Source organism: Niallia sp. RD1 (assembly GCF_024219955.1).
Classification (GTDB): domain Bacteria; phylum Bacillota; class Bacilli; order Bacillales; family Cytobacillaceae; genus Niallia; species Niallia alba.
This window is the reverse complement of record NZ_CP100420.1, coordinates 3,558,501-3,616,171: the sequence shown is the minus strand read 5'-3', so window position 1 is coordinate 3,616,171 and position 57,671 is coordinate 3,558,501. Positions and strand designations below refer to the sequence as shown.

Annotated in this window: 48 protein-coding genes and 3 pseudogenes (2 of these 51 cut by a window edge); 1 reads left to right on the top strand and 50 read right to left on the bottom strand. The window is 36.6% G+C overall.

Features of this window, described 5'->3' with window-relative positions:
- Together NKG37_RS17095 and NKG37_RS17090 are read right to left on the bottom strand one after the other, a co-directional pair.
- On the bottom strand, window positions 1–515 hold the 5' end (the start) of the coding sequence (locus NKG37_RS17095; RefSeq protein WP_254414992.1) for an EF-P 5-aminopentanol modification-associated protein YfmH. Its footprint begins 769 nt before the window's first position; 515 of the gene's 1,284 nt are visible here — the first part of the coding sequence; the start codon lies at window positions 513–515; its stop codon lies off the left edge, out of view.
- Window positions 515–1,795, bottom strand: a complete 1,281-nt coding sequence (locus tag NKG37_RS17090; protein WP_016201192.1) for an EF-P 5-aminopentanol modification-associated protein YfmF — start codon at window positions 1,793–1,795, stop codon at window positions 515–517. Before NKG37_RS17090 ends, NKG37_RS17095 begins: the two co-directional genes overlap by 1 nt.
- A 446-nt stretch (window positions 1,796–2,241) precedes the next feature.
- Between NKG37_RS17090 and gpmA the strand changes: the two genes are divergently transcribed.
- Window positions 2,242–3,033, top strand: a complete 792-nt coding sequence (gpmA, locus tag NKG37_RS17085; RefSeq protein WP_101730006.1) for a 2,3-diphosphoglycerate-dependent phosphoglycerate mutase — start codon at window positions 2,242–2,244, stop codon at window positions 3,031–3,033.
- Window positions 3,034–3,165: 132 nt separating this feature from the next.
- Here the strand turns inward: gpmA and NKG37_RS17080 are convergent, their stop codons facing one another.
- The 48 genes and pseudogenes from NKG37_RS17080 to NKG37_RS16845 all read right to left on the bottom strand — a co-directional run.
- Entirely contained in the window at window positions 3,166–4,128 is a 963-nt protein-coding gene (locus NKG37_RS17080; RefSeq protein ID WP_016201188.1) for an ABC transporter permease, read from the bottom strand.
- Window positions 4,129–5,187, bottom strand: coding sequence for an ABC transporter permease (locus NKG37_RS17075; RefSeq protein WP_254414991.1), 1,059 nt, complete (start codon window positions 5,185–5,187; stop codon window positions 4,129–4,131). It lies immediately after the preceding gene.
- Window positions 5,180–6,715, bottom strand: coding sequence for an ABC transporter ATP-binding protein (locus NKG37_RS17070; RefSeq protein ID WP_016201186.1), 1,536 nt, complete (start codon window positions 6,713–6,715; stop codon window positions 5,180–5,182). The genes NKG37_RS17075 and NKG37_RS17070 overlap by 8 nt, the downstream gene beginning before the upstream one ends.
- A gap of 260 nt (window positions 6,716–6,975) precedes the next feature.
- Window positions 6,976–8,043, bottom strand: a complete 1,068-nt coding sequence (locus NKG37_RS17065) for a BMP family lipoprotein (RefSeq protein ID WP_254414990.1) — start codon at window positions 8,041–8,043, stop codon at window positions 6,976–6,978.
- A 62-nt stretch (window positions 8,044–8,105) separates the two neighbouring features.
- Window positions 8,106–8,837 (bottom strand): GntR family transcriptional regulator, encoded by a 732-nt coding sequence (locus NKG37_RS17060; RefSeq protein ID WP_016201184.1) that lies wholly within the window; start codon window positions 8,835–8,837, stop codon window positions 8,106–8,108.
- A gap of 383 nt (window positions 8,838–9,220) precedes the next feature.
- On the bottom strand, window positions 9,221–11,557 hold the full coding sequence (locus NKG37_RS17055) for an FtsK/SpoIIIE family DNA translocase (protein ID WP_016201183.1): 2,337 nt from the start codon (window positions 11,555–11,557) through the stop codon (window positions 9,221–9,223).
- A 94-nt stretch (window positions 11,558–11,651) separates the two neighbouring features.
- Window positions 11,652–12,023, bottom strand: coding sequence for a hypothetical protein (locus tag NKG37_RS17050; RefSeq protein WP_254414989.1), 372 nt, complete (start codon window positions 12,021–12,023; stop codon window positions 11,652–11,654).
- 55 nt (window positions 12,024–12,078) lie between these two features.
- Window positions 12,079–12,291 carry a YlzJ-like family protein gene (locus NKG37_RS17045; protein WP_016201182.1) on the bottom strand — a complete coding sequence of 71 codons (213 nt, stop codon included), beginning with the start codon at window positions 12,289–12,291 and terminating at the stop codon, window positions 12,079–12,081.
- A complete protein-coding gene (locus NKG37_RS17040; RefSeq protein WP_016201181.1) occupies window positions 12,288–13,028 on the bottom strand; it encodes a ClpP family protease in 741 nt (246 codons plus the stop codon). The genes NKG37_RS17045 and NKG37_RS17040 overlap by 4 nt, the downstream gene beginning before the upstream one ends.
- A gap of 242 nt (window positions 13,029–13,270) precedes the next feature.
- Window positions 13,271–14,944 carry a ribonuclease J gene (locus NKG37_RS17035; protein WP_040342564.1) on the bottom strand — a complete coding sequence of 558 codons (1,674 nt, stop codon included), beginning with the start codon at window positions 14,942–14,944 and terminating at the stop codon, window positions 13,271–13,273.
- A 201-nt stretch (window positions 14,945–15,145) separates the two neighbouring features.
- Window positions 15,146–16,481, bottom strand: a pseudogene (locus tag NKG37_RS17030) (amino acid permease).
- Window positions 16,482–16,819: 338 nt separating this feature from the next.
- The gene (gene dapA, locus NKG37_RS17025) at window positions 16,820–17,683 is read right to left on the bottom strand and encodes a 4-hydroxy-tetrahydrodipicolinate synthase (RefSeq protein ID WP_016201179.1); all 864 of its coding nucleotides are present in this window, start codon (window positions 17,681–17,683) and stop codon (window positions 16,820–16,822) included.
- Between the two features lie 52 nt (window positions 17,684–17,735).
- Window positions 17,736–18,953, bottom strand: a complete 1,218-nt coding sequence (dapG, locus tag NKG37_RS17020) for an aspartate kinase (RefSeq protein WP_101730010.1) — start codon at window positions 18,951–18,953, stop codon at window positions 17,736–17,738.
- Window positions 18,954–19,318: 365 nt separating this feature from the next.
- On the bottom strand, window positions 19,319–20,365 hold the full coding sequence (gene asd, locus NKG37_RS17015; RefSeq protein ID WP_016201177.1) for an aspartate-semialdehyde dehydrogenase: 1,047 nt from the start codon (window positions 20,363–20,365) through the stop codon (window positions 19,319–19,321).
- Window positions 20,366–20,576: 211 nt separating this feature from the next.
- Entirely contained in the window at window positions 20,577–21,170 is a 594-nt protein-coding gene (dpaB, locus tag NKG37_RS17010; RefSeq protein ID WP_016201176.1) for a dipicolinate synthase subunit B, read from the bottom strand.
- A gap of 18 nt (window positions 21,171–21,188) precedes the next feature.
- Window positions 21,189–22,070, bottom strand: coding sequence for a dipicolinic acid synthetase subunit A (gene dpaA, locus NKG37_RS17005; RefSeq protein WP_016201175.1), 882 nt, complete (start codon window positions 22,068–22,070; stop codon window positions 21,189–21,191).
- Between the two features lie 731 nt (window positions 22,071–22,801).
- Window positions 22,802–23,269: an IS200/IS605 family transposase gene (gene tnpA, locus NKG37_RS17000; protein ID WP_100525941.1), complete on the bottom strand. Its 468-nt coding sequence runs from the start codon at window positions 23,267–23,269 to the stop codon at window positions 22,802–22,804.
- 203 nt (window positions 23,270–23,472) lie between these two features.
- The gene (locus tag NKG37_RS16995; protein WP_169188386.1) at window positions 23,473–24,708 is read right to left on the bottom strand and encodes a M16 family metallopeptidase; all 1,236 of its coding nucleotides are present in this window, start codon (window positions 24,706–24,708) and stop codon (window positions 23,473–23,475) included.
- 256 nt (window positions 24,709–24,964) lie between these two features.
- Complete coding sequence (locus NKG37_RS16990; protein WP_169189653.1) at window positions 24,965–25,921, bottom strand: polysaccharide deacetylase family protein; 957 nt, start codon at window positions 25,919–25,921, stop codon at window positions 24,965–24,967.
- A 188-nt stretch (window positions 25,922–26,109) separates the two neighbouring features.
- Complete coding sequence (gene pnp / locus NKG37_RS16985) at window positions 26,110–28,230, bottom strand: polyribonucleotide nucleotidyltransferase (protein WP_101730012.1); 2,121 nt, start codon at window positions 28,228–28,230, stop codon at window positions 26,110–26,112.
- Window positions 28,231–28,459: 229 nt separating this feature from the next.
- The gene (rpsO, locus tag NKG37_RS16980; protein WP_016201171.1) at window positions 28,460–28,729 is read right to left on the bottom strand and encodes a 30S ribosomal protein S15; all 270 of its coding nucleotides are present in this window, start codon (window positions 28,727–28,729) and stop codon (window positions 28,460–28,462) included.
- 252 nt (window positions 28,730–28,981) lie between these two features.
- Entirely contained in the window at window positions 28,982–29,929 is a 948-nt protein-coding gene (ribF, locus tag NKG37_RS16975) for a bifunctional riboflavin kinase/FAD synthetase (protein ID WP_016201170.1), read from the bottom strand.
- A gap of 81 nt (window positions 29,930–30,010) precedes the next feature.
- A complete protein-coding gene (truB, locus tag NKG37_RS16970) occupies window positions 30,011–30,928 on the bottom strand; it encodes a tRNA pseudouridine(55) synthase TruB (protein WP_016201169.1) in 918 nt (305 codons plus the stop codon).
- 307 nt (window positions 30,929–31,235) lie between these two features.
- Window positions 31,236–31,601 carry a 30S ribosome-binding factor RbfA gene (rbfA, locus tag NKG37_RS16965; protein WP_016201168.1) on the bottom strand — a complete coding sequence of 122 codons (366 nt, stop codon included), beginning with the start codon at window positions 31,599–31,601 and terminating at the stop codon, window positions 31,236–31,238.
- A 21-nt stretch (window positions 31,602–31,622) separates the two neighbouring features.
- Window positions 31,623–31,904, bottom strand: coding sequence for a DUF503 domain-containing protein (locus NKG37_RS16960; protein ID WP_016201167.1), 282 nt, complete (start codon window positions 31,902–31,904; stop codon window positions 31,623–31,625).
- On the bottom strand, window positions 31,901–34,072 hold the full coding sequence (gene infB / locus NKG37_RS16955) for a translation initiation factor IF-2 (RefSeq protein WP_016201166.1): 2,172 nt from the start codon (window positions 34,070–34,072) through the stop codon (window positions 31,901–31,903). The genes NKG37_RS16960 and infB overlap by 4 nt, the downstream gene beginning before the upstream one ends.
- A 19-nt stretch (window positions 34,073–34,091) precedes the next feature.
- Complete coding sequence (locus NKG37_RS16950; protein ID WP_016201165.1) at window positions 34,092–34,394, bottom strand: YlxQ family RNA-binding protein; 303 nt, start codon at window positions 34,392–34,394, stop codon at window positions 34,092–34,094.
- Window positions 34,391–34,675, bottom strand: a complete 285-nt coding sequence (locus NKG37_RS16945) for an RNase P modulator RnpM (protein WP_016201164.1) — start codon at window positions 34,673–34,675, stop codon at window positions 34,391–34,393. Before NKG37_RS16945 ends, NKG37_RS16950 begins: the two co-directional genes overlap by 4 nt.
- An 11-nt stretch (window positions 34,676–34,686) precedes the next feature.
- Window positions 34,687–35,820 (bottom strand): transcription termination factor NusA, encoded by a 1,134-nt coding sequence (gene nusA, locus NKG37_RS16940; RefSeq protein ID WP_016201163.1) that lies wholly within the window; start codon window positions 35,818–35,820, stop codon window positions 34,687–34,689.
- An 89-nt stretch (window positions 35,821–35,909) separates the two neighbouring features.
- Window positions 35,910–36,383, bottom strand: a complete 474-nt coding sequence (rimP, locus tag NKG37_RS16935) for a ribosome maturation factor RimP (RefSeq protein ID WP_169189652.1) — start codon at window positions 36,381–36,383, stop codon at window positions 35,910–35,912.
- A 274-nt stretch (window positions 36,384–36,657) separates the two neighbouring features.
- Window positions 36,658–38,061, bottom strand: a pseudogene (locus tag NKG37_RS16930) (PolC-type DNA polymerase III); the annotation flags it as partial.
- A gap of 111 nt (window positions 38,062–38,172) precedes the next feature.
- Window positions 38,173–39,999, bottom strand: a complete 1,827-nt coding sequence (gene ltrA / locus NKG37_RS16925; RefSeq protein ID WP_254414988.1) for a group II intron reverse transcriptase/maturase — start codon at window positions 39,997–39,999, stop codon at window positions 38,173–38,175.
- A 737-nt stretch (window positions 40,000–40,736) separates the two neighbouring features.
- Window positions 40,737–43,655: pseudogene (locus tag NKG37_RS16920) on the bottom strand (PolC-type DNA polymerase III); the annotation flags it as partial.
- Window positions 43,656–43,814: 159 nt separating this feature from the next.
- Window positions 43,815–45,521: a proline--tRNA ligase gene (locus NKG37_RS16915; RefSeq protein ID WP_254414987.1), complete on the bottom strand. Its 1,707-nt coding sequence runs from the start codon at window positions 45,519–45,521 to the stop codon at window positions 43,815–43,817.
- A 247-nt stretch (window positions 45,522–45,768) separates the two neighbouring features.
- On the bottom strand, window positions 45,769–47,034 hold the full coding sequence (gene rseP / locus NKG37_RS16910) for an RIP metalloprotease RseP (protein ID WP_016201157.1): 1,266 nt from the start codon (window positions 47,032–47,034) through the stop codon (window positions 45,769–45,771).
- Between the two features lie 15 nt (window positions 47,035–47,049).
- The gene (locus NKG37_RS16905; RefSeq protein ID WP_101730017.1) at window positions 47,050–48,192 is read right to left on the bottom strand and encodes a 1-deoxy-D-xylulose-5-phosphate reductoisomerase; all 1,143 of its coding nucleotides are present in this window, start codon (window positions 48,190–48,192) and stop codon (window positions 47,050–47,052) included.
- A 255-nt stretch (window positions 48,193–48,447) separates the two neighbouring features.
- Window positions 48,448–49,239, bottom strand: a complete 792-nt coding sequence (locus NKG37_RS16900; RefSeq protein ID WP_016201156.1) for a phosphatidate cytidylyltransferase — start codon at window positions 49,237–49,239, stop codon at window positions 48,448–48,450.
- Between the two features lie 19 nt (window positions 49,240–49,258).
- On the bottom strand, window positions 49,259–50,035 hold the full coding sequence (locus NKG37_RS16895; protein WP_016201155.1) for an undecaprenyl pyrophosphate synthase: 777 nt from the start codon (window positions 50,033–50,035) through the stop codon (window positions 49,259–49,261).
- Window positions 50,036–50,594: 559 nt separating this feature from the next.
- A complete protein-coding gene (gene frr / locus NKG37_RS16890; RefSeq protein ID WP_016201154.1) occupies window positions 50,595–51,152 on the bottom strand; it encodes a ribosome recycling factor in 558 nt (185 codons plus the stop codon).
- Window positions 51,145–51,879 carry a UMP kinase gene (gene pyrH / locus NKG37_RS16885; protein WP_302183233.1) on the bottom strand — a complete coding sequence of 245 codons (735 nt, stop codon included), beginning with the start codon at window positions 51,877–51,879 and terminating at the stop codon, window positions 51,145–51,147. Before pyrH ends, frr begins: the two co-directional genes overlap by 8 nt.
- 82 nt (window positions 51,880–51,961) lie before the next feature.
- Window positions 51,962–52,846, bottom strand: a complete 885-nt coding sequence (tsf, locus tag NKG37_RS16880) for a translation elongation factor Ts (protein WP_016201152.1) — start codon at window positions 52,844–52,846, stop codon at window positions 51,962–51,964.
- Window positions 52,847–53,048: 202 nt separating this feature from the next.
- Complete coding sequence (gene rpsB, locus NKG37_RS16875; RefSeq protein WP_016201151.1) at window positions 53,049–53,750, bottom strand: 30S ribosomal protein S2; 702 nt, start codon at window positions 53,748–53,750, stop codon at window positions 53,049–53,051.
- A gap of 149 nt (window positions 53,751–53,899) precedes the next feature.
- On the bottom strand, window positions 53,900–54,457 hold the full coding sequence (locus tag NKG37_RS16870) for a hypothetical protein (RefSeq protein WP_254414985.1): 558 nt from the start codon (window positions 54,455–54,457) through the stop codon (window positions 53,900–53,902).
- Window positions 54,458–54,466: 9 nt separating this feature from the next.
- On the bottom strand, window positions 54,467–54,778 hold the full coding sequence (locus NKG37_RS16865) for a hypothetical protein (protein ID WP_016201149.1): 312 nt from the start codon (window positions 54,776–54,778) through the stop codon (window positions 54,467–54,469).
- Between the two features lie 19 nt (window positions 54,779–54,797).
- Window positions 54,798–55,562: a FliA/WhiG family RNA polymerase sigma factor gene (locus tag NKG37_RS16860; RefSeq protein ID WP_016201148.1), complete on the bottom strand. Its 765-nt coding sequence runs from the start codon at window positions 55,560–55,562 to the stop codon at window positions 54,798–54,800.
- A 797-nt stretch (window positions 55,563–56,359) separates the two neighbouring features.
- Window positions 56,360–56,857 (bottom strand): chemotaxis protein CheD, encoded by a 498-nt coding sequence (locus NKG37_RS16855; protein ID WP_016201147.1) that lies wholly within the window; start codon window positions 56,855–56,857, stop codon window positions 56,360–56,362.
- Window positions 56,850–57,491 (bottom strand): chemotaxis protein CheC, encoded by a 642-nt coding sequence (locus NKG37_RS16850; RefSeq protein ID WP_101730020.1) that lies wholly within the window; start codon window positions 57,489–57,491, stop codon window positions 56,850–56,852. The genes NKG37_RS16855 and NKG37_RS16850 overlap by 8 nt, the downstream gene beginning before the upstream one ends.
- 2 nt (window positions 57,492–57,493) lie before the next feature.
- Window positions 57,494–57,671: the final stretch of a chemotaxis protein CheW gene (locus NKG37_RS16845; protein ID WP_101730021.1), read on the bottom strand. Its footprint extends 299 nt past the window's final position; the window shows 178 of its 477 coding nt (coding positions 300–477); the start codon falls outside the window, past its right edge; the stop codon is at window positions 57,494–57,496.

Genomic DNA, 57,671 nt, shown 5'->3' with positions numbered 1-57,671 from the left:
ATATCAATTTTCACCGGATGATTTACATACATATTGTCAATTAAGCCAAAATATAAGCGCCAATCTGGATTATCATCATACATCGTAATTTCTTGACCGATAATTCCCTTTTCTTTTTCCACGGTTTTTTCCGTGAAATAAGGCTCTTGCACAAAGTTTATGAGCGTTTCTAAATTATTGGCTACATTGGATGTACTCGAAAATAAGTAAGCTGTTCTCGTAAAGGATGTAAATGCATTAGCACTTGCCCCTTGTTTACTGAACTCTTGAAAAACGTCTCCGTCTTCTTTTTCAAATAATTTATGCTCCAAGAAATGGGCAATCCCATCAGGAACTTGGAAAAATTCAGAACCGTCAAGGGGAATAAAGGTGTTATCTACCGAACCATAATTAGTTGTAAACGTACAAAATGTTTTATTAAAACCTTTTTTCGGCAAAATATATACTTTTAGTCCATTCGCTAATTTTTCATAATATAATTCTTCTTGCAACTGTGCAAATTCTATTTTTTCCATTATGCATTCCCCTCCGATCCGGTTAAGAAATAAATAGTGTCTAATTCAATCTTCTTGGCAGCTTCGATAATTTCTTCTCTCGAAACTTTACTCATAATGTGGAGCCACTCGCCCATTTCGACATATTTGTCACTTACGCTATTATGATAGAATAGTTCGATCATGCCGCGGGAGGTGTCTAACGTTTCAAGCATTTGATTATGAATCACTGCTTTTGTTTGCATTATTTCCTGATCAGAAAACTCGCCTTTTTTCATTAGCTCCATCTGTTCCTTAATAATCTTTACTGCTTTATCGTAATTTTGATTATCAATCCCCGACATTACGAGAAGCAACCCTTTATGACTTTCAAGACGACTTGCTGCATAATAAGCAAGACTTTCTTTTTCCCTAACATTAATAAATAACTTGGAATGCGAGAAGCCTCCATAAATGCCGTTTAGCACTTGAAGGGCAAAATACTCCGGGTCTCCATAAACAACATTTGTACGGAATCCCATATTTAATTTCCCTTGTTTTATATCCTGAACTTCACGAACCTCTTTTACTTCTCTAGCTTCGTGAGGCGTTCTGCGATCAATAGACTTTACCGTTCTTTCTTTAAACGGAAATAATTCCTCTATATATGCGTCTACCTCTTCTTCCTGAATATCACCGACCATATACAGATCAATTTGATCCTCTGTTAGTGCTTTTTTGTAATAAGAATACAGGGATTGTGGTGTAATGCTATCAACTTCGTCTTTTTCTCCATATACGCTTAATGCATATGGTTCATCTTCACACATTACATCAATTACACGTTGGTTAGAATAACGCATTTTATCATCATAAATGGATTGAATTCTTTGCTTTAAAGCCCGTTTTTCATTTTCTATTACGTTTTGATCGAAACCATTCTCGGAGACATTTGGCTGAAAAATAACCTCTGCTAAAAACTCCAGTCCCTTTTTCAATAAAGGAGTTGGATCTGATAAAAACTTTTCGTTTGCTATTTCTAATGAAAAAGAAACAATATGGTACTCACCTTTTTTCGCAAGATCAATAAAAAAAGTAGCTCCGTAAAGTTCTTCCACATAGGAACGAAGCTTTGCTGTGGATGGATATTTCTTCGTGCTATTTTGCATCACATAAGGAAGAAGCGCCCTGTGTGTCGCATTTTCTTTTGTAATGGGGGTTCGCCATTTCACCACAATCGTATTCGTTTTAAATTTTTCTGTCTTTACTGTATGTAATTGAAAGCCGCTATATTTCGTAATCTTTTCTGTTGCTACACTCATAACATACCTCCTACGTATCCTTCACTAATCATACACTATTTGTTAGTATTAACTCTATTCATAAGGTTATTCTTACAAAGTCTAGATTAGGATAATTTTTCCCATCATCTTATGGATTCTACTTGGCCTATATCTTTTCCTTCTTTATGGTCTAGCTAAACACGGAACAAAAGGTTTTCTTATTTTTCACATCCACATCTATGAAAAGTTATTCCATTTAATATGCAAAAAATTGCGTTTTATCCCTATTAACTGTTTAAAAGATTATTTAAAGAGAAATAAGAACAAAATAAAGCGAAACTTCCATAAGTGGGGGTTTTCCTTCATCCCCCACTTATGGTTAGTTGAACCAATCGGACCTTTACATGTGCTTGAGGTGGAAGTCTTACTGTCCGTTAAGAGTGAAATAAAGGAATCATTAAAAAGATAAAAAGGAGAAATATGCTATGCCGAAACTTGTTTTAATCCGTCATGGAGAAAGTCTTTGGAATGTAGAAAATCGTTTTACTGGCTGGACTGATGTTGACCTGTCTGAAACAGGATTAACAGAGGCTAGGGAAGCTGGCATTATTTTAAATAGTAATGGTTACACTTTTGATATTGCTTATACATCCTATTTAAAAAGGGCTATCCACACATTATGGATCATCCTTGCTGAAATGGATAGCATGTGGATTCCAGTGTATAAAACATGGAAGTTAAATGAACGCCATTATGGTGCACTGCAAGGACTTAACAAAGCAGAAACAGCTGAGCAATATGGACTGGATCAAGTACAAAAGTGGAGAAGATCAATGGATATCAAGCCGCCTGCATTAAGCAAAGATGATCCTCGATATACGATTAACGACCCAAGGTATCGAGAGCTTAAAGACGGGGAATTCCCTTTAGCAGAAAGCCTTGCAGATACGGAAAAAAGAGTGTTAACATTCTGGAATGAAGAAATAGCACCAGTGTTAAAAGAAAACAAAAAAGTTATCATCACAGCACATGGTAACACACTTCGAGCTATCATACAGTATTTAGACAACATTTCACCGGATGGGATTGCATCCTTGAACATTCCTACGAGCATTCCTCTAGTATATGAATTAGATGACAACACACTTAAGCCAATTCGTCATTATTATTTAGATATGAAGGGCGAAGTACCTGCGAATGTCATTCCAAAACATATTCCGATTGAGTTACTGGATAAAGAAGTAAAGAGCAAGGCGATTAATACCCATGAGGAATAAATAAATTGATCCCATTTATTACGTATATATTAGGTGATTTGTACCTATTGTTGCTTCGAATATGAAAAAAGCGCCCACTTTAAAAAAGTCGGTCACTTTTTTCATTTTATAAAAATAACTAGGAAATTTTATTTATCTACTTCCTTTAATATAAGGAACACCAGATGCTTTTGGCGCATCTGCACGACCAATAAAGCCTGTTAATGCAATAATCGTTAATACATATGGTGCAATTAACAGATACACATTTGGAATGTTTTCTAAAAACGGTAAACTGCTACCAACAATACTCAAACTTTGAGCAAAGCCGAAGAAAATCGCAGCTCCCATAGCCCCAAGCGGATTCCATTTTCCGAAAATAAGGGCAGCAAGTGCCATGAACCCTTGTCCACTAATAGTAGCATGTGTAAAATCATTTGTAATCGACTGGGCAAATACACCACCGCCGATTCCGCCAAATGCCCCAGAAAGAATAACAGCAATATAGCGCATTTTTGTTACGTTAATTCCCATCGTATCTGCAGCCATTGGGTGTTCCCCTACCGAACGAAGACGCAGGCCAAACGGCGTTTTATACATCACATACCAAGCTATGATAGCGATAATAATTGCTAAGTAAGAAGTCCAATACGTATTGGAGAAAAATAAATCACCAATCACCGGTATATCTTTTAACACGGGAATATCAATTTTCTTAAAGCTATAGCGAATGGTACCTGTTTGCCCTTTTCCATCATAGATTAATTTCACTAAAAACATAGCAAGACCTGCAGCAAGCAAGTTAATTGCCACACCGGAAACGGTTTGATCGGCACGGAATGTGATACTTGCCACCGCGTGTAGGATTGAAAATATCGCCCCAACAACCATCGCAACAAGCAACGAAATCCAAGGTGTCCAAGCACCGAGACTATCTGCAAATGTTAAGTTAAAAACAATGGAGGAGAAAGCTCCCATCACCATTAGACCTTCTAATCCAATATTAACAACTCCAGCTCTTTCGGAAAAGTTACCGCCAAGAGCAGTAAAGATTAGCGGAGCAGCAAACAATAGCGAAGAGGGTATGACAATTAATAATACATCCATTAATCCCATTTACTTCTCCCCCTTTTTACTTTTATTTTTACTTAATCTATCCAAGAATAAGCGGATCATGTAACTTGATGCAACAAAGAATACGATTAAAGCAATAATGATATCAACCATCTCATTTGGTACACCTGCTTCAAGTGGCATATTTAAGGAACCTACTTTTAAGAAACCAAACAAGCATGCTGCAAGTACAATTCCTAGTGGTCCATTTGCCCCAAGTAACGCTACCGCAATTCCATCAAATCCAACACCAGTAAATCCACCTTTATTACTTACATATTCGAAAGTTCCTAAGCCTTCCATTGCTCCTGCAAGGCCTGCAAAAGCACCAGAGATAACCATAGATAAAATAATATTACGGTTAACATTCATCCCAGCATATTGAGAAGCCTTTTGGTTAAAACCAACCGCTTTTAATTCATAACCTTTTACTGTCTTTTCTAAAATCACCCACATAAGAATAGCGCAGCCTACTGCGATTAAAATCCCCCAATGAAGACGAGAATAATCGGTAATACTAGCTAAAAACTCTGAGCGTAAACTAGCAGATGGCGGAATTGTTTCTGTACGGTCTGCCTTGTCTGTAAGAACATTTCGAATCAAATAATTAGATACATGTAGGGCAATATAGTTCATCATGATACTTACGATAACTTCATGTACTCTAAATCTTGCTTTTAAAAATCCTGGCACAAATGCCCATAGTGCTCCAGCTGCTGTAGCAGCTAATACTGCTAGTGGTAAATGAATGATTTTTGGTAGATCAAACGCAATACCAACCCAAACAGCAGCAAGCCAACCAACAATTAATTGTCCTTCTACCCCGATATTAAATAGTCCTGTACGAAAAGCAAAGGCAACTGCCAGACCTGCAAGAATCAATGGAGTAATTTGGCGAACTACTTCTCCAGTGAAATAGATTTCACCAAACGCACCATTCCAAAGTGCCGTATAGGCATCTCCAGGATTGTATCCTGTTGCAAACATTATGATTGTACCAACAATAACCCCTAATAATACGGAAATAATTGGAATACTAATTTTCTTTATTGTATTAGACATTATTCTCCACACCCACTTTTTTAGCATTCGATCCTGCCATTAATAATCCTAACTCTTGTTCTGTTGTAGTCTTTGGATCAACAGTAGCAATAATTTCCCCGTCGAAAATAACGGCAATTCGGTCACTCACATTTAAGATTTCTTCTAGCTCAAAGGAAATTAATAATACTGCTTTTCCTTTATCTCGTTGTTCGATTAAACGTTTATGAATAAATTCAATCGCGCCGACATCCAGACCTCTCGTAGGCTGAGCTGCAATAAGCAAATCAGGATCACGGTCTACTTCTCTACCAATAATTGCTTTTTGCTGGTTTCCACCAGAAAGTGCTCTTGCAGGAGTGTGAATACTTGGTGTTCTCACATCAAATTCTTCGATTAATTCGCTTGCCTTTTTCTCTATTTCTGTTTGATTTAAGAATCCATAATTAGAAAATGGTCTTTTATAATACGTTTGCAATGCCATGTTTTGTCCAATTGAAAAATCAAGGACTAAGCCATGTTTATGTCTATCCTGTGGAATATGACCAATTCCACTTTCCGTGATTTTCCGTGGCGTCAAGACACTAATTTCTTTGCCATTGAGGGTAATGCTACCACTATTTTTCTTCATTAATCCAGTGATTGCCTCAATGAGCTCTGATTGACCATTGCCATCTACACCGGCAATCCCGACAATTTCACCTGCTTTAACATCTAGGTTAAGAGAGTTCACTACATGAACACCGCGACTGTCTTTCACCGTTAAATCTGTAATGTTTAATACTGTTTCTTTCGGATTTGGAGCTTTCTTCTCTGTTTTAAAGGACACTTCACGGCCAACCATTAAGTTTGCAAGTTCATTTGGGTTTGTATCTTTTACATTATAGGTTCCGATACCTTCGCCTTTTCGAATGACCGTCACACGATCACACACTTCCATAATTTCTTTTAATTTATGGGTAATTAAAATAATCGATTTTCCTTCTTGAATTAGCTTACGGAAAATGCCAATTAATTCTGTAATCTCTTGCGGCGTTAAAACAGCAGTTGGTTCATCAAAAATTAAAATTTCTGCTCCGCGATATAATGTTTTTAAAATTTCTACCCTTTGCTGCATTCCAACAGAAATATCAGCAACTTTCGCTTTCGGATCAACCGCAAGACCATATCGTTCAGAAATTTCTCTTACTTCTTTTTCAGCTCTTTTCAGATCAATTTTCCCTTTGCTTACTGTTTCTTTTCCTAAAATAATATTTTCCGTAACAGTAAATGTATCAATCAACATAAAATGCTGATGAACCATTCCAATTCCTAAATCATTTGCGATATTAGGATTTGAAATGTTAACTACTTCCCCACGTGCACGGATTTCCCCTTTTTCTGGCTGATACAACCCAAAAAGAACATTCATAAGCGTTGACTTTCCTGCACCATTTTCCCCTAAAAGTGCATGAATCTCACCTTTTTTTACTTGAAGGGTAATATTGTTGTTTGCAACAATACCAGGGAATTCTTTTCGAATATTTAACATCTCGATTACATATTCCATCTAATCCACTCCTTCTTTACCTCACAGATAAATGATTAAGCTTTAAAAAACAGTATGATGTCAAAGAATTTATTTTTCTAAAACAATCCACAAAGGAAATTATGTAATTTTTATGTTACGATAATTCCAGCTTATAAAATTTTGAATAAAGAATAGAATAACACTTCTACTCTTTAGTTAAAATTCTATTTTTTGTCGTAAAAAAGGAATAAGTGTTTGCATTGCAAACCACTTATTCCTGGAAAATTAGCATATGCTATTTACTTAACAGTATCAGGAACAGTGTACTCACCGTTTTTAATTTTTGCAGTCCATTCTTCAACAGCTGCATCGATTTCTGCTTTGTTTTCTACTTCTTCATTAATTACTGCTAGACCAACACCATCTTCTTTTAAGCCGTAAACAGTAGTTTCGCCACCAGGGAAATTACCTTCTTTGGCTTTAGTTGAGATATCTTGAACTGCAGTAGAAACACCTTTTAATGCAGAAGTTAACACAATATTATGATCTCCTACAGCGCCTTCTGCTGCTTGGTCAGAGTCAACACCGATTGCCCAAATGTATTTTTCAGGGTCTTTTTCTTTTAAATCACGTGCTTCAGAGAATAATCCAGCACCAGTTCCACCAGAAGCATGGAATACTACGTCAGCACCAGAAGAGTACATTTTACTTGCAATTGTTTTACCAATTTCAGGTTTATCAAAAGCACCAGCATATTGTACATCTACTTTAATATCAGGGTTTACCGCTTTAACGCCATCAACGAATCCAGCTTCAAAACGCCCGATAACTTCTCCTTCTACACCGCCGATAAAGCCGATTTTTTCAGATTTAGTAGCATGAGCAGCTGCTACACCAGCTAAGAAAGAAGCTTCTTGCTCTTTGAAAGTAATACTTGCTACGTTTGGTTGGTCTACTACAGCGTCAACGATACCAAAATGAGCATCTTTTTGTTGTTGAGCGATTTCTGAGATTGCGCCTTCCATCATAAATCCAATACCAAATACTAGATCATTTCCTTGACGAATTAAGCTGTTTAAGTTAGTAGCATAATCTGAATCTGATTGTGATTGTAGGTAATCAATACCATTACCTTTTGATAGGCCATTATCTTCACCAAATGCTTGTAAACCTTCCCAAGCTGATTGGTTAAATGATTTATCATCAACACCACCTACATCTGTTACCATTGCAACTTTAAATGAGTCTTTATCCTTATCACCTTCTGCTGCATTGTCGTTACCTTTGTCATTACTTCCACAAGCACTTAATACAGTCCCAGCAGCTAGTACTAAAGACAGTGCTAAGCCAAATTTACGCTTCTTCAAAGCTTGTACCCCCCTAGATTTTGTTATTTAGTAAGAAAATTTACGATTAATTTGTCCAGCTTTTAAGAATAAATGCGTTTTCTTAATACTTGAAAGCTAAACTTATCGGATCGAAAATAATTTACTGAATAAAGAATCGGCTCATCCTTCTCATCATAATGCATCTGTTTTAAAACAAGCAGAGCAGTTTCTGGTTCGCATTGCAGAATGGGAGATACTTTCTCATGATATCCAATCGGTTCGATTTGTGCCACAGCGTATGTAATATGTCTTTGACTATCCGATTCCAAGAACTGAAAAATCGATTCTTGATCGTATGAAAATCGGTCAGGCAAGATTTTCTGCGGCAATTTATCAATACAATAAACAACCGGTTCGCCATTAGCTGTTCGAACTCTTTCGATAACGAGCAGTTCTTCTTCTTGCATAGCGGAGAAGCGTGTCGCATCTTCTTCAGTGGCAAACATCGTGTTTGAGCTTAGAAATATGGTGCCTGGATTCATTCCTGCCTGCATAATCATATTCGTGACACTATTTAATTGTTCTATGCCAGAATTAAACAATGGCTTGCTGTTAACAAATGTGCCAACACCATGTCTTCTGACAACCACATTTTCTTCTTCCAATGTACGAAGTGCTTCTCTTAACGTCGCACGACTTACACCTAAAGTTTTTGCAAGCTCGAATTCAGAAGGGAATTTTTCTTTTTCTTTATATACTCCCATCTTAATGTCTCTTTTCAGACGATCAACGACTTGCAAATATAAATGTCTCGTATCCGATTTAATTAGCATATGATGTTCCTCCAAACATTTCTAAGACATCAGACCTCTGATGTTCAATCATTCCTACTAATCGAAAATACTATAACACTTTTTGACTAATAAATAAATAGACTTTTAAGAATTTCGTCGAAAAAATACTGAAATGAGAGATTGTTCGGAAATCAATCGTTTTCAATTGTATATTCTTGTAAAAATAACGGTTTATCCCCCCTCTTTTTCCTCCGTTACTCGAAGGATTGTTCTGAATATACGATAAAAAAGGAACCTGAAATAGGTTATACTATTTCAGGTTCGCTTTGTTAAATATGATTATTTACTATACATTTCAATAGAGTTCTTTATATTTAAATATGGATCATTTCTATTCATGCATACTAATTCATATTTATATTTTATTGTATATTCATTTCTTCTGGCCCTTTTGAAATGAGGACGGTTCTAGGTTTACTGCCCTCATATGGTCCAACTACCCCGCGGGCTTCCATTTCGTCAATTAATCTTGCTGCTCTCGTATAGCCAATACGAAATCTTCTTTGTAACATGCTAACAGACGCTGTTTGCATTTCGACTATTAATTCAACTGCGTCGTTATACAGTTCATCTTCGACTGCTCCTGTGACTTCGACAATTTCATCTGGGATCATTTCTTCCTGGTATTGTGCCTTCTGCTGTCCAATAACGAAATCGACTACTTCTTCTACTTCTTCATCAGATAAGAATGCACCTTGTACCCTAACCGGTTTACTTGCACCATAAGGGAAGAATAGCATATCTCCTCTTCCTAGTAGCTTCTCTGCTCCTCCCATATCTAAAATAGTACGAGAATCGGTCTGAGAGGAAACGGCAAAAGCAATTCTGGATGGAATATTAGCTTTTATAACTCCTGTAATAACATCAACAGATGGACGCTGAGTTGCAATGATTAAATGGATTCCAGCGGCACGCGCCATCTGGGCAAGCCTTGTAATGGCATCTTCTACATCAGATGAGGCTACCATCATTAAGTCAGCAAGCTCGTCCACAATCACAACAATAAATGGCAGAAGGGGCTGCTTTTCCTGTTCTTCTGCATTATAGCGTTTGATATATTCGTTGTATCCTTCAATATTTCTTGTCCCTGTATGAGAGAATAAATCGTATCTTCTCTCCATCTCACTGACGACCTTCATCAATGCTTGCGATGCTTTTTTCGGATTGGTTACAACTGGTGCAAGCAAATGAGGAATACCATTATAGACGTTTAATTCAACCATTTTCGGGTCAATCATCATTAGTTTCACTTCATGTGGCTTTGCTCTCATTAAAATACTTGTAATAATCCCGTTAATGCAGACACTTTTCCCACTTCCTGTTGCTCCAGCAACAAGTAAATGGGGCATCTTATTTAATTCAGCACATACTGCTTCTCCTGTAATGTCCCGTCCAAACGCGATCATTAACTTAGAATCAGGTTTATCATTTTTACTTGATTCTAAAACTTCTCTTAGCGAAACTACTGCGACTTCTGAGTTTGGCACTTCAATCCCAATAGCAGATTTTCCTGGGATTGGTGCTTCGATCCTAATATCCTTCGCTGCTAGCGCTAATGCTAAATCATCACTTAAATTGACTATTTTACTTACTTTTACCCCTTCGCTTGGATGAACTTCATACTTTGTAACTGCTGGTCCTAAATGTACCTCTGTTACTCTCGCTTTTACTCCAAAACTATGGAATGTTCTTTCTAATTTAGCAGCATTTGCATGAATTTGCTCATATTCACCACTTTGATCTGCCTTTCTTGGCAGCTTTAATAGTTTTAAAGGAGGAAGCTCATAATCTTTATTCTCCACTTCCGTAAAAGTAATTGGGACAACATCCCCCTCATCTAACGGCTCGTCCATTGGTTCTACAACAGAATCTTCCGGAATGGGCTCATCTTGGTATGCTCTTTCCGCAAAAGTATTAATGATTGGCTCTTGTATGTAGGCTTCTTCCTCTTGAGATGAAGGATTCACGATGATGGCTGGAGTTGTATTTTGCTCACGCTGATTATTCTCTCTCCTTGCCTGTTTGTCTGCTTTGCGTTTTTCTTTATTTTTTTGGATAGATTCTTTCCAATCTTTCATATCTTGCACAAAAGCAGCCCATTGATCTTGAGTAAAATTCCAAATACTTGATAATACTTTTTTAAAGGCACCACTTAAAGTTTTACCTGTAAGCAAGATAAAACCAATCATAATCACAATAAAACTTATAATCTGTGTACCTACCGTATCGAATAAATAGTGGAAGAGGGCAAACAAAACGGCACCGATCATTCCACCGCCTAAATCAATATTCGTTGCCTGCTTTTCTACTTCCATCCAAAATAATTCCCAAGTATTATAAATCACACTTGGATTCGTAAAATTGCCTTGACTTGCAAGCAACTTAAATAGTGTCACATGACTGAGTAACAAAACGGCACTAACAATCAAATAAATGCCATTTAATTTTGTATGGAACATATAAGGCTTTTCTCGCTTCCACATTAAATAACCACCGTATACGATTAGCCCAATTAGGCAAAGCATATACCACTCTCCGAAAAAGAAACGGAAAAAAGAAACCATTGTTGCTCCTACGGCACCTAGTTTAAGAATAGAGATAAAACTTAATGCCATTATGACGAGAGCTGTTAGTTCATATTGTATCGTTAATTTAAGATGTTGTTTTTTTCTTGTTTTTCTTTTTTTTCTTTTAGCCATCTTGATCACCTAATATTTAAAATTATCTTCCTCATTTGTAATAAAGAAGCAGCCTAAGGCTGCTTCTTTATTGATTACTATATTATATCATAGTTTATAAAGCGAAACTTCTATCAGTAGGTTTTTTTATCCTTTGCTGTTGATAGAAGGCGGATGTTTGCTGTTGCGTTTTTTGGTTTGGCTGATATCTCGCTCGTTTGGCTGATTTGTTGTCTACTTTGGCTGATATCTCGTTCGGTTGGCTGACTTGCTGCCTGTTTTGGCTGATATCTCGTTCGGTTGGCTGACTTGCTGCCTGTTTTGGCTGATATCTCGTTCGTTTGGCTGATTTGTTATCTGCTTTGGCTGATATCTCGCTCGTTTGGCTGATTTGCTGTCTGCTTTGGCTGATATCTCGTTCGGTTGGCTGACTTGCTGTCTGCTTTGGCTGATATCTTCCCAAATTTGCTAATAAATCAAATTTCAAAGTAAGTTTCTTTCCTTATTATTCCCTCTAATCGACTTTTTCAGATAAAAAGCCATTAAATTGTTGGAATTTTTGCTCCTGGTTGCATTTCTGTATGCAGATAATGATTTGGATCGGTGCTAAGTACTCTAATGACTTCAAATTCATTTGACTCATTTCTAGCCACTAATAAAGGTATACCGTTATACTGAATAACTTGTTGTCTTTCATAGATGTCTTGACTCATTGGGAAAATTAATTCTTCAGGCATCATTGTATACATAATCATTGAATAATCCCTTCATTCTGTTCTTTATTGGCATCAATCAATTCATTTAGCTTTTTCATAGCATCTCCTACGCCGCCAACAGAGTCAATAAGTCCAGAAGTAACAGCATCACTTCCAATTACATTTGTCCCGATATCTCTTGTTAGATTTCCTTTAGCAAACATTAAGTCTTTAAAATTTTCTTCACTAATTTTGGAATGTTTTGTTACAAAGTTAACGACTCTCTCTTGCATTTTATCTAAGTATTCGAATGTTTGTGGGACCCCGATAACGAGACCTGTCAAGCGGATTGGATGAATCGTCATTGTTGCTGTTTCTGCAATATAAGAATGATCACAGGACACAGCAATTGGAACACCGATTGAATGCCCTCCTCCTAATACTAAGGAAACAGTTGGTTTAGAAAGAGAAGCAAGCATTTCAGAAATAGCTAATCCAGCTTCTACATCGCCCCCAACAGTATTTAAAATAACAAGTACCCCTTCAATTTTCGGGTTTTGCTCGATTGCTACAATTTGGGGAATTAGATGCTCATATTTCGTTGTTTTATTTTGCGGTGGTAATTGTAAATGTCCTTCAATTTGACCAACAATCGTTAAACAATGTATTTTGGAATCCTGAGATAGCTGCGGTACATTTGTTTGTCCCAACTGTTGGATTTTTTCCATTAAGCTAGATGGTTTATCCTCTTTCGGCTGTTCCTCAGGTTGAGCGTTATTATTATTTACTGAAACCATAAAGTTCTCCCTTCCTAAAAACCATAATAGTCTTAGTATGAAGCGAGAATCACTATTTCATGCGGCTGAAATCGAAAAGACAATTCACCACATTTACTATCGAAATGAAAGAATATTATTTTACGGTGTTGCTTTTAATTTTTGCATTCACATCCGAGTAATAAAATGTTAATCAACTGTCTGAATGCATAAAAAACAACCGTCTTACCAATGTATTCAATCGATAAAGACGGTTGTGTGTATTATTTTCTAGCCGGTTTTACTTCCATAATAATTGGCAAGATCATCGGTCTGCGTTTTGTTTTTTCATAAAGGAACTGGTTTAATGTATCTCGTATATCTTGCTTGATTCCAGTCCAATCAAAGCTATCCTTGCTGATACTTTTTTCCACAATATCTCTTACTCGGTCAGAAGCTTCTTCTAATAACTTTTCTGATTCACGAACATATACAAAGCCTCGTGTAATAATTTCTGGACCAGCAGAAATCTTTCTTTCCGCCTTATTTAACGTTACGACAACCGTTAAAATTCCATCCTGAGATAGTAGCTTACGATCTCTTAAGACAATATTTCCAACATCTCCAACACCGCTGCCGTCAATTAAAACATTTCCTGCTGGAATCTTGCCGCCAACACGGAGCGTATCTTCCTTATATTCAAGAACCTCTCCTTGTTCAGGAAGATAAATATTTTGCGGAGCTATTCCGCATTCAATCGCAATTTTCTCATGCGCTTTTAATACACGGTACTCTCCATGGATTGGCAAAAAGAATTTAGGCTTCATCATATTAATCATGAATTTTAACTCTTCTTGGCTGCCATGATTGGAGCTATTGAATGTTTTATAGCCTGCAAGTAGTGTTGCACCTGCTCGATATAGTTTATCGATTGTTTTTCCAACAAATACTTCGCTTCCTAAGAAGGAAGACGCTGCAAATAAAACAGTATCTCCTTCCATAATGCTTGCTTGTTTCTGATTTTTCTTTACCATCTTTTGCAGTGCTTCAATAGGTTCCCCTTTTGTGCCAGTTGTAATGATTACCATTTGGTCTTGTGAATATGTTTGAAGCTCATTATAGGAAACGATTGTTTCTTCGTTCACTAACAAATAGTTATGCTTTAAGGCAATTTGTAATACTCTTTGCAAATTCTTGCCAATAATTGCGACTTTACGATTTGTTTTTTCTGCAGCATCAATAATATGCTGGATTCGATTTAAGTCAGTAGCAAAACATGCAGCAATGATACGACCCTTTGTGTGTAAAAATGCTTCAATTAAGCTTTGTGTTACAATAAAGTCAGTTGTAGAATAACCTGGTTTATCTGCATTCGTACTATCAGAAAGTAAAGCTAATACTCCCTCTTCGCCTATCTTTGCCATCTCACCATATTCTGGCTTATATAAATCACTTGCCGTCTGGTCGAATTTGAAATCCCCAGTATGTACAATTGCGCCTTCTGATGTATGGATAACGATCCCAATACTATCAGGGATACTATGATTCGTCTTAAAGAAGGACACCTTTGAGGAAGCAAATGTTAGAACGGATTTAGAGGTAACAATTTCAAATTGTGCTTGTCCTTTGAAGTCCTGCTCTTTCATCTTTTCCTTTGTCAGTTCAGCTGTTAAAAGCGTCGTGTAAACTGGAACATCCAAATCTCTTAAAATATAAGATAAGCCTCCGATATGGTCTTCATGTGCATGTGTTAGGAAAATCCCTTTTACACTGTCTTTGTTTTGCTTTAAATACGTGATATCTGGAATAACAATATCAATTCCCAACATTTCATTTTGTGGATACATTAAGCCAGCATCAATTATAAATATGTCTTCATCCACTTCGACTACAAACATATTTTTTCCGTTCTCGCCCACTCCACCGAGTGCGACCAGCTTTATTTTTTCATTTTTCATCACTTTTTGTTTCCTCCTATGTTGAGTTAAGCCGACCATTGATCAGTTATGATTATTATACTTGATGTTTAAAAATGTTTACAACCAATTTTATGAAATCTTCCTTTTGAAAGAGCTTTTTCTGCCAAAAATCGGGATGTTTACTTTTGGTATCCACCTTGATTTCATAGGCTTTTTCCATAGAAAATTACTATTTATTTTTCACCGCTTATTCGACTGAAATTTAAAAATAGAAATAAATATTACGACTGCAAAACAAGCTAAACATGCCATAATACTAATTCGGTTTGCCTCATCGAACAAGAAACTAATACTAATAATTGCTAAGCATATAACCGTAAAAATGGGAATAAACGGATAACCCCAAATTTTAAAGCTTGGCTGAAATGGATAAGATCTTCGTAACTTTAGTTGCGCTAAACATATCGTTATCCAGACAATCGATACAACAAAACCTGGAAATGCCATTAATAAAGAGAATACTTGATCTTGCTTCACGAATGCAATCATAGAGCCTGCAATTAAAATAACAGCTGTAACCATTAAACTATAAAGAGGTACTCCACTTTTATTTACCTTACTAAATGCCTTTGGACCTTGTCCTTCTATAGCAAGGGAATACCATTCTTGTACATCCATATATACCCGAATTTGCTGCAGATAACACGGCAATAATTAAAACAAAGTTCATAATATGTGCTGCGCCAGACAATCCGGAAATAGAAAGTACTTGTACGAAAGGACTAGAAGCTTCTGTTAGTTTATTCCAAGGAATTAGTCCACAAATAATTAGAATTGGTAGTGTATAAAATAAAATGATTCGTAAAATAAAGCTTTTAATTACTTTAGGTAGTATTTTATCTGCATCTTTTACCTCTGTTACCGTTACTCCAATCAGTTCAGAGCCACCATAGGAGAACATAACAATCAATAATGCTGAAAAAACAGACATCCAGCCATTTGGGAAAAATCCACCATTCTCTGTGTAATTTTGCAAATAATTCGTTTCTCCTGATGGAATGATTCCAAATAATACCGCTGCTCCTAATATAATAAAGAGGATAATCATCCCAATTTTAATACCTGCAAACCAAAATTCAAATTCACCATAATTTTTAACATTCATTGTATTTACTGCGATTAATACAACAGAACAAATAATACTTAAAATCCATAACGGGATATCTGGTAGCCAATATTGCAAAAAGCTTCCAGCAACAACAACTTCAATCACACATACAGCAAGCCATAGAATGCAATACATCCAGCCAATAATGAACGCCATTCGATCACCAAAAGCTTTCCCGATAAAACCTTTCATATTAGTATTCGGATAAATAATAGCCATTTCTGCAATACTTCCCATTACGACAAGCAATAATAGACCAGCAAATATATATGTAAAGATAACGCCTGGGCCGGCAATAGACACTGTTTCGCCGCTTCCTTTAAATATCCCTGTTCCAATTGCTCCTCCCATTGCCATTAGACTAATATGTCTTGGCAACAGATTTTTCTGTAACTGATTTTTTGCCATGTCTTCTCCTCCGTACTTCTCTCATTACTTTTAAAATTTTCTTCTCCATTCGCACATTCACTATGTATCCAATCATAATCAATTACAAGTTTAGAAACAAGCTTTTCTTGTGATGCTATCCAACAAAAAAGTCAGAAGAGCTAGCATTCTCTGAAGGAATAACCAATGGCAATACCATAATTTATGGTATGCTGCAGGCTTACCCGTAATAAAAGAGAGAGCTAAATTCTTCTGACACATATACATTAAATAAAGCTTATTTATCGGTATGAAGGAAATTCACAAAATTATTTTCGTATTTTTATAAATTATTTTGGATAAGCGTAAGCTAACATAACTTATAAAAATCTTGCAAGTTCTGTTCGTTCTTCCTCTGTTAATGGTACTAAAGGTAAACGAACTGAACCAACATCAAATCCTTTTAATTGCAGTGCAGTTTTGACAGGAACAGGGTTAGGTGCTTTAAATAAAGCTAACATAAGAGGAAGTAATTTTTGATGCATTTTAGAAGCAGCGTCTATTTTTCCATCTAAAAAAGTACTTACCATTTCTTGCATTTCCTTACCGATTACATGAGAAGCAACCGAGATTACCCCAGTTCCACCTACAGATAACAACGGCAATGTCAAACTATCATCTCCACTGTATACATAAAAATCATCTGGTGTAGATGCAATAATTTTCGTGATTTTATTCAAATTTCCGCTAGCTTCTTTTACTGCTACTATGTTTTGAATTTCGGATAAGCGAATAATAGTTTCTGGTTCAATATTAACAACAGAACGACCTGGAATATTATATATCATAACGGGAAGTTTTGTAGATTCTGCAACTGCTTTAATATGTTGATACAAGCCTTCTTGATTCGGTTTGTTATAGTATGGTCCAACTACCATAACCGCGTCCACGCCTGCAAGTTCAGCTTGTTTCGTTAATTCGATGGACTCATATGTGTTATAACTGCCAGTTCCTGCAATGATAGGAACTCTCTTTTCCACTACCTTTACCACATGTTTAAATAAAGCAATCTTCTCTTGTTTGGATAATGTTGGCGATTCTCCGGTTGTACCAGCTACCACTAAAGAATCTGTTCCGTTTTCAAGTAAATGATTAATTAACTGTGTTGTTTTTGGAAAATCTATATGTCCCTTGGCATCAAATGGTGTAATCATGGCCGTTGACACCCTACCAAATAAACCCATCGTTCCACTCCTATTCTCATCTCGATCTCGTCGTATCTATATCGTATCTTTTCTATTCTTTCTCTAGTTCAAATGCATCGTGCAATACATTAACAGCACTTACTAAATCATCCTGTTTCACAAGTACCCATATCGTCGCATGGCTATCAGCTGATTGGAGAATTCTAATTCCTTTATTTGATAGTGCTGTAACGATTTTAAATGTGACACCAGGTACACCGGCCATTCCAGCACCAACAACAGATACCTTTGCACACTCTCTTTCAATAACAGGTTCATAACCCATATTCTCAAGAACAGCTATCGCTTTGTTTGTCATTTCATTTGTAACTGTATAGACGACACTGTTTGGTGAAATGTTGATAAAGTCTACACTAATTTCTTCATTAGCCATCGCTTTAAATACTTGTGCTTGCAAATCATATTGGTCTTTTTTCGCAAATACCTTAATTTGTGTTACATTCGCTACATGAGCTATGCCAGTAACAGGTCTCTCTTTAATATCACTGCCTCTGCTTTCTGGATTGCTTGATGTAACAAGTGTACCAGTACCTTTAGAATACGTAGAACGAATTCGAATCGGCACCTTTGCCTGCATAGCAATTTCTACTGCTCGTGGATGGATAACTTTCGCCCCTTGGTATGCCATATTACATACTTCTGAATAAGTGACAACCGATAATGGACGAGCATTTTCTGCAATTCTTGGATCAGCTGTCATAATCCCTTCTACGTCTGTAAAAATATCAATATATTCAGCATTAAGTGCAGATCCTAAAGCAGCTGCTGAAGTATCGCTTCCGCCTCTACCTAATGTTGTTGTATCGCCATTTGGTGCTGCTCCTTGGAAACCAGCTACTACTACGACATCATGATCCTCCAACTCTTGCAAAATTCGGCTACAATCCATTTCCATAATTCTTGCGTTGGTAAAATCATTATTTGTCTTAAAGCCAGCTTGCGCACCTGTTAGTGAAGTTGCAGAAATCTGATTTTCTAATAATAGCTGCGTAAATACTACACTAGAAATAATTTCGCCACACGACATTAACAAATCATTTTCTCTTCTGCTAATATTCGATTCGGATCCGCCGACTAAGGATAATAATGTATCGGTTGCGTATGGCTCCCCTTTGCGTCCCATTGCGGAAACAACTACAACTACTTTATACCCTTCACTTAATGCATCTTTAATATGATCTTTTGCTTGAATTCGGCTTTTTTCATCTCTTACCGATGTTCCACCAAATTTTTGAACCATTATCTTCACAATAAACACCTCTGAACACTTTCTAAAAGAGTGTAATATAAGGGTGCCTTTTTCTAGAACAAATTTGAGGTCTCTCTATCAATAAAAACTAAAGATAGAGATTAGCCTCATTCATCATTTTACTAGGAGGATCCCTTGTTGATTTGGACTTAGTTACTTTACCCTTGAGTCCGTTGATTTTACGAAAAGTATTCCTAAAAAAGAGAATCTCTTTCAGATAGATACTTCCTGATATGAAAGACAAGAATTTGGCACGCCAGCCATTGCGGTGTCCAAACTTGTACTTCCTGTATGTAGAAATAATCGAATCTACTTACAGGCACATTCCTGCATTCCATTCTTACAGTCTTGCCTTTCTAAGTTGCTTAAACAAGCTCTAATTTAATTAGACTTTCTGCTATTTGAACAGAGTTCCATGCGGCACCTTTTAATAAATTATCTGAAACTACCCACATATGGAATCCATTTTTCACATCTAAATCTTGACGAATGCGTCCAACAAATACATCATTGCTTCCAACACAGTCTGCAGGCATTGGATAGATTTGATTATTTGGATCATCTTGAAGCACAATACCAGGTGCATCACCCAGTAATTCTTTTATTTCAGCAACCGTTACTTGATCATTATCTAATTCAAAATAAACAGATTCAGAGTGACCTGTAGCAACTGGAATACGTACACATGTTGCCGCAACTTTTAAGTCATCTGCATGCATGATTTTTTTTGTTTCATTAATCATTTTCATTTCTTCATAAGTGAATCCATTTTCTGTAAACACATCGATTTGCGGAACTGCATTGAAAGCTATTTGGTAATGTTTTTTATCACTTTTCACTGGAAGAATTTTCGCCTCAAACGCTTCGTTATTTAGAATAGCTTGCGTTTGACTATTTAATTCCTCTACTGCAGCTGCGCCTGATCCAGAAACAGCTTGATAAGTAGATACTAATACTTTAGATAGCCCATATTTTTCTTTTAATGGTTGTAAAGCTACAACCATTTGGATAGTAGAACAGTTTGGATTAGCAATAATACCATTATGTTTATGAAGGTCTTCTTCATTTACTTCTGGTACTACTAATGGCACATCTTTATCCATACGGAATGCGCTTGTATTATCAACAACAATCGCTCCATGTCTAACTGCATGTGGAGCAAGGTCCTTCGATACCCCACCGCCTGCGCTAAATAACGCGATATCAATTCCTTTAAAACTATCTGGAGTCGCTTCTTGTACCACAAATTCCTTCTCTTTATAAAGAACTTTTGTCCCTGCTGAACGTTTTGATGACAAAAGAGTTAAGGTTGAAATCGGAAAATCTCTGCTTTCTAATGTTTTAATCATTTGTTGACCAACAGCCCCTGTTGCTCCAACTACTGCTACGTTATATCCTTTTAATTGCTCCATTTAAGGTTCTCCTTCCAAAGGCTTTCTCTAATAATCATAGGCAAGCGTAAAGCGCCGCCTTAAATAATATTATCTATTTTAACATATTCAAGCAGCAATAAAAGAAACTTTTATCAGATTCTTTCAAAAAACACCGATTGGCGCTATAGATTCCCAATTGGATACCGACAAGCGCCATGTTTTATCGGTGAGTTTTCAAAAAATACTCGGATTAATCTAAATACTTTTCCACAATTACTGGTTGAATCTGTTTATATTCTAATGCTGCCTCAATTGTTTCTGCAAGCATAGACATTCTTGCTACCATGGAATTTGGTTTTTTTATTGGATCATCCTGACCAAATGGAATAAAGAAAATATTTTTTGTTGCCATTAAACGCATTAGATTAATGCCGTTTAATCCTAACGCATCATTGGTAGAAATCCCTAAGACAACAGGTTTTTGGTTGCGTAATGTTGCTTTAGCTGCCATTAGCACTGCATTATCTGTCATCGCATTCGCAAATTTACTCATGCTATTTCCTGTTAAAGGTGCAATGATCATACAGTCAAGCGGTGCTTTCGGTCCAAGTGGCTCTGCAGCGACAATACTGTCAATTATGTTCTGCCCCGTTATTTCTTCTATCTTACTAACCCAATCTTTCCCTTTACCGAAACGTGTGTCTGTATTTTTTACATTGCCCGTTACAACTGGTACTACTTCCGCCCCAAGTGATACTAACTTTTCTACTTGCGGTACCACTTCTTCATACGTACAGTGAGACCCAGAAATTCCAAACCCAATTCTTTTTCCTTGTAGACTCATTCTTCTATTCTCCTCTCATTATCGCAGCTGATCTTCTAGTAATTGAGATAGGACATCTGCCAAAATATTCCCGGCTGTTTTTGGCGCTACGATACCTGGTAAACTTGGTGCAAGTAATGCCTTAACCCCTCTTTTTTCAGCATATTGAAAATCCGTTCCGCCTGGTTTAGATGCCAAATCAATTACCAGCGTGTGTAAAGGCATTTTTTCAATGACATCAGAAGTTACGACAAGATGTGGAATCGTATTGATACAAATGTCAATATCTTCGACCGCAATCTTTAAATTATCTAGATGTACAGGAGTTAATCCCATTTCTATAATGCGAGCAATATGTTCACTTTGACTTGCTGCAACCTTCACTTTTGCCCCTAATGCGTGGAAAGTCCTTGCAACACTCATCCCTACACGTCCTAGCCCAAGTACAATTACCTTTGAGCCATGAATCGTTGTATCTGTATGTTGGATTGCCATCATAATCGTACCTTCTACGGTTGGAATGGAATTTAATATTGCTACATCATCTCGATCAAATAATTGAACGAGTTTACGTTTTGTTTCTTTCATTAGCAAACTTAAATATTGATTCGTTATCCCTGAATATACGGTGCAATGCTCTGGGGTTTTTTCTAATATTTCTTTTGTTAAAATAACTTTTTCGTTCGAAAAGATAGTATCGACTTGCCCATTTAGATCTGTTCCTCTAACGGGTAAGATAATAGCATCTATTTCTGAAAAATCTACGTTATCGATTTTTTCTTTTGTAGCCCCAGTGAATGCATGGTCTAATTGCTCGAAGCCGATTAATGAAAGAATTGCTTGTTGTTCCGTTAGTTTTCGAACAATCTCAAGCTGCCTTGCATCACCGCCGATAACCGCGATTTTCATCCCTTTCAGCATGAATATTTCACCTTCTTTTTTTAAAGATCCTATTTTTTATAGCTCGCTACTTCAACATCTTATGTGATTACTCATTATTAGGTGAGTTGTTTAAATTAATTCCACAAAAAGAAGGCTTTCTTCCTTATATAGAACAGAATGAGTGAAAATAATCCATTTTAGAAGTAATTAGTATAGCTAAATATCATTTTTAAGCTAGTTGACTGTAGGGAAGGTGCGAGTCTCCTGAGGGGATTGGCGGAAAATATGAGCCCTCCGAAAGTGAGCATCGTTGAACGAAAAAGCAACCTACTAATGCACGAGGCCACTGAAAAAGTCTTTTTTTCGTGCGAAATGAAGAGCAAGCATTTTTGAAAGTGAAAATAAGGTTGGTTTGGAGAGGCGTCCGCTCGACTCCTATGGGAGCTGCGAGAAAGTCCGAGACCCCGCAGGAACTTAAGAAGCGAGGAGGCTTGGCGCTCGCCCCATGGAAAGCGAGCGGACGCCTCGGAAAACAAATCGATCATCTTATGTTTAAAAAGTGGCTATTGCCCATTATCATTAACTAGCCAGTTTTTCAGTGCCCTCTAATGCACAGAGGAATTTTTCTCCACAAATCAAAACCACCAGTGTGAACTGGTGGTTTGCTCTGCGGCTAAAAGCCTCTCTTACCGGCCTCGGCCTTAAAGGCCCACTGAAAAGGTTTCCCTTCTGCACCACATTCACTCACCAATTCTAAAGAATTTCTTTATTTACTTCCGATTTTTCTCACCAGTGAACGGATCAAATTCTTCGAACAATGTTAGCTGATCAGCCATGTAGTCTTCTTTCAGCTGATTTCTTATATATTCTTGTATTTGTTTCTTATTTCTCCCCACGGTATCAACGTAGAAACCACGACACCAAAATTTCCGATTCCCATAGCGATATTTCAAATTCGCATGTCGATCAAATATCATCAGGCTACTTTTTCCTTTTAAGTAACCCATGAACTGCGATACACTTAATTTTGGTGGGATACTAACCAACATATGGATATGATCCGGACAGGCATTTGCTTCATGTATGATGACACCTTTTCTTTCACATAGCTCTCTTATGATTTGTCCAATACTCTTTTTGTATTTGCCATAAATAATTTGCCTTCTGTATTTTGGGGCAAAGACTATGTGGTACTTACAATTCCATGTTGTATGTGCTAAACTGTTCATGTCCTTCATAAGGGAATACCTCCTTCTTGCGTGAGATAAACTGGTCGGGAAACCAACTTTATCCTACCATGAAAGGAGGTTTTTTTGTTACCTCGCTATAAGCTCTCCGGAACCCCCGGCATAGCCAGGGGTTTTCGAAACCATCAAAAAAACTAGGAAACAGAAGTAATTTCTGTTTCCTAGTCCTCATTTAATTTATGTAGCTGTTGTTTTTATAGTGCTTTTGGTAGTTGTCCGTCTGGACTAATTAATGAGACGGAGAATGTGTCGGTGAATATATCATTTGCCATTTGATCGACATCCTCTTTTGTGACACGGTCAATATCGGCAATGATATCATCTAAGGAACGATGCTTACCTAGCAACAGTTCGTTTTTGCCATTTCTGCTCATTCGACTATTTGTGCTCTCCAAGCTTAGCATTAAGCTTCCTTTTAACTGCTCTTTACTATTTAAAAGCTCTTTTTCTGTAATTCCTTCTTTTTTCAAGGTAGTAAGCGTATTTTGAATCGTATCGAATAATTCATCAAGCTGTTTTGCCCCTGTACCACCGTAAATAGTCACGATTCCACTATCTTGGTATGCGGAATGATAAGAGAATACAGAATAAGCCAAGCCTTTCTGTTCACGGACATCTTGAAATAGTCTGCTGCTCATACTGCCACCAAGAATATTATTTAAAGAAACAAGTGTATACATTTTATCATGACCAACTTGTAATCCATTAAAGCCTAGACAAAGATGCGCTTGCTCTGTTTCTTTTTTTCTTGATAAATTATTAGCATGGAAGGAAGGCTTTACTAGCTCTAATTCCGATTTACCTGCTTCATATGTTCCAAAATACTTTTCTACCTCAGCAATAAATGTTTCGGTTATGTTACCCGCAATCGAAATAACGGTGTTTTCCGGGGTATAGTGATTAAACATATACTCTCTTAACGTGTCACCATTAAAGGTAGCTAATGTATCCTCTGTACCTAAAATCGGAAACCCGAGAGGATGTTTATCATAAATTGCCTGACTTAATAAATCATGGACAATATCATCGGGCGTATCATCATACATTTTAATTTCTTCACAAACAACATTTTTTTCTTTCTTTAACTCTTCTTCGTCAAAAGTAGAATTAAAATACATATCTGCTAGTACTTCTAAAGCCATATCCGCATGAGTATCTAGCACTTTTGCATAATAGCAAGTATATTCCTTTGAAGTAAAAGCATTTACTTGACCACCAATACTATCAAATGATTCTGCTATTTCTCTAGCGCTGCGTGTTTTTGTTCCTTTAAAAAACATATGCTCTAAAAAATGGGATACACCATTATTTTGTTCATCTTCTTTCCGAGACCCTGTACCAATCCATACGCCAATAGCAACAGAGCGAACGGTCGGAATGTTCTCCAATACGATTCTTACTCCATTTTGGCAAGTATATCTTTTGATCAATTATGTTCCTCCTGTTCTTCTACCATGTTGTAAAAAATAGTTGCGACTGCTAGTATATCTTATTCCTCTTGTTTTTTACAAAACATTGTTTGAATATAATAATAACATATAACAGTTTTAAATATGAAATAGCGCATATTCCCCTATTAAACGCAATGATATCAATATTTGCAATGTTTTTTTGTTTTTCTATTAGGAGCAATCCCCTTACAAAAACGTTTTCTTCTTATAGAATACTATAAGATGGGCCGAACTACTATTTTTTTGTATTAAAGCTTTCTCTTTCTTCACTAAGCATGTCACTGACGGTATCGATTTTATACCCCTTTTTATCAATTTCAATAATTAGTCGTTCAAGACTGTTAGTGGTAACCTCTGTTGGATGCATAAGAATGAGCGCTCCATTATGGATTTTTCCTAGTACTCTTTGGAGTAAAGTATCTGGACTCGGTTTTTGCCAATCAATCGTATCTACAGACCATATTACTGTTTTAAGGTTCTGCTGATCGGCAATTTTTACTACCTCATTATTAAAATACCCACTTGGTGGCGCTAATAATGTGACTTGCTCTCCAGTTGTTGCTTCAATGACATCATTTGTCTTTACTATTTCCTCGTGAATCTTACTGCTACTAATTTTACTCATATCCGGATGCGTATAGGAATGATTTCCGAGCTCATGCCCTGCTTCTGCGATCATTTTTGCAAGGTCTGGGTTTTTCTGGACCCATCTGCCCTCTAAGAAAAAGCTGGCTTTGACATGATGCTTTTTCAAAGTTGCTAATATATCAGGTAAAAATTCGTTCCCCCATGCTACATTTATAATAAAGCTTACCATTTCTTTATCTGGATTTCCTTTATATACAGGAGCAGGTGGTAAATCATTTAATGTAATATCTGGTTTCACTTGCTTAAAGACTAATTTTTGTTCATCGAATTTCCCCTCTTTTTTCATATTCTTGTAAGAGGCATCCACATCGACTTTTAGCCCATTTAAGCCAGGAATTGCTTTCCATACAGGATCTAATTTTGCATCAATCGGTTTCTTCTCATAGTCTTTCGCTTTTTCACTAATCGTTGTGTATAAGGAATTATTTGTTGTGACCGCAACCGAATTTTCTTGTAAAGTACTAACATATGAATCAGCTAAAGGATTATTAACTAAAAACCAAGAGATAACAAGAATCCCTACTAACGGAACTAATTTCTTCATCACCTTTTCCCCTCCTAGTTACTACAATATGATAATAAAGGACAAGGTAGAACGTTGAACTATGGACTTTAGCTTATCCTTATTCTCTATTATTTTGTTCAAGATGTTCCTTTTCATTCCACAAAAAAAGTGCCTGATAAAAAAACAATAGCAGTTTTTTTATCAGGCACTTTTATTTTGTATTTCAATTAGTTTTTAGCATTCTCTGCTTGCTCTTTTTGTTCTTTTAAAACCGCTTTGCGTGATAGGTTAACTCTTCCTTGTTTATCGATTTCTGTTACTTTCACAAAGATTTCATCACCGATGGCTACAACGTCTTCTACTTTGCCAATTCTTTCTTCAGCAAGTTCAGAAATATGAACAAGTCCATCTTTTCCGTTGAAGATTTCAACGAATGCACCGAATTTCTCGATTCGTTTTACTTTACCAAGGTACATTTGTCCGACAACTACTTCACGAACAATATCTTCAATAATTTGTTTTGCTTTGTTATTCATTTCATCATCAACGGAAGAAATGAACACTGTACCATCTTGCTCAATATCAATTTTCACGCCAGTTTCTTCAATGATTTTATTGATTTGTTTTCCGCTTGGTCCAATAACATCACGAATTTTGTCTGGGTTAATAGACATCATTAAGATTTTTGGTGCATAAGAAGATAAAGATTCTCTAGGTGTATTAATTGTTGCCATCATGGAATCTAAAATTTGCATACGACCAATTTTTGCTTGTTGTAGTGCCTCTTCTAAAATTTCACGAGATAATCCATCAATTTTAATGTCCATTTGAAGTGCTGTTACCCCTTTAGAAGTACCAGCTACTTTAAAGTCCATATCTCCTAAATGATCTTCCATTCCTTGAATGTCTGTTAAAATACTGTAATGTTCACCAGATTTAATCAGACCCATTGCAATACCAGCAACTGGTGCTTTAATTGGCACCCCAGCATCCATCATTGCAAGTGTACTTGCACAAATACTCGCCTGTGATGTAGAACCATTGGATTCTAATACTTCTGATACAAGACGAATTGTATATGGGAAGTCTTTTTCAGAAGGAATGATCGGTTCTAATGCTCTTTCCCCTAATGCACCATGACCGATTTCTCTTCGTCCAGGTCCACGCATTGGTCCTGTTTCACCAACACTGAAGTTAGGGAAATTATAGTGATGCATGAAACGTTTTTCTTCTTCTACACCAAGACCGTCCAATATTTGTACATCCCCTAAAGCGCCTAATGTACAAATACTCAAAGCTTGCGTTTGTCCACGAGTGAACAGACCAGAACCATGTGTTCTTGGTAATAAATGAACTTCAGAAGATAGTGGGCGAATTTCTTCTAATCCACGTCCGTCTGGGCGAACTTTATCTTCTGTAATTAAACGACGAACTTCATTTTTCACTAATTTATCTAAAATTGCTTTCACTTGCTTTAATTCTTCATCTTCTGTTTCTTCTGCTTCATACTTCGCAATAACAGAATTTTTTACTTCTTTAATAGCTGCTTCACGAGCATGCTTTTCTTGTACACGAATCGCATTTAGCATTTCGTTTTCACATAGTGCGCGCACATCTGCTTCGATGTCTTTATCCAATTCGTATAGTACAACTTCCATTTTCTCTTTGCCAATCTCTTCAGCAATTTTTTCTTGGAATGCGATTAAGCGTTTAATCTCATCATGACCAAACACAATTGCTTCAAGCATTACTTCCTCTGGTACTTCATCTGCACCAGCTTCAACCATGTTGATTGCATCCTTTGTTCCTGCAACAGCAAGGTTAATATCACTTTTTTCTGCTTGCTCTACTGTTGGATTGATAACAAATTCGCCATCGATTCTTCCTACATATACTCCAGCGATTGGTCCACCAAATGGAATATCGGAAACAGATAATGCTAGAGATGATCCAAACATTGCTGCCATTTCAGATGTACAATCTTGATCCACACTCATTACTAAGCTGACTACTTGAACTTCATTACGGAAGCCATCAGCAAATAATGGTCGAATTGGTCTATCGATTAAACGACTTGCAAGAATGGCTCTTTCACTTGGACGTCCTTCTCTTTTAATGAAACCGCCTGGGATCTTACCAACTGCATATAGGCGTTCTTCATAGTTTACTGTTAATGGAAAGAAGTCTAAGTTTTTCGGTTCTTTTGAAGCAGTAGCTGTGCTTAATACAGCAGTATCACCATATCGTACGAGCACTGCACCATTTGCTTGTTTTGCTAATTGTCCAATTTCGACTGTAAGCTTTCTTCCAGCCCAGTCAATGGAATAGACATGCTTATCTTGTCCCATTCATAAACCCCTCTCTACTCATTCACTTCATGGAGGTTCTCGGTTTAAACTACCTAAAACCTACGTTATCTTATAAAAGAAAGAATACTATCCTTAAATTTCTCTTCTACTAGTATACACATTAAATGTAACTAAAAAACGAAATTAATTTATGTAATCTATAGAAACCATATGTTAGATTCGCATTTATTTACAATAAAAAAGCGGGAAAAATATCCCGCTTTTTTAACTATCTACGTAGACCAAGTTTGTTAATTAAAACACGGTAACGTTGAACGTCTTTATTACGTAGGTAAGTTAAAAGATTACGACGTCTACCTACCATTTTCAAAAGACCACGACGTGAGTGATGATCCTTTTTATGCGTACGTAAATGTTCATTCAAGTTATTGATTGACTCAGTAAGGACAGCGATTTGAACTTCTGGAGATCCAGTATCGTTCTCATGCGTTTTGTACTCATTGATAAGTTCGTTTTTACGTTCTTGAGTGATTGCCATCCTGTTTCACCTCCTAATTCTATTACACTAATCCCCATTTACCGAGCAAAACGTTGGTGATTCGATTTGCCAAGCAAAGGTTGTTTTTAGTACGTCTTTAAGAATACCTGTTTTCGTGTGAAAAATCAAGATAAAAGCTATTATTTTTCAAAATAAAGTAATACCATCACGAATCTTTCAAATTTCTACGTTGGGATATATTTCATAGTATTGCCAATTTTCTTCTGAATTATAACTAGTATTTTCTTATGTCTATTGTGCTTTATCGTAAAAATAGTGTAAGGCGGTTTGCTTATCTTTTTCGATTTGGGCTACTAGTTCGTCGATTCCGTTAAATTTCTGTTCGCTTCTAATTCTTTTATGCCATTCGACCGTAACAGAATGACCGTAAATATCTTGATGGAAGTCAAAAATATGAACTTCGATACTGGCATTCTTCTTTTCTGGATGAAAAGTTGGTTTTGTCCCTAAATTGCATACTCCTTCATACCATTGATTATTTACAAGTAACTTTACTGCATATACACCAAGGGGCGGTAAAATAACATCACTTGCTGGCTTCACGTTTGCGGTTGGAAAACCAATTGTTCTTCCACGCTTATCGCCATGAATGACAGTACCATTAATCGTATAATATCTGCCTAATAGAGCAGGAACTTTTTCCATATCACCATTATTAATAAGCGAACGAATTAAGGTCGAACTTACTTTTTCTCCTCCAAATGTTTCTTTGCCAATAATGGTTGTTTCGTATTTACCACGAGAATGCTCAGAAAGTGTTTCCGCTGTTCCTTGCGCTTTCTGCCCATAAGTGTAATCAAACCCTGCTATTACATGCTTTACATTTAAGTCAATTAAGTACAAATCAACAAATTCTTGTGGTGGTAAACTAGCAAATTCAATTGTAAAATCAACAATAAATAAATAATCAATACCTAATTTCGCTAATTGTTCTACCTTAGATTCAAAAGAAGTTAAGTAGTCTACTTTTTTTGTTTTTCCACCAAGTACGATGGATGGATGAGGATCAAATGTCATAACTGCACTGCTCCATCCATTTTGATCAGCTACTTTTTTTGCTTCGCCTATTACTTTTTGGTGGCCAAGATGTACTCCATCAAAGGAACCTAACGCGATGGAAATTGGTGGATAATCATGCTCTTTATTTCTTTCTGAATGATTTATTCTTACTATCTTCATTATGCTACTCACCTTTTCTAGCTCAAATTTCTTTATTTGCTTTGCCAAACTTTCTTTTCAAGGTGTACGAAGCATCAATTCTTACTCCAAGATTTTTAATATTTTGGACGGTTTAATTAATCCTTTTTTTGTTGGATGCTGAATGTATATGGCTAACGCTTCCCCTAATGTTGTTTGAATGACAATTGGCTCCTGTTCATCCAATAAATGAGCAGGAGCTTCTAATACCGATCCATTTCGTACCTTCAAAGCTAATGTATCATTTATTTCATATTTCGGCAAATGTAAAAGCGCCTCTTCTATAGGATAAATATGCTTGTCGAGAACTCCTTTTTCTATATATTCCTCTAGTTCATCGAAGGTCACACACTCTTTCTCCGTAAATGCCGCTGAACGTGTTCGACACAAATCTGACATATGAGCAGGATATCCTAATTTTTCTCCGATCATCACAGCAAGGGTTCTAATATATGTCCCCTTACTACAGCTAACTTTAAAACGGAATGATACAGTATCCCCCTTTAATTCTTTCCATTCCTCTATTAATTCTAACGAGTAAATGTTTACTTGTCTGGAGGGACGTTCAATCACTAGCCCTTGTCTTGCGTATTCATAAAGCCTTCTTCCATTTACCTTAACAGCAGAATACATCGGTGGTGTTTGCGTAATAGTTCCCGTTAAATCATTTAAGATTGCTTCTATTCTATCTCTAGTGACTGTTTCTGTTACTTTCTTTTCCTCTACTTTTTCTCCAGAACGATCTTCGGTTGTAGTGGAGTAACCAATTGTTACCTCCCCAACGTATTCTTTGCCTGCATCTGTTATGTATTCCGCTACTTTCGTTGCCCTACCTAAACAGATTGGCAATACACCCGTTACATCAGGATCCAGTGTTCCAGTATGGCCAATTCTTTTCATATGTAAAATCTTTCGTAACCGAAAAACGCAATCATGAGAAGTAAGCCCCTTAGGCTTCCATAACGGTAAAATTCCTTCCATATATCTCATCCTTTATTCATTTATAAATTAAATAATTTATGCGAAAATAGATCTTGCTCTTTACTTGTAATGTCATTTAAAATTCTGAGTTGATTGTAGTGGAGGGAACTTGACTCCTGCGGGAGATGAGGGAAATGAGAGACCCCAAGGAGGCTCTCATCCCTCCCCGCGGAAAGCAAGTTCCTGGAACGGAAATCAACGGGCTTTGTTCTAAAGTTAACTTTATTTAAAACTTCTACAAAAAACTCCTATCGTCCATATCCATAACCATGGAAAAAGTCCGATAGGAGCATATTTTTACATCATCTTATTTTTCGTCGTTACTAGACGGATTTTCTTTTGCGATTTGATGCAATAATGTATCAATTCTATTTCCGTAATCTATCGACTCATCAAATTCAAACGTAATTTCTGGGGTTTTGCGTAAACGAATTCGTTGTCCTATTTCAGAACGAATAAAGCCTTTCGCTTTTGCTAGCCCTTTTAATGTGTTCTCACGTTGTTCTTGATCGCCAAGTACGGAAATATACACAGTTGCTTGTTGAAGATCACCAGTAACATTCACATCTGTAACTGTTACGAAACCAATGCGAGGATCTTTTATCTTACGACTAATAATCTCGCCTAGTTCCTTCTTCATTTGTTCACCAACACGATTTGGTCTTAGACTCATCGCGCAATTCACCTCATTTTTTTAAAGCCATTCTATATCTGTAATGGTTCTCTCTATTTCCGGAAAAGAATCGATAAACTGCTGTGTTTGTTGCAACACGCCTTCTGCAGAAACACGGACGGAAGCAACAGTAACAATTGCAAGCTTTGTTCTTTGCCAAGTATCTTGATACTCGACTTCTGAAATAGAGATATTAAATTTTTGTTTTAAGCGGGTCATAATTCTTTGCAGAACCGCCCGCTTTTCTTTTAATGAGTGGGCATCATAAATGATGCATTCCACTGTCATTAAACCAACAATCATTTACGCTCAATTTCTTCCATTACGTATGCTTCAATTACATCGCCTTCTTTAACATCATTAAAGTTTTTGATTGTAATACCACATTCGTAACCTTGAGCTACTTCTTTTGCATCGTCTTTGAAACGTTTTAAGGCATCGATTTCCCCTTCGAAAATAACAACACCGTCACGGATTAAGCGAATTCCACTATCTCTTGTAATTTTCCCGTCCGTTACGTATGAACCTGCAATTGTACCAATTTTAGAAACTTTGAATGTTTGACGAATTTCAGCCTGACCAATAATTTTTTCTTGGAACTCAGGATCAAGCATTCCTTTCATCGCTGCTTCAATTTCTTCAATTACTTTATAAATAATACGGTGTAAGCGTACATCTACTTCTTCAGCGTCTGCAGCTCTTTTCGCATTTACATCTGGACGCACGTTAAATCCGATTACAATTGCATTTGATGCTGCTGCAAGTGTAATATCTGACTCATTAATTGCCCCTACACCAGTATGAATGATTTTAACGTTAACACCTTCTACTTCTATTTTATATAGAGCGGCAGCTAACGCTTCTGCTGAACCTTGAACATCGGCTTTAAGAACGATGTTAATATCTTTCATTTCCCCTTGTTTCATGTGTTCAAACAGGTTGTCTAAGCTGATTCTTGTTTTTTCTGATCTTTGAGCTTGAATGGCTTGAGTAGAACGAGCTTCCCCGATTTGTCTTGCTGTTTTCTCATCATTGAAAACAACAAATCGATCACCAGCTTGAGGAACTTCATTTAATCCTGTAATTTCTACTGGAGTAGATGGTCCAGCTGTTTTCACACGTCTACCTAAATCATTTACCATCGCACGAACACGACCAAATGTATTACCAACTACAATAGGGTCACCAATGTTTAGCGTTCCGTTTTGAACAAGCAATGTTGCCACAGAACCTTTCCCTTTATCTAGCTGTGCTTCAATAACAGTACCTACAGCGTTACGTTTTGGATTTGCTTTATATTCTTCTACTTCACTTACTAGAAGGATCATTTCAAGTAATGAATCAATACCTTCTCCAGTTAACGCGGAAAGTGGAACAAAGATAGTTTCCCCACCCCAAGCTTCCGGTACTAATCCATGTTCTGTTAATTCTTGCATTACACGGTCAGGATTTGCTGTTGGTTTATCCATTTTATTGACTGCAACAATAATTGGAACTTCAGCGGCTTTCGCATGGTTGATTGCTTCAATTGTTTGTGGCATTACTCCATCGTCTGCAGCGACAACAAGAATCGTGATATCAGTAATTTTTGCACCACGTGCACGCATTGTTGTAAAGGCTGCGTGTCCAGGTGTATCAAGGAATGTAATTTTCTTACCATTTTCCTCGATTTGATATGCACCAATATGCTGTGTAATTCCACCAGCTTCTCCTGCTGTTACTTTTGTATTACGAATGCTATCAAGTAATGTTGTTTTCCCATGGTCAACGTGTCCCATAATTGTAACAACAGACGGACGCTCTACTAATTCTGCGTTCTCATCATCTGTAAAGTATACTTCTAGATCGGTTGTGTCGATTTTCACTTCTTCTTCGACTTCAACACCGTAATCTGTACAGATTAATTCAATTGCATCCTTATCTAACTCCTGGTTGATTGTTGCCATTACACCAAGAAGGAATAATTTTTTAATGATTTCAGATGGTTCACGATGCAATTTTTTTGCTAATTCAGCAACTGTCAAAGACTCGCTGAATGTAATTTTTTCCGGTAATTCTTTTTCTTTTTTCGGAGCTGGAGGTGCAACTGGAGCAGCATTTTGCTTCCCTTTGCGATTATTGTTGTTTCTATTCTTATTGTTGTTATTATTAGTTTTTGGTTTATTAAAACCTGGTTTATTATCTTTAGTATTTTTCACAGATTGATTTACTTTCCCCTTTTCAGCCATTTCATCGCTTTCTTTTTCATACTCGTCCGCGATATTTTTAGCAGCCGCTTTTTGAGCTGGTGCTTTTGGCTTATTTTCTTCACTCTTTTTATTATATACACTATCCAATTTTTTAATTGCGTCCTCTTCCAATGTTGTCATATGGTTTGAGACTTCTACATTCATCTCTTTTAATTTAGCAATAACATCCTTGCTTGAAATGTTATATTGTTTTGCGTATTCGTATACTCGCACTTTACTCATCATTTCACCCCCGCTAGAATTAATCGAGCAGCGTTAAAAGTTTTTTTGCAAATCCATTATCCAAAACAGCGACAACCACTCTTTGCTCTTTCCCTATTGCTTTCCCTAGGATTTCCCTATTTGAAACAAGCTTCACTGGTACTTTATAGGAACGACATTTATCGGTGATTTTTTTTGTCGTGTTTTGTGATGCATCTTCCGATAATAATATTAGTTTTGCATTACCGCTTCTAATTTCTTTTACGGTCAATTCCTCACCTGAGGTTATTTTCCGTGCTCGATTTGCTAAGCCAAGTAATGACATCCACTTGTTATCGTTCATTTGGATTGTCTTTGCTCCTTATCTATTAGTTCTAACAGCTCATCGTAAACAGTATCATCTACTGTCACTTCAAGCTGGTTAGAAAGAATATTCTTCTTCTTGGCTAATAGTACTGCTTCTTTGTCCAATGAAAGATATGCTCCTCGACCGGATTTTTTTCCCGTTAAATCGACGGATACAACCCCTTCTTTGGAACGAACGATGCGAACTAGTTCTTTTTTCGGCTTCATTTCACCGGTAGCAACACATTTACGCATTGGTACTTTTCTTGGTTTGTTCACACACATTCACCTCAAATCTCGAAATCTTCCGTGCTCAAACGGAAATCATCCTCTTCGTCTGCCTCATCATCAAATTTAATCAATGAATTTTCAGTTGGATATATTCCAGCCTCTCTTGCTTCTGATTCAGATTTGATATCAATTTTCCAGCCAGTAAGCTTCGCTGCTAAGCGTGCATTTTGGCCTCTTTTACCGATTGCCAATGATAATTGATAATCGGGAACAATAACAGTTGTTGCTTTTTCTTCTTCGTTTACAATAACTTCTAGTACTTTCGAAGGACTTAAGGCATTCGCAACAAATACTGTTGGATCACTTGACCACTTAACAATATCAATCTTTTCCCCTTTTAACTCATTCACAATCGTCTGCACACGAGTTCCTTTAGGACCTACGCAAGAACCTACTGGATCTACTTCTTCATTATCAGAATGAACGGAAATCTTTGAACGATCTCCAGCTTCACGCGCAACTGATTTTATTTCTACTGTTCCATCATAGATTTCAGGAACTTCCATCTCAAACAATCTTTTCAGTAGACCAGGATGTGTTCTAGATACAAAGATTTGTGGACCTTTTGTTGTCTTTTCCACTTTTGTTAAGAAAACCTTAATGCGATCATGTGGTTTATAATGCTCATTTGGCATTTGTTCATTTGTAGGTAAAATTGCTTCAATTTTACCTAAGCTGACATAAATGAATTTACTGTCTTGACGTTGAACAATCCCTGTCATAATATCTTCTTCGCGATCGATAAATTCAGAATAAATAATTCCTCTTTCAGCTTCGCGAACTCGTTGTGTAACTACTTGTTTCGCAGTTTGTGCTGCAATACGTCCAAAATCTTTTGGTGTAACTTCTAGTTCAACAACATCTTCTACTTCATAGTTCGGATTAATTTTTTGTGCATCTTCCAAAGAAATTTCAAGACGTGGATCAAATACCTCATCAACTACTTCTTTTCTCGCAAATACACGCATGGACCCTGCACCTAAATTCAAATCAATTCGTACGTTTTGTGCCTGGTTAAAATTACGGCGATAAGCGGAGATCAATGCTGCTTCAATTGCATCCATGATCACTTCTCGCGATATTCCTTTTTCTTTTTCAAGTAACACTAGAGCATCAACTAATTCACTGCTCATGAGCGTGTATCCCCCTTTATTCTCTTTTATCAAAAATTATTGATCATTGTAAAGAAGCTGTCATAAGCTGTCTCATTTGATCTTTATAATTAGGAAAAACTAACAGCAAGTCTTGCTTTTGCCACTTTTTCATATGGAATTTCAATCGTTTTCTTTCTAGTCTTAATTTTGACTTCGACTGTCACTGATTTCCCATCAAAAGCTGTTAAGATTCCTTCAAATGTTTTTTCCTTTTCAATTGGTTCATATGTTTTAATATAAACATTTTTCCCAATCGCTTTTTCGAAGTCTTTGTCTTTTTTCAATGGTCGTTCTGCTCCAGGTGAAGAAACCTCAAGAAAATAGTTCTCTGAAATCGGATCGACTTCATCTAACTTCTCACTTAGTTTTTCACTAACGACTGCACATTCATCAATATCTACACCAGTTTCTTTGTCAATATATACACGTAAAAACCAGTTTGGTCCCTCTTTTACATATTCGACATCTACTAATTCTAAGTGTAGTTCATCTAAAATGGGATGTACCATTTCTTCGACTATTTCTGTTACTTTGCTCAAAATTTTTCCCTCCTTAAGCAAGGAACCTTATTATGTTTTTAGAGTCAACTTAGCAAACTAAAATATGTACACTTGTTGCTCATCCATCAATTTGTGCGATAATATTCACTCTGTTTTTCAAGAAAAAACCCTAATACAAACAGGAAAGAGTGGGTTGCCCCACTCTCCATTCGCGAAAGTTATCCTTAGTATTTCCAACTAAACTATACCATAACCGCTTCAGTTATGCAAATGAAAGTCCGTAACTTCAACGTTTCTTCCCCTATCCAAAAAAATTTTAGAATAAAGAAAGCTGGTTTTGATCCGGCATATCAGCCAAGCAACCATGATTGTCAAGATATTGCATAATTGTTTTCGAAACTTTTCCGCGTTGTTGTAAATCCTCTTTCGATAAGAATTCCCCATTTTTTCTTGCTTCGACAATGTTAATAGCAGCATTTGTTCCTAATCCTGGGATACTGTTAAACGGCGGTATAAGAGCATTTCCTTCAATAATAAATTCAGTAGCACTTGATTTATATAAATCCACCTTCTTAAAGGTATATCCTCTTTCTACCATTTCGAAAGCAAGTTCCATTACTGTTAACAAGTTTTTCTCTTTCGTAGATGCATCTAACCCTTTTGCACTAATATCATCTATTACTGCTTTAATACTATGAGATCCCTTTACCATCGCATCAACATCAAAATCATCGGCACGAACAGTGAAATAGGCTGCGTAATATAATAATGCATGGTGCACTTTGAAATAGGCAATCCTAACTGCCATTAATACATAAGCAGCAGCATGCGCCTTAGGGAACATATATTTTATTTTTTTACAAGAATCAATATACCATTCCGGTACTTCGTTCTTTCTCATCTCTTCTTCCATTTCATCTGTTAGACCTTTCCCTTTACGTACACTTTCCATGATTTTGAAAGCAAAACTAGGATCAAGTCCTTGATAAATCAGATAGACCATGATGTCATCACGACATCCAATAACTTCACTTAAGTTACAAATATTATTATGAATAAGTTCTTGGGCATTCCCTAACCATACATCCGTACCATGAGATAGACCAGATATCTGTACTAACTCAGAAAATGTAGTTGGCTTCGTATCTTCGAGCATTTGCCGAACAAATTTTGTTCCAAACTCAGGAATACCAAATGTACCAGTTTTACAATATATTTGTTCCGGTGTTACTCCAAGGGACTCTGTACCGCTAAATATTTTCATTACTTCAGGGTCATCTGTTGGAATCGTCTTAGGATCTATCCCACTTAAATCTTGAAGCATTCTGATAACAGTTGGATCATCGTGACCAAGAATATCGAGTTTTAATACATTGTCATGAATAGAATGGAAATCAAAATGGGTCGTTTTCCATTCCGAATTTCGGTCATCTGCAGGAAATTGAATTGGCGTAAAATCATATACATCCATATAATCTGGAATAACAATGATCCCCCCCGGATGCTGACCAGTTGTTCGTTTAACACCTGTACAGCCAGAAGCTAATCGATCAATTTCCGCTCCGCGAATTTGTAAATTATTATCGTTTTGATAAGCCTTAACATAACCATATGCTGTTTTATCAGCTACTGTACCTATTGTTCCTGCACGGTATACATACTCATCACCAAACAGTACTTTTGTATAGTTATGGGCGATCGGCTGATATTCACCGGAAAAATATGGCAATAGGTAAGCCTTTGATGTCATCTCCAGCTTTTCCCCTGCCCCACACCGTACATGACCCTTTCGGTGTCATACGGCGCTCTATCGTCTTTATATTTACGATAATTAAACCACTAACGCTTGGAATCCTACAACCTTGCGTAGTGTATTGAGTTTCTTTAATGCTTTGGCGTCTAGTGTATTGACATGATGTGATTTAATAGGGTCATTCATCGGAAACTTTGTGTGGATAAGCATATGATAGTCTTTCTTTATAATGACTAAATTGTCGTACTCATCGGTACCACCCATCTTTGTAGGCTTGATATGGTGACATATACAATTGATTGGCATTAGCCGTTCGCCCGTTATATAGCACCTACCTTTTTGTGCGACATATTTACTTATCCGATTGTTCTCGTACAAAGTGGATTTTGATGAATAGTTCCCTCTTCTTAAGTGTTCAATTTCAACGGCGGTCACATATATTAATTCTTTATGAATTCTTTGGCGGTCTTCTTTGGCATAAATCGTAAATTCAGGGTCTCTTTGTCCTCGTATTTGATGCCGTACCGATTCAAACGGTAGTACAAGCAATCCATTACTTTTAAATCGTTTGTAATTGAAGTCATTATAGAACTTATCAATTACAGCATTCTTTTCTGTCGTTGGATTAAAAATATTCCTTTTCAGCAAAGTTTTGATTTTAAAGTGTATGGTGTGCCGTATTTCATTAAAATCCATAGACACCCTCGTCGCAATTTTATAGTAATTATGAATGCCTAAAGTAAACGAGTTGAGGTCGAGAACTTTACTCGGTGTCGGGCTCTTCCGTATTTGACTCAGTTTATGTTGATAAACCTTTGTCACTTTCTTTTTTGCTTTCGGAGATATTTTTGAATTCACTATATATCCCGTCTTCGCTGTCCCTTTACGTACTGCTCGAAAACGCACGCCGAGAAAATCCGTTCCGTTCTTTCGAAGGTTTGTGATTTTACTCTTCTCAGAACTCACATCCAAGCCTAACCGTTCCTTCAACCATTTTGTCACAGCAATAAATAGCTTGCGTGCATTTTCGTAAGAGTTTGTAAAGATTTTAAAGTCATCGGCATAGCGAACGATATAACAAGGCTTTAGACTTGTTTTCTTTAAGGCATCTGTGCGATTCCTTTTCAGTTTATAGTCCACTCTTGTCGGCTTGGTTTCCCATTGATTCGAAATCCACCAATCTAACTCGTTCAGAACGATGTTAGCTAGGAGCGGTGATAATATCCCGCCTTGTGGAGTTCCTTTTTCAGGTATTCCCTCGCCTTCAATTTCAGCCTTTAACATTTTGCTTATTATGGAAAGAACCTTTTTATCTCTTATTCCAATCGCCCAAAGCTGTTTGCTCAACTTTTTATGATTTACGTTATCAAAGAATCCCTTAATATCTACGTCGACTACATAATGCTGGTGACTATGATTGACCATATGGTAACACCTTGCTAACGCATCGTGAGTATTACGGTGTGGTCTGAACCCATAGCTTGATGGGTGAAATTTCGCCTCAACGATAGGTTCAAAAATCTGTAGAATCATCTGTTGAATAAGTCTATCTTCTATCGTCGGTATGCCAAGAGGACGTTTATCCCCATTTGGCTTTGGAATCATCACTCGCCTGACCATTTCTGGTTTGTAATCTAGTAGCTTCCGCCGAACCATTCTAATGAGCTTTTCTTTATTCATCCTGTTTAGATGTTTAATTGTGTGACCGTTTGTACCTTTTGTTTTGCTTCCAGTATTGCTTTTTAAATTTCGAAAAGCGAGAAGAATATTTTCTTCTGAGATGATTAAATCGTACAGCTTATTAAAATACCTTCCATTTTTACTTTCAGCATACAAATGGTCAAATGTGTCTTGAACATTGAAATATTCGTTATTTCTTAGCTTTTGAACCATTAAGTCAGCCAACTAATCACCTCCAAGAAAGGCTTTCGTTTCTATTTAGTCATACAAGAATACTGACTTGTGTAGGATTTGTATCGTAAAAGACGACTCAAGCCCTTCCCTCAGAACTGTTTTTCCCTCGGACCTATTCCGTATATTTGGTCGTCATCAGCAGTTCCTACAATCGGTACTACGGCTTTACTGCCACTTCGACAAATCTTCATTATACTCAAGCTGAGATTTTTGAAGAACGACTTTCAATCAGTGTGTAATCACCTCAAGTCTCCGAAGCTTCCCACGTTCCGTTAACTCTATCTATACATACTTCCGTAGGTTTCCTCTAAACTCCGTCTAGCTTGATAGCTCCTATAAAGCTATATGGATTTTCATAACCTAACGTTTACTCATCCACACTAGAAAGTCCTATTAGGACCCCTAAGCATTTCTACTTAGTGACATTCACGAAGAGTCAGTCGAGGATTCGTCCAGATAACTCTATCCATACTAACCATAGAAGTTTTGTAGACACCCGGCCTATCGTTTACAACCCTATTAGGGTCTTGCCTCACCAATATGTGTTAGGGTAAACTTCAGCCGACTTTAGCGGGCTTCAAACGAGTTCAACTATTTACATTGTCTCCTTCGCTTGCCGCAGATTCAGTGAGTGTGTTTCAAGGCGTTACCCTATCATTCCACACTTTGAGTTAACAGTTCTCCTAGCAAAAGCTAGTGACCAATCTTTTCAATTGATAACGTGGCGCACTCAAATCTATATCAGGTACCTTATCCCCTTTAAATCCAAGAAAAGTTTCAAACGGAATATCATGACCATCTTTCTTTAAGCGAGCCCCACAGTTTGGACAATCCTTATCAGGCAAATCAAATCCAGATCCAACAGAACCATCATTAAAGAATTCCGAATATTTACATTCTGCACATATATAGTGTGGGGGCAATGGATTAACCTCGGTTATCTCTGTCATCGTGGCAACAAAGGAAGAACCAACAGATCCACGAGAACCTACTAAGTATCCATCATCTAATGATTTTTTCACGAGTTTATGAGAAATCAAATAGATAACGGCAAATCCATGCCCGATGATACTTTTTAATTCTTTTTCCAAGCGTGCTTCCACGATTTCCGGCAATTCATCTCCGTAAATTCGTCTAGCCATGCTATAGCTCATTTCTCGCATTTCTTCTTCTGAGCCTTCAATTTTTGGTGTATAAAGATCATCCTTAATCGGTTTAATGACATCAATCATATCGGCGATTTTATTAGTGTTCGTTACTACTAATTCTTTCGCCTTTTCTTTTCCAAGGAAGTTAAAACAGTCTAACATTTCATTCGTTGTCCGAAAATGAACATCAGGAAGCTTATGGCGGTTAAGTGGATTCGCTCCACCTTGTGAACCGACTAAAATTTCTCGATAAATCTTATCATTTGGATTTTGATAATGAACATTTCCTGTCGCCACTACTGGTATGTCTAACTTGTCGCCAAGTTTTACAATATTAGCGATAATTTCTTCCAATGCTTTTTCATCTTGGACGAGCTCCATCTCCATTAAATGAGCGTACACTTCTTTGGGCATTACCTCTAAATAATCATAAAATGGGGCAATATCTTCTACTTCCTCAGGAGCCTTTTGCATCATTGCCTCAAAGACTTCCCCTTTATCACAGGCTGACCCTACAAGCAAACCTTCTCTATATTTTTGCAACACAGATCTTGGAATACGCGGGACACGATAGAAATAATTAATATGAGAGATTGATACGAGCTTAAACAGATTTTTTAAGCCAACGTCGTTTTGAGCAAGTACCGTACAGTGATAAGGACGAGCTCTTTGGTATGCATTTCCCTGCCCCATATTATCGTTCAATTGATTATGATTAATGATCCCTTTTTCAGAAGCATCCTTCAACATTTTTAAAGCAAGGTATCCAGTTGCTTCTGCATCATAAATAGCTCGGTGATGCTGAGTTAATTCGATATCAAATTTCTTCGCCAACGTATTTAAACGATGGTTTTTCATTTCAGGGTATAAAAATCTACCCAGCTCCAATGTGTCTATGACTGCATTAGTCGATTTAGGCAACCCTGCTTTCTGATAGCCGACATTTAAGAAACCAACGTCAAACGATGCGTTATGCGCAACTAGAATACTATCCCCTGTCCAATCGGCAAACTTACGCAATACAATATCTATTTCAGGTGCACTTTCTACCATATCATCGGTAATACCTGTTAAGTTAATCGTCGTTGCGGAAAGGCGATGATGTGGATTCGCAAACGATTCAAATCGATCAATGATTTCGCCATTATGAATCTTAACTGCCGCAAGCTCTATAATCGTATTATAAACGGCAGAAAGTCCTGTCGTTTCAACGTCAAACACGACATACGTAGCATCCTCGAGTACGATATCTTTTGGATTATAGGCAATCGGTACGCCATCGTCTACTAGATTCATCTCTACCCCATAAAGAATTTTCACATCATTTTTCTTTCCAGCTCCAAACGCTTCAGGGAATGATTGCGCAACAGCATGATCTGTAATAGCGATCGCTTTATGCCCCCATTTTTTTGCTTGAGTAACAAGCGTAGCCACTGATGAAACAGCATCCATTTGACTCATTGGTGTATGAAGATGCAGCTCTACACGCTTTTCATCCTCTTTCGCTGTATCTTTTCGTTCGACAGGCTTAATTTCATTTAAATCATTCCCGATCATTACTAAATCGCGAACAAATGTATCATTTTGAATACTTCCTCGTGCTCTAAGCCACATGCCCTTTTTCACTAATTGAAAAAGCGCTGCATCTTCTTTATTACGTGAGAACATTTTTACAAGAATAGAACTTGTATAATCTGTTATTTTAAATGTCAACAATGTTCTTCCACTACGAAGCTCTTTTGTTTCTGCAAAAAAGACATATCCTTGCACGGTAACACGTCTTTCTTCATCCACAATTTCTTCGAGGCGACGATAATCGCTATCGTCTTTAATTGTTAATCCAATTGTTAATGGACCACTCGGGATTGGAGAATCACCAGCTTCTTTTTCAGCTTCCATCTTCTGAATGTCTAGTAAAGCTTGCTTTCCTCTTTCCTCATCCTCTTTTTGCTTCGCAAGTAAAAATTGTTCATACTCTGAATTTGATTTTTCTTCTACTATTTCTGTATCTAAGCTCATGGCAGGGAAGCCAAAATATTGATAGGCATCCGTAATCAAGTTAGCATATTTCCTCTTGATCGCTAAGCCTTCCATCTCGTTTCTAACTTGAATGGTTAGCTTATTCCCATTAAATTGAGGCACTTGTTCATTTAATAGCTTTAAAAGGGGTGGAGAAATCCCTTGCATCTCCTCTATACATGCAGACCAATAGTCACGAATTAATACGTCTGTGACGATTCCATTTCTTACTCGAATATCATACGTAATAGTAGCAATATGCGAAAAGCTACTTCTTAACTTGGTAGTAAATAATTGATAGACTTGAAATGGAATGATATCATCAAACAAAAAATGAAAATGCCATTTTTTGGACCGCTTTTCGACAACAATTTTTTCAATGCTGGCGTTGCGAAAATGGGAAATATATGGATCGTCCGTTAATTGCAATTGCTGCAACAAAATCTGGAAACGATCCACTTTTCCTTGTATATCACTCATTTATGTCGCTCCTTCCACTCTTGCTAAATTCTATAAAAATATTATATCACAGATAAAAAACTGTTCATTTACTTAAAGCAGTTTAGCATACAATCCAATACACAAAAAGAAAAAGATTTAGCAATTGGCTAAATCTTTTTCTTTTATCCTGTTTTTCGCTTATCCCTTTACTTGTGTTAATCGAAGGATCGTTGCCACTAACTCACTTTCATGAACTTCCAGCATTTCTCCTGTACTTCTTACTTTCACTTCAACAATTCCTTCAGCTGCTTTTTTACCAACTGTTATGCGAATTGGCAGTCCGATTAAATCAGAATCAGCAAATTTAACACCAGCACGCTCTGCACGGTCATCAACTAATACATCGAAGTGATTGGCTTTTAACGCGGTATATAATTTATCTGTTAACTCATTTTGCGATTCGTCTTTTGTGTTTACAGTGATTAAATGTGCATCAAATGGGGCTACAGCGTTTGGCCATACAATTCCCCTGTCATCATTAAACTGCTCCACAATTGCCGCCATCGTTCTGGAAACACCAATTCCATAGCAACCCATAATCAACGATTGGCTTCTACCGTTTTCATCTAAATAAGTAGCTCCCATTGCTTCACTATAGCGAGTGCCAAGTTTAAAGACATGACCTACTTCAATTCCTTTTGCAAAAGTAATTGTGCCTTTTCCATCTGGTGAAAGGTCGCCTTCTTGAATGAAACGAATATCTGCATATCGGTCGACTGAGAAATCTCGGTCAGCATTCACATTCACATAGTGAAAATGCTCTTCATTTGCCCCACAAACACCATTAATAATTGCTTTCACAGCGTTATCTGCAATTACTTCCACATCTTTAACATTAATTGGACCTAATGAACCAACCTTGCTTCCTAATATTTTTTCCGTATCTGCATGGTCTGCTAGTTCAACTACATTTGCTTCTAATAGGTTTTTCACCTTTATGTCGTTCACTTCATGATCGCCGCGAACTAACACAAGCACAAATCTTTTATCCACTTTAAATAATAGAGACTTAATGCATTTATCTGCATGAACATTTAAGAAAGAAGAAACTTCTTCAATTGTTTTCTGATCTTTCGTTTCTACTTTTTCTAGCTCTTTTACCGGCTCTTCTACTTTTTCATAAGAATTTATAACTGGTGCCATTTCAATATTTGCAGCATAATTGGATTCTGTTGAATAAGCAATTGTATCTTCTCCAACATCAGATAATACCATGAATTCATGCGTATCTTTCCCACCCATTGCACCACTATCTGCGATTACAGCACGATAGTTTAAGCCACAGCGCTCGAAAATATTGCAGTACGCTTGAAAAATAGCATCATAAACTTCTCCTAAACTTTCATGAGAAGAATGAAAACTATAAGCATCCTTCATAATAAATTCTCTGCCGCGCAGGATACCAAAACGTGGTCTTTTCTCATCTCTGAATTTCGTTTGGATTTGGTAAAGTGTTAGTGGTAGTCTTTTATATGATTTTACTTCGTCTCGCACTAAACTTGTTATTACTTCTTCGTGGGTTGCACCTAGTGCAAATTCACGACTATTGCGATCTTTTAGGCGCATTAATTCTGGTCCATATGTAAACCATCTGCCGGATTCTTGCCATAATTCTGCTTGCTGCAAGGCAGGCATTAATAATTCGACTCCGCCAGCGGCATCCATTTCTTCGCGAATAATTTTTTCAATTTTCTTTATTACTTTGTTTGCCAATGGTAAATAAGAGTAAATCCCACTTGCATTTTGTCTAATAAACCCTGCTCTTAATAATAGCTGATGGCTTTTAATATCTGCATCTGCTGGCACTTCTCTTAATGTTGGAATTAACATTTTACTTTGCTTCATCTATGTTTGCACCTCTATTATTTGTATATGTTTATAATGTTGTTACGAAGAAATAAAGTTTATTACCCCGAGTTCATGCTGCTCCGACACAAGACTCTTGTGGGGAAGGGGAGACCTCACAAGGAATACCCCCTCTCTTACGGTGAATCTTATGTCCATGTGCCACTATCAACGAGCAGCATTCATCTACAAAAAACCTTCTCCACAAAACAACATTCCCCTTTCAACAAGGGGAATGAATAGTACCCTACTTTATAAAAAATCGTTGGATATCATTCCAAGTGACGACAATCATCAGTAGCATTAATAAGGCAAAACCAATAAAATGAACTAATCCTTCTTTTTGTCGGTCAATTGGTTTACCACGAACTGCTTCAATTGCAAAGAACAGTAGTCGCCCACCGTCTAATGCAGGTAGTGGAAGTAAGTTCATGATACCTAAATTAATGCTTAGAACAGCAGCCCAATTCATTAAAGAATAGATGCCTGATTGAGCTACAGTGTCTGTAGATTGATAAATAGCTACTGGTCCGCCTAATGCATCAATCGAGAACTGACCAGTGACAAGTTTACCGACTGCCCCAATAATATTCTTTGTCCATGTAAAGGTTTGTGTAGCTCCATATTGAATAGATTTTAATGGTGATTTTTCCATCGGGCTATAGACACCGACTAGACCTATTGTTTTCCCATCTACTTCTGTTTCTTTCGGTGTAACATCAATGGTCATTTCTTGTCCATCACGATCGATTAGAAATTCTAGGTTTTCCCCGGGACTCTTTTGAATGATGGAAACAACCTCTTTCCAAGATCCAACGGATTGACCATCAATACTTATAACATTATCCCCTTCATGCAGTCCTGCACTGAGTGCTACTCCATCATCTGTTAACTTTCCAAGCTTTGCCTCATTTGATGGGATGCCTTGCAATAGAGCTATAACAATAAAGATTAGAAAAGCTAATACGAAATTCATCGCTGGACCTGCAAAAATAGCAAGCGTTCGCTGTCCTAATGATTTACTTGCAAATTGACGGTCATAGGGTGCAATTTGTGTTTCAATCCCATTTTCAACAAAAACAGCATCTTTTTTCACCGGAAATACGAGAAGATTTTCTTCCGCATCTTCCTCAGCGTATCCTTTAATAAAAAGCTTATGTTCTAAATCAGCATCTTCTACATTAATAACACGTGCATTTGGATACTTTTCTTTGTTGTTAATAATCAATTTTGTTACTTCTTCTTTTTCATTAAGAATTAAACCAATTCGATGACCTGGCTTAATATCAACCATCTCAGGATCTTCTCCTGCCATACGAACATAGCCTCCAATTGGTAGAAGACGAATCGTATAAACGGTTTCTCCCTTTTTTAAGGAAAGAACTTTAGGTCCCATTCCAATAGCAAACTCACGGCATAAAATACCTGCCCGCTTAGCTAACACAAAATGCCCTAATTCATGGAAAAATACTAATGCACCAAAAATGATGATAAAAGCTATAACTGTATACAAAATTTAACCACCTTTTTATAGAAGTGTGCTTACTCTTTTTCTTGTTTCTAAGTCTACCTCTTGGATCACTTCAAGACTAGGGTTTAGTATATTCTGATGACTATTTAGCGCTTTTTCGATTAAATCCTCAATTTGTAGAAAGCTAATTTCCTGATTTAAGAACTTTTGTACGGCTACTTCGTTTGCTGCATTCAATACAGTTGGTAAAGTTCCACCTGCTTTTCCAGCCTCATAGGCAAAACGAAGACATCTAAATCGCTCCAAATCCATATGTTGAAAGTGTAATTTTCCAATTGTAGCTAAATCTAATCGCTTCCCATGTGCTACAGGAAGACGCTCTGGAAACGCAAGAGCATATTGGATTGGTATCCGCATATCTGGGGTACCTAATTGAGCAATCACACTGCTATCCTGAAATTCTACCATGGAATGAATAATACTTTCTTTATGTAGTAATACATCTATTTTCTCATATGGAAGCCCAAATAACCAGTGTGCTTCAATTACTTCTAAACCTTTATTCATCATGGTCGCAGAATCAATCGTAATTTTTGCTCCCATTGACCAGTTTGGATGGTTTAGAGCATCTTCTATTGTAACTTTCTCTAAATCTTTTCTGCTTAGATTTCGGAAGCTTCCGCCTGAAGCAGTAATAATAAGGCGTTCAATATTCTTTTGATTTTCCCCTTGTAAACATTGAAAAATAGCAGAATGCTCACTATCAACTGGTAATACAGGTACATTATATTTTGCAGCAGCCTCCATCACAATATGCCCTGCAGTAACTAATGTTTCCTTATTTGCAATTGCTATAACCTTTTTAGCTTCAATTGCTTGTAGCGTTGGATGGAGACCCACGCTTCCAATTACTGCATTCACGAGTATATCCGCTTTATCGAAAACAGCTACCTCAACCAAGCCTTCCATTCCATAGCTAAAACGTATAGTCGGAAAGATTTGTTTTAATTGGTCATAATCTTGTTTTTCGGCAACAGAAACAAGCGATGGTCTAAATTCTTGGATTATCTTTTTTGTAAGTTCTATATTTCTTCCTGATGAAAAGGCAACTAACTGGAACATGTCAGGATGATTTTTAATAACATCCAAGGTTTGCGTTCCAATCGAACCAGTTGCCCCAAGCAAACTAATATACTTCACTACCTCACTCCTACACCCATATTTCCTACTATTTATTTTAAATTAGGCTGTTCTCGTATAGTTTGTTGCTATTACCCGCAGCCGGAATACACTTCGCTTTCCGTGGGGCTAAGCTTAAGCCTCCTCAGCTTCGCCTCCGGGGTCTCAGACTGTCTCGCTAATCCCACAGGAGTCTACGTGTATTCTGGCTGCTCCATTTTTCCAACTAATTCTTTTCTCCTATTGAAAAAACAACGATTTTTTAAAAAAACAACCTTAAATTAAATCAAGAAATCGTTCAAAGATAAAATAAAGAAGTGGCCAGACAAAAATAAGGCTATCAAAACGATCAAGAATCCCGCCATGTCCTGGTAATAAACTACCAGAGTCTTTTACATCATAATAACGTTTTAACGCTGATTCTGTTAAATCCCCAATTTGTCCAAAAATAGATAAAATAACGGTAGTAAAAGCAAAGCCTATAGACCATTGTATGTAGTCAAACACACTAAATAGAACTCCTACCACTAAAGCACATAGAATACCACCTAAAAAACCTTCTACGGTTTTATTTGGACTGATTTCCGGCCATAGCTTTCTCTTACCAATAGCTTTACCAATAAAATATGCGCCAGAATCAGTTGCCCAAATGATAAATAAGGAATAAATAAGATACGCTAAATGCGTTTCTCTAATTTCAATGAAGAAATGAAAACCTGTTCCTATGTAAATAACAGCTAATATGGAGAATGCAACATCATCAAAGGTAAATCGATTTTTAGAAAAAACCATATAAGTTAAATATAACAAAACAGCAATTAAACCAATTTCTATTTTTGTCATATTCAAATTAGCAAGATAATGGTTTGGCAATACTATCATCCATACCGCTAATAATGATAGTAGCCCTGGAACAGAAAAAAAGGATATTTTTCTCATCCGATACATTTCAAATATACCGACTCCAACTAATAGAAAAGTAAACAACACTAATGGTAGTTTCCCAATTAATACAAACGGTAAAAATACGGCTATTGCAATAACTGCTGTAATGATTCTTTGCTTCATCTCTCTAACCCAACTCTCTTCAGACTCCACCAAAACGGCGTTGTCTGTTTTGAAATTCTTCGATTGCTTCGATTAAATGTAGTTCACTGAAATCCGGCCATAATACATCAGTAAAATATAGCTCGGAATAAGCTATTTGCCATAACATAAAATTGCTAATTCTTACTTCCCCACTTGTACGAATTAATAGATCAGGTTCAATTATTTTCCCTGTCATTAAATAAGTAGAAAACATTTCTTCTGAAAAGTTATCTATCTCTATTTTCCCCGTTTCACTGTCTTTTACAACATTTTTAACAGCATCTATGATTTCAGCCCGAGAGCCGTAATTTAAAGCAAAGTTTAATTGAAGACCCGTATTATACTTTGTTTGTTCCACGGCATGATTTAGCGAATTAAGTGTAGACTCCGGCAACCCTTCTGTATAACCAATAGCAGTTACTCGAACATTTTTTTCAATCAATTCAGGCAAGAACGTACCGAGAAATTGTTCAGGTAGTGACATAATATAATCTACTTCCGATTTTGGCCTTTTCCAATTCTCTGTGGAAAAAGCATATAAAGTTAACACTTTAATTCCAAGATCATTTGCACTTGTTGTAATTCGCTTTACACATTTCATTCCTTCATGATGGCCGGCAATTCTAGGCAAGGTTCTTTTTTTTGCCCATCGACCGTTTCCATCCATGATAATTGCAACATGTTCTGGAATTTGTCGCATTTTAAGTGCTGATATACGGTCTTGGAGATTAGAAGAAACAGGTTTCTTCTTCCATAACCTTATTTTGTTAAACATAAAATAGCTCCTCCAAAATAGATCCCTTATGTATCCTTCTATTAACAGTAATATATATACGGTAAATGACCTGTATCTATTTATATTCTCTACTAAACGATTATGATGATAATCATCAAGATAATGATATTTATTCGTTATAAACAAGGATCCACTTTTCTATTAAATTCTTTTGTCTAATAATCTTATCCAATAATAGGATAACAGAATAAGTTCCCTTTCTATATTATAGGAAAATAGTCAGCTTAAGCAACTATGAAATTAAAAACTCCCTTGTTTTGACTATTTTAGGGCAAAAGAATTAATATTTTGGACATTATTTAAATCTGGTTTTTGATGAGATGAAGAAAAAAACCCCCTATAAAGTAGAGGGTTAAATCAACATATATATAAAGCCTGTTGATTGCACCAAGGAGTTCTTGCTTTCCGTGGGGAGGGATGGTGCTCCTCGGCTTTACTTGTGGGGTCTCACACTTCCCTCATCCCCCGCGGGAATCCCGTATCCTACGCTTAATCAACTCACCATATTAAACTTCGCATTCCATAAGCTAATTTAGTGTTATACTTCTAAAATTTCTTTTTCTTTCTCTTTTGTCAAAGCATCGACTTTAACGATGTATTCGTCAGTTAATTTTTGAATATCATCATTATAACCGCGAAGATCATCTTCTGTGATATCTCCGTTTTTCTCTAATTTTTTCAAGTCATCATTACCGTCTCGACGAATATTACGAATAGCAATTTTCGCTTCTTCGGATTCTTTTTTCACATTCTTCACTAATTCCTTACGACGTTCTTCCGTTAGCATAGGAATAGAAAGACGGATAACACTTCCATCGTTAGAAGGATTTAATCCAATATCTGATTTAAGAATTGCTTTTTCAATGTCCCCAAGAATACTTTTATCATATGGTTGAATAACAAGCAATCTAGCTTCTGGAACACTGATACCAGCAAGTTGATTAATTGGTGTTGGTGCTCCATAATAATCTACGGAGATTCTGTCTAATAACGAAGCATTTGCTCTTCCAGCTCGAATACTTGCAAGTTCACGCGAATAACTTTGGATTGCTTTATCCATTCTTTCCTTTGTATTAGCGATAATTTGTTTAGGCATTATTTTTCCCCCTCACTATTGTTCCAATTGACTCGCCCATTACAGCTCTTTTAATATTACCGTTTTCCATAATAGAGAATACAATTAACGGAATATCATTGTCCATACATAATGATGAAGCGGTTGAATCCATTACAGCTAGACCATCTTTAATGACATCAAAATAAGTAAGTTCTTCATATTTTGTAGCAGATTTATCCACTTTCGGATCTGCTGAATATACGCCGTCTACATTATTTTTTGCCATTAAAATAACATCTGCTTCAATTTCAGCAGCTCTTAGGGCAGCTGTTGTATCTGTTGAGAAATAAGGGTTTCCTGTTCCTGCTGCAAAAATCACAACACGTTTCTTCTCAAGATGGCGAATCGCACGTCTTCTAATATATGGTTCAGCTACCTGTCTCATTTCAATAGAAGATTGGACACGTGTTTCGATGCCCATTTGCTCTAAACTATCTTGAAGCGCCAATGAATTCATTACTGTAGCAAGCATTCCCATGTAATCAGCGTTAGCACGGTCCATTCCCATTTCTTCCCCGATTTTACCGCGCCAAATATTTCCGCCGCCAACTACTACAGCAGCTTCTACACCAAGATCTGCAACTTCCTTCACTTGCTGTGCTACATTTTTTATTACGCTAGGGTTAATACCAAATCCAGCTTCACCGGCTAATGCTTCCCCACTTAATTTCAGAACAACACGTTTATATTTTGGATTACTACTCATGGAAACCTCCGCTTTATTTTTAATATCTTGAAAAATAGGGAACACCATGGTGCCCCCTATGAAAACATTAATCGTTCACTTATTATTTCTTATTTACTTGGTTCATTACTTCTTCAGCGAAGTTATCTTCACGTTTTTCGATACCTTCTCCAACTTCGTAACGAACGAATTCACGTAAAGTTGCACCCTTAGATTCTACAAATTGACGAACCTTTTGATCTGGGTTTTTAACAAATGATTGATCAAGTACACATACATCTTCAAAATATTTACCTAAGCGGCCTTCAACCATTTTCTCAACGATATTAGCTGGTTTACCTTCGTTAAGTGCTTGTTGTGTTAATACTTCTCTCTCATGTGCCACTTCTTCTTGAGAAACTTGGTCACGAGAAACATATTTAGGGTTTAATGCAGCGATGTGCATTGCAACATCCTTAGCAGCTGATTCATCAGTAGTTCCTTCTAGAACAGTTAGAACACCAATGCGTCCGCCCATATGAAGGTAAGCACCAAATGAATCGTTATCTGTTTTTGTTTTGATTTCAAAACGACGTAAAGATAATTTTTCACCAATTTTAGCAATAGCAGCATTGATGTGTGATTCAACAGTAGTTCCTTCAATGATGTTTGAAGCATGTGCTTCTTCAACAGTTGCAGGCTTAACTGCTAAGATATGTGAAGCAAGTTCTTTTACTAAGTTTTGGAAACCTTCGTTTTTCGCAACGAAATCTGTTTCAGAGTTTACTTCAAGAATTACTGCTTCGTTTCCTTCTACTGAAATGTAAGTAGAACCTTCAGCAGCTACACGATCAGCTTTTTTAGCAGCACTTGCAATACCTTTTTCACGTAAGAAGTCAATTGCTTTATCTAAATCACCATTAGTTTCAGTAAGTGCTTTTTTACAATCCATCATTCCAGCACCAGTTTTTTCACGTAGTTCTTTTACCATTTGAGCTGTAACAGCCATAGTAATTTGCCTCCTTAAGGTTTATGTATTATTTTTTTAACCAATTTATTTCATTTTTAAGCAGGATGCTTGAAAAAAAGGTGATAAGAGGGTTGCTCTTTATCACCTTTTCCACAAGTCCCTAAACAATTACTTATTATCCATCAAGTTTATTTATCTAATGATCCTAAACTAATACGTATAACAAGTCATGCGGTTCTAATTAAGCAGTTGTTACTTCTTCGCCTTGTTTAGCTTCAAGAATAGCATCTGCCATTTTTGCAGTTAATAATTTAACAGCACGGATTGCATCATCATTCGCAGGAATAACAACATCAATTTCGTCTGGATCACAGTTAGTATCAACAATACCAACGATTGGAATATTTAATTTATGAGCTTCTGCAACTGCAATACGTTCTTTACGTGGATCTACGATGAATAAGCAGTCAGGAATTTTTTTCATATCTTTAATTCCGCCTAGGAATTTTTCTAAACGCTCAAGCTCTTTGTTTAATTGAACTACTTCTTTTTTAGGAAGTACGTCGAATGTACCATCTTCAGCCATTCTTTCAATATCTTTAAGACGCGCAATACGTTTTTGGATAGTTTCAAAGTTAGTTAAAGTTCCACCTAACCAGCGTTGGTTTACATAGTATTGACCAGAACGGATAGCTTCCTCTTTAACTGAATCTTGTGCTTGCTTTTTAGTACCAACAAAAAGAACTGTACCGCCGTTTCCAGCTAATTCTTTCACATAGTTATAAGCTTCTTCAACCTTTTTAACTGTTTTTTGAAGATCGATGATGTAAATGCCGTTACGCTCTGTGAAAATATATTTTTTCATTTTTGGGTTCCAACGGCGAGTTTGGTGACCGAAATGTACACCAGCTTCAAGTAATTGTTTCATTGAAATAACTGACATGTTTTTTCCTCCTAATGGTTTTGATTTCCTCCGCTTTTTTCATTTTTAATCAAAACTGTAAAATTACAGCACCAATGATTAAATCCAAAAGCGTGTGTATTAACACCATGTGTTAATATAGCATATGTAAACTTTGCAATCAAGTATATTTACGAATTTTGTCTAAATTTCAGTAGCAATTCCATTTCAGTCTTGCCTTTGTTTAACGATTTTGCTATTTCTTCGATACTTTTCCCTTCTGCTTGCATCGATTTTGCTATTTCAAGAATCGACTTTTTCTTGGGCTCTTTCTCTGAAGGTAGTATTAAATTCAATAACTCATTCACATCTTCTTTTTCCAAGCGATCTTCTTTTTTACTTGTCGTTTCAATAGTAGGAACCGTTTTCTGATAGACATTTAGCATTGCTTTATTCACTTTCAACTCTTTCGGCTTAAAATAAGGACTTGCTGATTCATCCTTGCTTTTTTCCTCTTCTCTTTCATGTGATGACTCTTTTGGGTGAGAATAAAGTTTATCCAAGAACTGCTCATTTTCCTCTTTAATTTCCGAGATAAAAGTGGCGATCACTTCTTCCATTTCTTCTAAAGTCTTTTTCTGATCCTTTTCTAGGTCCGCAAACCGATTTTGACGAACATATAATATTACGATACAAAGAATAGCAATTAAATTTAAAGTAATACTTAAAAAAAGTAAAAAATTAACCATTTCATCCCTCTATCCACTAAAGTCGATACTTTGTCCTTTATAAGGATGTATCGTTTGTCTACTCTCTATTTCATCTAGTTCTATTTCTTCTTCGCTATTTTGTTGACCGAATACCTGTTTATCTTTTTTCTTATGAGAAGTAACTTTCCCTTTTCCTTCTCCCTTTATAACCGTTGTTCTTTTCCTTACCTCTTCCTTACCGGCTTCTTGTGAAGCAATGGAATACATTTGCTGATGTTTTTGATCCTGTTGTTCTTGTAGCTTTCCTGCATCATAAGTTCTCGGTAATGCAACTTGCATCTCTATTGCTTTTAAACTCATGTGCACCACACCCTACTCATTAAATTACTTTTTCCAATGAATGCCTTAATTTAAAAATAGCTTTTGAATGAATCTGCGATATTCTAGAAGTAGATAAGTTCATTACTTGTCCAATCTCCGTTAAGGTTAATTCCTCCTTATAAAACAAACTGATTACAAGCTGTTCTTTATCATTAAGCTCCTTAATTTTGTCTGCCATCTCTTGAACTAGCTCATCTTTTACTACTTTTTCTTCTGGTATAACCGTTTTATCATCTCGAATCGAGAAACTTTGTGCCTCTTTCTCTTCGCTCTCATTCATTTGCTCATCAATAGATAGGATATTAGCAAAAAAGTGTTCATTCATTGTTGCATACACTTCATCTACACTAGTCCCTAACTCATCAGCAATTTCTTGAACCGTAATATTTCTCATTAATTTTTGTTCAAGTTTTTCAATAGTAGCCTCAATCTTTTTTGATTTTTCCCTTGTTCCCCTTGATAGCCAATCTTCTTTACGAAGTCCATCAATTATACTACCTCTAATTCGAAAAGATGCATATGTATCAAATTTCAAGTCTCTATTCGGATCAAATCGTTGTAAAGCATCATATAAGCCCATCATTCCAAGACTTGTTAGTTCATCTCGGGATACGCTTTTTGGTAATCCTATTGAGATTCTTTGCACATGAAAACTGACTAAGGGCATATACTTTTTTATTAATTGATTGCCAGCCTCTTGATCTCTCGAATTAATCCACATTTCCCAAGCTTGCTTTTCTTCTGTTGTTGACTCCTTCGCCATTAAATACCCTCCTCTTAGAACAATGAACAAACCCAAACATATCTATAAAGTGAAACTTCCATCAGTGGGGGCTTTCCTTCCTCCCCCACTGATGGTTAGTTGAACCAATCGGACCTTTACGGGCAGTTACCACCTAGCTTCCTCGTATTCTTATAAGCTTGAGGGGGGCGTCTTACTGTCCGTGAAGAGTGGGATAAACGCAAAAGAATATAATACAACTTAACCATTTATATCCCCTTTTTTTCAACAAAAAAATCCCATTTGTGTAATAGTTCCAATAAATTACTGAATATTCTTCTTTCGTACCTTTACTCTCTATGTTATATAGCATTCTATTTTACCTATTTTATTTCAACCGTCTTTATATAGATTGGCACTATTTCATTTTCTCCAATAATCAGCTTCTTTATTTTTATCATTTACATTCCTATCCATTCAGCCAAAAAATAAGAATTGTAAGCCAAAAAACCCTCACACTTTTTATGTATATATTTCACTATTGATTTTAGCAGAAGACATGATTTTTTATCTATTCTTTCTAATACCAACACTAAAAATAGGCATAAAGACCCTAATTGTTTTTCTCTATTTTTCCAACTCATTCATTTTTCCGTTTTTAAAAATAGAACTTCCCCACCTCAACTCTTATTCGATTATTGAGGAAAGGGTCTTCATGCTAAAGATGATAAAAAAGACTAGCTCTAAATAACAGAATTCATCCCAAAATAATAAGATTGGATGCTTCAATTTAGAGCTAGTCTCATTTCTAGATAGTATTAAATAACGTATTCCCTACACTAAATAATATGAATCCCTTTATTCACGGTACGAATCGTCAATTGATGCGTAGCTGGAGAAAATTCAATCGTTCTACCGCTATTTCCACCGACATCTTCGCTAACTAATTTAATTCTTAATAATTGTAACGTATTTTTTACTGCTTCCACGTTTCTAGGACCGATTCTCATGATATCACTTGTTCCGTTGAACTGAAACATTTGTGCCCCTCCAGCAATTTTAGCTAGCATCGTGCTTTTCTTTACCCCTAATACTTCTAATCGATCTGCTAATTCTATAATCGCAGTATCAGCAAATTTCGCCTTATTAAGGCTTCCTGATTTCGCTATGGATGCTTCTGGAAGCATAATATGAGCTAAACCAGCAATTGGTTTTATTGGACTATATAAAACAATTCCAACGCATGAGCCAAGTCCTGAAGTTCGAATTGTATTAGGGGACTGCACCACATTCATATCAGCTATCCCAACTTTAATTACTGTAATTTGTTCAGTCACCATCTTTCACTCCTAATGACTGAAATAAAGGGGTAAAAGAATCTGGATCAGGTAATAAAAAGAAATGGCCATTTACAGTATTAGACAGACTTGTATTTTCCTCATTTAATTCTGTGTTGATCACAATCGCATAATCACTTACTTGAGAAAGTTCCACTAATCCATATGTAACAATAGCGCCAACCATATCAATCGCAAGGGCTGGAACAGAAGGATACAATGATAACTGAGTAAAATCAGATAAAGAGGATAAATAGGAACCTGATAAAATATTGCCTAATTCCTGTAACGCAGAAATAGATAGCTCATCATATGGTGGCGCAGCTAAGTCAACAGAAGTATCTCCGATCATATCTTGGACAAATGTAGTCGCTTGCTCTAAAGGAAGGATGAAAAACATGCTTCCTGGGATATCTCCCTCAATTCTTAAGAAAACGCCCGCAACGATATTATCTGCACCACCTGCCATTTCCATCATCTCATCAAACGTAACAATTTGAACATCTGGTACCTTCATATCAATCTTTTTATTAAGCAGCTTGGACAAAGAAGTGGCAGCATTTCCTGCTCCTATATTACCGATCTCTCTTAAAACATCTAATTTTAACGAATTTATATCATTAATATATCCCATATTTACTCATCGCTTTTTGCATTGGAATATGTTCTTAAAATATTTCGATCAAATACTTTTTCCAAATCAACAAGAATTAGTAAACGCTTATCAAGCTTCACTACCCCTTTTATATAATCGACTTCATCACCATTAATTGTCTCTGGAGCAGGCTCATAAAGCGAAGTATTGACATCTACA

Excerpts from the sequence above, each read along its gene's own strand:
- NKG37_RS17090 (WP_016201192.1), bottom strand. The coding sequence starts at position 1,795 with ATGAGTGTAGCAACAGAAAAGATTACGAAATATAGCGGCTTTCAATTA.
- gpmA (WP_101730006.1), top strand. The coding sequence starts at position 2,242 with ATGCCGAAACTTGTTTTAATCCGTCATGGAGAAAGTCTTTGGAATGTA.
- NKG37_RS17080 (WP_016201188.1), bottom strand. The coding sequence starts at position 4,128 with ATGGGATTAATGGATGTATTATTAATTGTCATACCCTCTTCGCTATTG.
- NKG37_RS17075 (WP_254414991.1), bottom strand. The coding sequence starts at position 5,187 with ATGTCTAATACAATAAAGAAAATTAGTATTCCAATTATTTCCGTATTA.
- NKG37_RS17070 (WP_016201186.1), bottom strand. The coding sequence starts at position 6,715 with ATGGAATATGTAATCGAGATGTTAAATATTCGAAAAGAATTCCCTGGT.
- NKG37_RS17060 (WP_016201184.1), bottom strand. The coding sequence starts at position 8,837 with ATGCTAATTAAATCGGATACGAGACATTTATATTTGCAAGTCGTTGAT.
- NKG37_RS17055 (WP_016201183.1), bottom strand. The coding sequence starts at position 11,557 with ATGGCTAAAAGAAAAAAAAGAAAAACAAGAAAAAAACAACATCTTAAA.
- NKG37_RS17045 (WP_016201182.1), bottom strand. The coding sequence starts at position 12,291 with ATGATTATGTATACAATGATGCCTGAAGAATTAATTTTCCCAATGAGT.
- NKG37_RS17040 (WP_016201181.1), bottom strand. The coding sequence starts at position 13,028 with ATGGTTTCAGTAAATAATAATAACGCTCAACCTGAGGAACAGCCGAAA.
- NKG37_RS17035 (WP_040342564.1), bottom strand. The coding sequence starts at position 14,944 with ATGAAAAATGAAAAAATAAAGCTGGTCGCACTCGGTGGAGTGGGCGAG.
- dapA (WP_016201179.1), bottom strand. The coding sequence starts at position 17,683 with ATGGGTTTATTTGGTAGGGTGTCAACGGCCATGATTACACCATTTGAT.
- asd (WP_016201177.1), bottom strand. The coding sequence starts at position 20,365 with ATGGAGCAATTAAAAGGATATAACGTAGCAGTAGTTGGAGCAACAGGG.
- dpaB (WP_016201176.1), bottom strand. The coding sequence starts at position 21,170 with ATGAGTCTACAAGGAAAAAGAATTGGGTTTGGAATTTCTGGGTCTCAC.
- dpaA (WP_016201175.1), bottom strand. The coding sequence starts at position 22,070 with ATGCTGAAAGGGATGAAAATCGCGGTTATCGGCGGTGATGCAAGGCAG.
- tnpA (WP_100525941.1), bottom strand. The coding sequence starts at position 23,269 with ATGAAGGACATGAACAGTTTAGCACATACAACATGGAATTGTAAGTAC.
- NKG37_RS16990 (WP_169189653.1), bottom strand. The coding sequence starts at position 25,921 with ATGAAGAAATTAGTTCCGTTAGTAGGGATTCTTGTTATCTCTTGGTTT.
- pnp (WP_101730012.1), bottom strand. The coding sequence starts at position 28,230 with ATGGGACAAGATAAGCATGTCTATTCCATTGACTGGGCTGGAAGAAAG.
- rpsO (WP_016201171.1), bottom strand. The coding sequence starts at position 28,729 with ATGGCAATCACTCAAGAACGTAAAAACGAACTTATCAATGAGTACAAA.
- ribF (WP_016201170.1), bottom strand. The coding sequence starts at position 29,929 with ATGAAGATAGTAAGAATAAATCATTCAGAAAGAAATAAAGAGCATGAT.
- truB (WP_016201169.1), bottom strand. The coding sequence starts at position 30,928 with ATGGAAGGAATTTTACCGTTATGGAAGCCTAAGGGGCTTACTTCTCAT.
- rbfA (WP_016201168.1), bottom strand. The coding sequence starts at position 31,601 with ATGAGTCTAAGACCAAATCGTGTTGGTGAACAAATGAAGAAGGAACTA.
- NKG37_RS16960 (WP_016201167.1), bottom strand. The coding sequence starts at position 31,904 with ATGATTGTTGGTTTAATGACAGTGGAATGCATCATTTATGATGCCCAC.
- infB (WP_016201166.1), bottom strand. The coding sequence starts at position 34,072 with ATGAGTAAAGTGCGAGTATACGAATACGCAAAACAATATAACATTTCA.
- NKG37_RS16950 (WP_016201165.1), bottom strand. The coding sequence starts at position 34,394 with ATGAACGATAACAAGTGGATGTCATTACTTGGCTTAGCAAATCGAGCA.
- nusA (WP_016201163.1), bottom strand. The coding sequence starts at position 35,820 with ATGAGCAGTGAATTAGTTGATGCTCTAGTGTTACTTGAAAAAGAAAAA.
- NKG37_RS16915 (WP_254414987.1), bottom strand. The coding sequence starts at position 45,521 with ATGAAGCAAAGTAAAATGTTAATTCCAACATTAAGAGAAGTGCCAGCA.
- NKG37_RS16900 (WP_016201156.1), bottom strand. The coding sequence starts at position 49,239 with ATGAAGCAAAGAATCATTACAGCAGTTATTGCAATAGCCGTATTTTTA.
- NKG37_RS16895 (WP_016201155.1), bottom strand. The coding sequence starts at position 50,035 with ATGTTTAACAAAATAAGGTTATGGAAGAAGAAACCTGTTTCTTCTAAT.
- frr (WP_016201154.1), bottom strand. The coding sequence starts at position 51,152 with ATGCCTAAACAAATTATCGCTAATACAAAGGAAAGAATGGATAAAGCA.
- pyrH (WP_302183233.1), bottom strand. The coding sequence starts at position 51,879 with ATGAGTAGTAATCCAAAATATAAACGTGTTGTTCTGAAATTAAGTGGG.
- tsf (WP_016201152.1), bottom strand. The coding sequence starts at position 52,846 with ATGGCTGTTACAGCTCAAATGGTAAAAGAACTACGTGAAAAAACTGGT.
- rpsB (WP_016201151.1), bottom strand. The coding sequence starts at position 53,750 with ATGTCAGTTATTTCAATGAAACAATTACTTGAAGCTGGTGTACATTTC.
- NKG37_RS16870 (WP_254414985.1), bottom strand. The coding sequence starts at position 54,457 with ATGGTTAATTTTTTACTTTTTTTAAGTATTACTTTAAATTTAATTGCT.
- NKG37_RS16865 (WP_016201149.1), bottom strand. The coding sequence starts at position 54,778 with ATGAGTTTAAAAGCAATAGAGATGCAAGTTGCATTACCGAGAACTTAT.
- NKG37_RS16860 (WP_016201148.1), bottom strand. The coding sequence starts at position 55,562 with ATGGCGAAGGAGTCAACAACAGAAGAAAAGCAAGCTTGGGAAATGTGG.
- NKG37_RS16850 (WP_101730020.1), bottom strand. The coding sequence starts at position 57,491 with ATGGGATATATTAATGATATAAATTCGTTAAAATTAGATGTTTTAAGA.